This window comes from Bradyrhizobium cajani (assembly GCF_009759665.1).
Classification (GTDB): Bacteria; Pseudomonadota; Alphaproteobacteria; order Rhizobiales; family Xanthobacteraceae; genus Bradyrhizobium; species Bradyrhizobium cajani.
In genome coordinates this window covers 55,350-108,494 of record NZ_WQNE01000003.1, presented here as the reverse complement: position 1 = coordinate 108,494, position 53,145 = coordinate 55,350, and the positions used below count along the sequence as shown (strand labels likewise).

General features: G+C 65.5%; 60 protein-coding genes and 1 riboswitch (2 of these 61 running past the window's edge). Of the genes, 30 read left to right on the top strand and 30 right to left on the bottom strand.

What is annotated here, in order from left to right:
* Positions 1 to 437: the 3' portion of a DUF3617 domain-containing protein gene (locus tag GPL20_RS05455; protein WP_157328454.1), read on the top strand. Its footprint begins 94 nt before the window's first position; only the last 437 of its 531 coding nucleotides appear in the window; its start codon lies off the left edge, out of view; it ends in the stop codon at positions 435 to 437.
* A 66-nt stretch (positions 438 to 503) separates the two neighbouring features.
* Here the strand turns inward: GPL20_RS05455 and GPL20_RS05450 are convergent, their stop codons facing one another.
* Genes GPL20_RS05450 through GPL20_RS05440 form a run of 3 tightly spaced genes read right to left on the bottom strand, consistent with a single transcriptional unit; the run spans position 504 to position 3,187 of the window.
* Positions 504 to 1,892, bottom strand: coding sequence for an ATP-binding protein (locus GPL20_RS05450; protein WP_157328452.1), 1,389 nt, complete (start codon positions 1,890 to 1,892; stop codon positions 504 to 506).
* A 24-nt stretch (positions 1,893 to 1,916) separates the two neighbouring features.
* Positions 1,917 to 2,648, bottom strand: a complete 732-nt coding sequence (locus GPL20_RS05445) for a response regulator (RefSeq protein ID WP_254126474.1) — start codon at positions 2,646 to 2,648, stop codon at positions 1,917 to 1,919.
* A complete protein-coding gene (locus tag GPL20_RS05440) occupies positions 2,645 to 3,187 on the bottom strand; it encodes a MarR family winged helix-turn-helix transcriptional regulator (protein WP_157328450.1) in 543 nt (180 codons plus the stop codon). Before GPL20_RS05440 ends, GPL20_RS05445 begins: the two co-directional genes overlap by 4 nt.
* Before the next feature lie 339 nt (positions 3,188 to 3,526).
* Here GPL20_RS05440 and GPL20_RS05435 point away from each other — a divergent pair, with 339 nt between their 5' ends.
* The 5 genes from GPL20_RS05435 (at position 3,527) to GPL20_RS05410 (ending at position 8,108) form a co-directional block, all read left to right on the top strand.
* Positions 3,527 to 4,609, top strand: a complete 1,083-nt coding sequence (locus GPL20_RS05435; RefSeq protein WP_157328448.1) for a branched-chain amino acid aminotransferase — start codon at positions 3,527 to 3,529, stop codon at positions 4,607 to 4,609.
* A gap of 354 nt (positions 4,610 to 4,963) precedes the next feature.
* Entirely contained in the window at positions 4,964 to 5,488 is a 525-nt protein-coding gene (locus GPL20_RS05430) for a YegJ family protein (RefSeq protein WP_157328446.1), read from the top strand.
* A gap of 190 nt (positions 5,489 to 5,678) precedes the next feature.
* A complete protein-coding gene (gene hisS, locus GPL20_RS05420) occupies positions 5,679 to 7,286 on the top strand; it encodes a histidine--tRNA ligase (RefSeq protein WP_157328444.1) in 1,608 nt (535 codons plus the stop codon).
* 113 nt (positions 7,287 to 7,399) lie between these two features.
* On the top strand, positions 7,400 to 7,603 hold the full coding sequence (locus GPL20_RS05415; protein WP_025033847.1) for a tautomerase family protein: 204 nt from the start codon (positions 7,400 to 7,402) through the stop codon (positions 7,601 to 7,603).
* A gap of 112 nt (positions 7,604 to 7,715) precedes the next feature.
* Positions 7,716 to 8,108 (top strand): thioesterase family protein, encoded by a 393-nt coding sequence (locus GPL20_RS05410; protein WP_157328442.1) that lies wholly within the window; start codon positions 7,716 to 7,718, stop codon positions 8,106 to 8,108.
* A 121-nt stretch (positions 8,109 to 8,229) separates the two neighbouring features.
* Here GPL20_RS05410 and proC read toward each other — a convergent pair whose 3' ends face one another.
* Together proC and GPL20_RS05400 are read right to left on the bottom strand one after the other, a co-directional pair.
* A complete protein-coding gene (gene proC / locus GPL20_RS05405) occupies positions 8,230 to 9,054 on the bottom strand; it encodes a pyrroline-5-carboxylate reductase (protein ID WP_157328439.1) in 825 nt (274 codons plus the stop codon).
* Between the two features lie 197 nt (positions 9,055 to 9,251).
* The gene (locus tag GPL20_RS05400) at positions 9,252 to 9,752 is read right to left on the bottom strand and encodes a type III secretion system chaperone family protein (RefSeq protein ID WP_157328437.1); all 501 of its coding nucleotides are present in this window, start codon (positions 9,750 to 9,752) and stop codon (positions 9,252 to 9,254) included.
* Between the two features lie 441 nt (positions 9,753 to 10,193).
* Positions 10,194 to 10,366, top strand: a riboswitch (FMN riboswitch).
* A gap of 78 nt (positions 10,367 to 10,444) precedes the next feature.
* On the opposite strand from GPL20_RS05400, the gene GPL20_RS05395 reads away from it, so the two are divergent.
* Both GPL20_RS05395 and GPL20_RS05390 read left to right on the top strand, forming a co-directional pair.
* A complete protein-coding gene (locus GPL20_RS05395) occupies positions 10,445 to 11,005 on the top strand; it encodes a 6,7-dimethyl-8-ribityllumazine synthase (RefSeq protein ID WP_157328435.1) in 561 nt (186 codons plus the stop codon).
* Between the two features lie 15 nt (positions 11,006 to 11,020).
* A complete protein-coding gene (locus GPL20_RS05390; RefSeq protein ID WP_157328433.1) occupies positions 11,021 to 11,332 on the top strand; it encodes a hypothetical protein in 312 nt (103 codons plus the stop codon).
* Between the two features lie 8 nt (positions 11,333 to 11,340).
* Here GPL20_RS05390 and GPL20_RS05385 read toward each other — a convergent pair whose 3' ends face one another.
* The 7 genes from GPL20_RS05385 to lgt all read right to left on the bottom strand — a co-directional run bounded on the left by GPL20_RS05385 (position 11,341) and on the right by lgt (position 18,236).
* Positions 11,341 to 12,375 (bottom strand): D-alanine--D-alanine ligase family protein, encoded by a 1,035-nt coding sequence (locus tag GPL20_RS05385; RefSeq protein WP_167532905.1) that lies wholly within the window; start codon positions 12,373 to 12,375, stop codon positions 11,341 to 11,343.
* A complete protein-coding gene (locus tag GPL20_RS05380) occupies positions 12,372 to 13,400 on the bottom strand; it encodes a putative zinc-binding metallopeptidase (RefSeq protein ID WP_157328429.1) in 1,029 nt (342 codons plus the stop codon). Before GPL20_RS05380 ends, GPL20_RS05385 begins: the two co-directional genes overlap by 4 nt.
* Before the next feature lie 207 nt (positions 13,401 to 13,607).
* Positions 13,608 to 14,561 (bottom strand): ribose-phosphate pyrophosphokinase, encoded by a 954-nt coding sequence (locus GPL20_RS05375; protein WP_167532904.1) that lies wholly within the window; start codon positions 14,559 to 14,561, stop codon positions 13,608 to 13,610.
* A 194-nt stretch (positions 14,562 to 14,755) separates the two neighbouring features.
* A complete protein-coding gene (locus tag GPL20_RS05370) occupies positions 14,756 to 15,373 on the bottom strand; it encodes a hypothetical protein (RefSeq protein ID WP_157328425.1) in 618 nt (205 codons plus the stop codon).
* Positions 15,374 to 15,486: 113 nt separating this feature from the next.
* Complete coding sequence (pgeF, locus tag GPL20_RS05365) at positions 15,487 to 16,254, bottom strand: peptidoglycan editing factor PgeF (RefSeq protein WP_157328424.1); 768 nt, start codon at positions 16,252 to 16,254, stop codon at positions 15,487 to 15,489.
* Complete coding sequence (locus GPL20_RS05360) at positions 16,251 to 17,369, bottom strand: class I SAM-dependent methyltransferase (protein ID WP_254126231.1); 1,119 nt, start codon at positions 17,367 to 17,369, stop codon at positions 16,251 to 16,253. Before GPL20_RS05360 ends, pgeF begins: the two co-directional genes overlap by 4 nt.
* A 21-nt stretch (positions 17,370 to 17,390) precedes the next feature.
* Positions 17,391 to 18,236: a prolipoprotein diacylglyceryl transferase gene (gene lgt / locus GPL20_RS05355; RefSeq protein ID WP_157328422.1), complete on the bottom strand. Its 846-nt coding sequence runs from the start codon at positions 18,234 to 18,236 to the stop codon at positions 17,391 to 17,393.
* A gap of 255 nt (positions 18,237 to 18,491) precedes the next feature.
* Here lgt and GPL20_RS05350 point away from each other — a divergent pair, with 255 nt between their 5' ends.
* The 4 genes from GPL20_RS05350 to ychF all read left to right on the top strand — a co-directional run bounded on the left by GPL20_RS05350 (position 18,492) and on the right by ychF (position 21,501).
* Positions 18,492 to 18,743: an accessory factor UbiK family protein gene (locus GPL20_RS05350; RefSeq protein WP_157328420.1), complete on the top strand. Its 252-nt coding sequence runs from the start codon at positions 18,492 to 18,494 to the stop codon at positions 18,741 to 18,743.
* A 269-nt stretch (positions 18,744 to 19,012) separates the two neighbouring features.
* Positions 19,013 to 19,732, top strand: a complete 720-nt coding sequence (locus tag GPL20_RS05345; protein WP_157328418.1) for a 50S ribosomal protein L25/general stress protein Ctc — start codon at positions 19,013 to 19,015, stop codon at positions 19,730 to 19,732.
* A gap of 60 nt (positions 19,733 to 19,792) precedes the next feature.
* Positions 19,793 to 20,398, top strand: a complete 606-nt coding sequence (gene pth / locus GPL20_RS05340; RefSeq protein ID WP_157328416.1) for an aminoacyl-tRNA hydrolase — start codon at positions 19,793 to 19,795, stop codon at positions 20,396 to 20,398.
* A 5-nt stretch (positions 20,399 to 20,403) separates the two neighbouring features.
* Entirely contained in the window at positions 20,404 to 21,501 is a 1,098-nt protein-coding gene (ychF, locus tag GPL20_RS05335; RefSeq protein WP_254126229.1) for a redox-regulated ATPase YchF, read from the top strand.
* 116 nt (positions 21,502 to 21,617) lie between these two features.
* Here ychF and GPL20_RS05330 read toward each other — a convergent pair whose 3' ends face one another.
* Positions 21,618 to 21,914 carry a DUF4282 domain-containing protein gene (locus tag GPL20_RS05330; protein ID WP_157328414.1) on the bottom strand — a complete coding sequence of 99 codons (297 nt, stop codon included), beginning with the start codon at positions 21,912 to 21,914 and terminating at the stop codon, positions 21,618 to 21,620.
* 167 nt (positions 21,915 to 22,081) lie between these two features.
* Here GPL20_RS05330 and GPL20_RS05325 point away from each other — a divergent pair, with 167 nt between their 5' ends.
* The 3 genes from GPL20_RS05325 (at position 22,082) to GPL20_RS38715 (ending at position 23,360) form a co-directional block, all read left to right on the top strand.
* Positions 22,082 to 22,534, top strand: coding sequence for a MaoC family dehydratase (locus tag GPL20_RS05325; protein ID WP_157328412.1), 453 nt, complete (start codon positions 22,082 to 22,084; stop codon positions 22,532 to 22,534).
* Positions 22,534 to 23,016: a MaoC family dehydratase gene (locus GPL20_RS05320; protein WP_157328410.1), complete on the top strand. Its 483-nt coding sequence runs from the start codon at positions 22,534 to 22,536 to the stop codon at positions 23,014 to 23,016. Before GPL20_RS05325 ends, GPL20_RS05320 begins: the two co-directional genes overlap by 1 nt.
* A 197-nt stretch (positions 23,017 to 23,213) precedes the next feature.
* Positions 23,214 to 23,360 carry a hypothetical protein gene (locus GPL20_RS38715; RefSeq protein WP_027545961.1) on the top strand — a complete coding sequence of 49 codons (147 nt, stop codon included), beginning with the start codon at positions 23,214 to 23,216 and terminating at the stop codon, positions 23,358 to 23,360.
* A 37-nt stretch (positions 23,361 to 23,397) separates the two neighbouring features.
* Here the strand turns inward: GPL20_RS38715 and GPL20_RS38710 are convergent, their stop codons facing one another.
* The 9 genes from GPL20_RS38710 to GPL20_RS05275 form a co-directional block, all read right to left on the bottom strand.
* Entirely contained in the window at positions 23,398 to 23,535 is a 138-nt protein-coding gene (locus GPL20_RS38710; protein ID WP_167532903.1) for a hypothetical protein, read from the bottom strand.
* A gap of 206 nt (positions 23,536 to 23,741) precedes the next feature.
* Positions 23,742 to 24,164: a hypothetical protein gene (locus tag GPL20_RS05315; protein ID WP_157328856.1), complete on the bottom strand. Its 423-nt coding sequence runs from the start codon at positions 24,162 to 24,164 to the stop codon at positions 23,742 to 23,744.
* Between the two features lie 246 nt (positions 24,165 to 24,410).
* Positions 24,411 to 25,316 (bottom strand): hypothetical protein, encoded by a 906-nt coding sequence (locus GPL20_RS05310; RefSeq protein ID WP_157328408.1) that lies wholly within the window; start codon positions 25,314 to 25,316, stop codon positions 24,411 to 24,413.
* Between the two features lie 283 nt (positions 25,317 to 25,599).
* Entirely contained in the window at positions 25,600 to 26,040 is a 441-nt protein-coding gene (locus tag GPL20_RS05305; RefSeq protein ID WP_157328406.1) for a nuclear transport factor 2 family protein, read from the bottom strand.
* A gap of 405 nt (positions 26,041 to 26,445) precedes the next feature.
* Positions 26,446 to 26,898, bottom strand: coding sequence for a nuclear transport factor 2 family protein (locus GPL20_RS05295; RefSeq protein WP_157328404.1), 453 nt, complete (start codon positions 26,896 to 26,898; stop codon positions 26,446 to 26,448).
* A 352-nt stretch (positions 26,899 to 27,250) separates the two neighbouring features.
* Positions 27,251 to 30,169: an excinuclease ABC subunit UvrB gene (gene uvrB / locus GPL20_RS05290; protein ID WP_157328402.1), complete on the bottom strand. Its 2,919-nt coding sequence runs from the start codon at positions 30,167 to 30,169 to the stop codon at positions 27,251 to 27,253.
* Positions 30,170 to 30,263: 94 nt separating this feature from the next.
* Complete coding sequence (locus GPL20_RS05285) at positions 30,264 to 30,494, bottom strand: hypothetical protein (protein WP_157328400.1); 231 nt, start codon at positions 30,492 to 30,494, stop codon at positions 30,264 to 30,266.
* Between the two features lie 49 nt (positions 30,495 to 30,543).
* Positions 30,544 to 30,768, bottom strand: coding sequence for a hypothetical protein (locus GPL20_RS05280; RefSeq protein ID WP_157328398.1), 225 nt, complete (start codon positions 30,766 to 30,768; stop codon positions 30,544 to 30,546).
* A 128-nt stretch (positions 30,769 to 30,896) separates the two neighbouring features.
* Positions 30,897 to 31,814, bottom strand: coding sequence for a LysR substrate-binding domain-containing protein (locus tag GPL20_RS05275; RefSeq protein WP_157328396.1), 918 nt, complete (start codon positions 31,812 to 31,814; stop codon positions 30,897 to 30,899).
* A 176-nt stretch (positions 31,815 to 31,990) separates the two neighbouring features.
* Between GPL20_RS05275 and GPL20_RS05270 the strand changes: the two genes are divergently transcribed.
* From GPL20_RS05270 to GPL20_RS05260, 3 genes are all read left to right on the top strand, one after another.
* Positions 31,991 to 32,770, top strand: coding sequence for a TSUP family transporter (locus GPL20_RS05270; RefSeq protein ID WP_254126227.1), 780 nt, complete (start codon positions 31,991 to 31,993; stop codon positions 32,768 to 32,770).
* Entirely contained in the window at positions 32,767 to 32,997 is a 231-nt protein-coding gene (locus GPL20_RS05265; protein ID WP_157328394.1) for a hypothetical protein, read from the top strand. The genes GPL20_RS05270 and GPL20_RS05265 overlap by 4 nt, the downstream gene beginning before the upstream one ends.
* Before the next feature lie 238 nt (positions 32,998 to 33,235).
* Positions 33,236 to 33,934, top strand: a complete 699-nt coding sequence (locus tag GPL20_RS05260; protein ID WP_167532902.1) for a glutathione S-transferase family protein — start codon at positions 33,236 to 33,238, stop codon at positions 33,932 to 33,934.
* A gap of 244 nt (positions 33,935 to 34,178) precedes the next feature.
* Here the strand turns inward: GPL20_RS05260 and GPL20_RS39310 are convergent, their stop codons facing one another.
* Entirely contained in the window at positions 34,179 to 34,403 is a 225-nt protein-coding gene (locus tag GPL20_RS39310) for a cysteine-rich CWC family protein (RefSeq protein WP_157328390.1), read from the bottom strand.
* 110 nt (positions 34,404 to 34,513) lie between these two features.
* Here GPL20_RS39310 and GPL20_RS05250 point away from each other — a divergent pair, with 110 nt between their 5' ends.
* From GPL20_RS05250 to hmuQ, 3 genes are all read left to right on the top strand, one after another.
* On the top strand, positions 34,514 to 36,064 hold the full coding sequence (locus tag GPL20_RS05250; RefSeq protein WP_157328388.1) for a DUF1800 domain-containing protein: 1,551 nt from the start codon (positions 34,514 to 34,516) through the stop codon (positions 36,062 to 36,064).
* On the top strand, positions 36,061 to 37,281 hold the full coding sequence (locus GPL20_RS05245; protein WP_157328386.1) for a DUF1501 domain-containing protein: 1,221 nt from the start codon (positions 36,061 to 36,063) through the stop codon (positions 37,279 to 37,281). Before GPL20_RS05250 ends, GPL20_RS05245 begins: the two co-directional genes overlap by 4 nt.
* Positions 37,282 to 37,453: 172 nt before the next feature.
* Positions 37,454 to 37,777 carry a heme-degrading protein HmuQ gene (hmuQ, locus tag GPL20_RS05240; RefSeq protein WP_157328384.1) on the top strand — a complete coding sequence of 108 codons (324 nt, stop codon included), beginning with the start codon at positions 37,454 to 37,456 and terminating at the stop codon, positions 37,775 to 37,777.
* 18 nt (positions 37,778 to 37,795) lie between these two features.
* Here the strand turns inward: hmuQ and GPL20_RS05235 are convergent, their stop codons facing one another.
* The 6 genes from GPL20_RS05235 to GPL20_RS05215 form a co-directional block, all read right to left on the bottom strand.
* Entirely contained in the window at positions 37,796 to 38,737 is a 942-nt protein-coding gene (locus GPL20_RS05235; protein ID WP_157328382.1) for an aldo/keto reductase, read from the bottom strand.
* A 264-nt stretch (positions 38,738 to 39,001) separates the two neighbouring features.
* Positions 39,002 to 39,457 carry a GNAT family N-acetyltransferase gene (locus GPL20_RS05230; RefSeq protein ID WP_157328380.1) on the bottom strand — a complete coding sequence of 152 codons (456 nt, stop codon included), beginning with the start codon at positions 39,455 to 39,457 and terminating at the stop codon, positions 39,002 to 39,004.
* Positions 39,458 to 39,774: 317 nt separating this feature from the next.
* Entirely contained in the window at positions 39,775 to 40,587 is an 813-nt protein-coding gene (locus tag GPL20_RS05225) for a PAS-domain containing protein (RefSeq protein ID WP_157328378.1), read from the bottom strand.
* Positions 40,588 to 40,715: 128 nt separating this feature from the next.
* Positions 40,716 to 40,874, bottom strand: coding sequence for a hypothetical protein (locus tag GPL20_RS05220; RefSeq protein WP_157328376.1), 159 nt, complete (start codon positions 40,872 to 40,874; stop codon positions 40,716 to 40,718).
* A 73-nt stretch (positions 40,875 to 40,947) separates the two neighbouring features.
* Positions 40,948 to 41,124, bottom strand: a complete 177-nt coding sequence (locus GPL20_RS38705; RefSeq protein ID WP_167532901.1) for a hypothetical protein — start codon at positions 41,122 to 41,124, stop codon at positions 40,948 to 40,950.
* Positions 41,125 to 41,282: 158 nt separating this feature from the next.
* A complete protein-coding gene (locus GPL20_RS05215) occupies positions 41,283 to 41,933 on the bottom strand; it encodes a glutathione S-transferase family protein (protein WP_157328374.1) in 651 nt (216 codons plus the stop codon).
* A gap of 629 nt (positions 41,934 to 42,562) precedes the next feature.
* Here GPL20_RS05215 and GPL20_RS05205 point away from each other — a divergent pair.
* The 7 genes from GPL20_RS05205 (at position 42,563) to GPL20_RS05175 (ending at position 50,718) form a co-directional block, all read left to right on the top strand.
* The gene (locus tag GPL20_RS05205) at positions 42,563 to 43,765 is read left to right on the top strand and encodes a pyridoxal phosphate-dependent aminotransferase (RefSeq protein WP_157328370.1); all 1,203 of its coding nucleotides are present in this window, start codon (positions 42,563 to 42,565) and stop codon (positions 43,763 to 43,765) included.
* A gap of 171 nt (positions 43,766 to 43,936) precedes the next feature.
* The gene (locus GPL20_RS05200) at positions 43,937 to 44,416 is read left to right on the top strand and encodes a DUF992 domain-containing protein (protein ID WP_157328368.1); all 480 of its coding nucleotides are present in this window, start codon (positions 43,937 to 43,939) and stop codon (positions 44,414 to 44,416) included.
* Between the two features lie 153 nt (positions 44,417 to 44,569).
* Positions 44,570 to 46,618: an elongation factor G gene (locus GPL20_RS05195; protein WP_157328366.1), complete on the top strand. Its 2,049-nt coding sequence runs from the start codon at positions 44,570 to 44,572 to the stop codon at positions 46,616 to 46,618.
* Positions 46,619 to 46,951: 333 nt separating this feature from the next.
* Positions 46,952 to 47,224 carry a helix-turn-helix domain-containing protein gene (locus GPL20_RS05190; RefSeq protein WP_254126226.1) on the top strand — a complete coding sequence of 91 codons (273 nt, stop codon included), beginning with the start codon at positions 46,952 to 46,954 and terminating at the stop codon, positions 47,222 to 47,224.
* A 114-nt stretch (positions 47,225 to 47,338) separates the two neighbouring features.
* Positions 47,339 to 49,081 carry a SulP family inorganic anion transporter gene (locus GPL20_RS05185; RefSeq protein ID WP_157328364.1) on the top strand — a complete coding sequence of 581 codons (1,743 nt, stop codon included), beginning with the start codon at positions 47,339 to 47,341 and terminating at the stop codon, positions 49,079 to 49,081.
* Positions 49,082 to 49,184: 103 nt separating this feature from the next.
* A complete protein-coding gene (locus GPL20_RS05180; RefSeq protein ID WP_157328362.1) occupies positions 49,185 to 50,024 on the top strand; it encodes a shikimate dehydrogenase in 840 nt (279 codons plus the stop codon).
* Between the two features lie 67 nt (positions 50,025 to 50,091).
* Positions 50,092 to 50,718 carry a hypothetical protein gene (locus tag GPL20_RS05175; RefSeq protein ID WP_157328361.1) on the top strand — a complete coding sequence of 209 codons (627 nt, stop codon included), beginning with the start codon at positions 50,092 to 50,094 and terminating at the stop codon, positions 50,716 to 50,718.
* A gap of 228 nt (positions 50,719 to 50,946) precedes the next feature.
* On the opposite strand, the gene GPL20_RS05165 is transcribed toward GPL20_RS05175, so the two are convergent.
* Positions 50,947 to 52,083: an alpha-hydroxy acid oxidase gene (locus tag GPL20_RS05165; RefSeq protein WP_157328359.1), complete on the bottom strand. Its 1,137-nt coding sequence runs from the start codon at positions 52,081 to 52,083 to the stop codon at positions 50,947 to 50,949.
* Between the two features lie 92 nt (positions 52,084 to 52,175).
* Here GPL20_RS05165 and GPL20_RS38700 point away from each other — a divergent pair, with 92 nt between their 5' ends.
* Complete coding sequence (locus tag GPL20_RS38700; RefSeq protein ID WP_167532900.1) at positions 52,176 to 52,343, top strand: hypothetical protein; 168 nt, start codon at positions 52,176 to 52,178, stop codon at positions 52,341 to 52,343.
* A 222-nt stretch (positions 52,344 to 52,565) separates the two neighbouring features.
* Positions 52,566 to 53,145, top strand: partial view of a phosphoglucosamine mutase gene (gene glmM / locus GPL20_RS05160; RefSeq protein WP_157328357.1) — the beginning only. Its footprint extends 764 nt past the window's final position; the window shows 580 of its 1,344 coding nt (coding positions 1-580); its start codon is at positions 52,566 to 52,568; the stop codon falls past the right edge of the window.

Below are 53,145 nucleotides of genomic sequence, written 5' to 3'. Positions count from 1 at the left end.
GTCTTTGGGAAATGAAGCTGATCACGACCGGTTCGCCCATGCCCGAGATGACCATGCAGCACTGCACCGACGAGACCGTCGACAAGGAGATGAGCAACAACGTCTCCCCGATGGCCAAGCAGATCTGCACCAAGCAGGACATCAAGAAGACCGCGACCGGCTATGTCAGCGATTCCGAATGCAGCGTCGCCGGCGTCAGCACGACCTCGCATGCCGAGATCACCGGCGATTTCAACTCGGCCTACACGGTGAAGACCTCCTCGCATGCGCAAGGCGGCGTCGCCGGCACGGCCGGCCGCGATACCACCATGACGCTGCAAGCCAAGTGGCTCGGCGCTTGTAAGGCGGACCAGAAGCCCGGCGACATCGTGATGCCCGGCGGCTTCAAGATGAACGTGCGCGACATGGACAAGCTGAAGGCGCTGCTGCCGAAGTAGGTGAGATCGCAGCCCGGAAATCGGTGCACTCCCTCGCCCCATTCTTACGGGAGAGGTGAAGTACGGCTACACCGGTATCCTCACACTCGCCCTTAATCCCCCCATCGGGCTATCCCCGAGCGTGATGTCGCCGCCGTGCGAGCGGGCGATGTCGCGGGCGATCGCCAGCCCTAAGCCCGTGCCGCCTTCGTCCTGGTTGCGGGCGTTGTCCAGCCGCAGGAACGGCTTGAACACTTCCTCGCGCAGGTGAGCGGGAATGCCCGGTCCGTCATCGTCGACCGTCACGGTCAAATAACGGTGATCGCGCTGGCCGGTGATGGCGATGGTCTTGCCGTAGCGCGCCGCGTTGGTGACGAGGTTGGCGAGGCAGCGCTTAAACGAGGCCGGCTTCACCGTGACCACGGGCAGTCCATTGAATGCCACGGTCGCGGTGTGGCCGTGGCGCTCGGCGTCGCTGCGCAGCTCCTCGAGCGCCTGCGCCATGTCGGTCGGCTGCGACTGCTCGCCGGAATCGCCGCGGGCAAAGGCGAGATAATCCTCCAGCATCATCGACATCTCGTCGACGTCCTTGCGCATGCCCTCCAATTCCGGGCTGTCGCCGATCAGCGCCAGCTCGAGCTTGAAGCGGGTCAGGATGGTGCGCAGATCGTGGCTGACCCCTGCGAGCATCGCGGTGCGCTGCTCCATCGTACGCTCGATGCGCGATTTCATCTCGAGGAAGGCGACCGCGGCGCGTCGTACCTCGCGCGCGCCTCTGGGGCGGAAGTTCGGTGCCTCGCGGCCCTTGCCAAAGCTTTCCGCGGCATCGGCAAGGCGCAGGATCGGCTTGATCTGGTTGCGCAGGAACAGCACCGCGACGATCAGCAGGATCGAGGACGTGCCGACCATCCAGAACAGGAAGATTTCCGAATTCGAGGCATAGGCGGCGCTGCGCTGCGCGAACACGCGCATCACGGCGTCGTCGAGCTGGATGCGGATCTCGACGAGGTTGGAGCGGCCGACCGTGTCGATCCAGAACGAGCGTCCGATCTGGCGGCCGAGCTGCACCGACAGGGTCTGGTCGAGCAGCGAGAAGAACGGCTTTGGCCCGGGCGGTGGCATGTCGCCGGCGGGCAGGAAGTCCACGACGAGGCCAAGACGCTGCTGGGCGATGCGGCGGATCTGGTCGCGGTCCTTGTCCTGCGGATAGCCCTTGTAGACGTCAATCAGCGCGGCGATGTCCTGCACCACCGCGGCCGACAGGCGGCGCGTCACCGTGTTCCAGTGCCGCTCCATGAACACGAAGGCGACGACCGATTGCAGGATCACCATCGGCACGATCATGATCAACAGCGCGCGGGCATAGAGGCCAGTCGGCATCCAGCCCTTGAACGCGTTGCCCATCCAGCCATTGGCGGCCGAAACGCGGCCGGCGGCGCTCCTCAATAGCGTCAGGCCGGTGTCGATCGTGCTCATCGGTCTCGCCTCACTCCACTCAACTCAGGGCGAGGCCACCAGCCGGTAACCGATGCCGCGCACCGCCTGGAGGAACAGCGGATTGGCGGGGTCGGTCTCGATCTTGCGTCTGAGGCGGTTGATCTGCACGTCGACGGCGCGCTCGTTGACGCTGCCATTGCCGGTCAGCGCGCTGCGCGGCACGGTCTCGCCCGGTGCCTCCGAGAGGATGCGCAGCATCTCGCGTTCGCGGTCGGTGAGGTGGATGACCTCCTCGCCCTGGCGCAACTCGCCGCGATCGAGGTGGAAGACGTAGGGACCGAACGCGATCTTCTCGATGGTCGCAGCCTGCGGCGGCGGCGCGGCGCGTTTGAGGATGTTGTTGATGCGCAGCGCGAGCTCGCGCGGCTCGAACGGTTTTGCGACGTAATCATCGGCGCCGATCTGGAGACCCTCGATACGGGCTTCGGCCTCGTGCCGCGCCGTCAGCATCACGATCGGCACTGAGGAGGACGTGCGGATGAAACGGGCGAGATCGAAGCCGGTCTCGCCGGGCATCATGACGTCGAGGATCAGCAGGTCGAAATGCAGGCCCATGAGCTTCGAGCGCGCATCGCCGGCGCTCGCCGCGGTGGTGACGCGATAGCCTTCGCCGGAGAGAAAGCGCGAGAGCAGATCGCGGATGCGGCGGTCGTCGTCGACCAAGAGGAGATGCGGCGCGTCGTCGGCTGGTTGCACCGGCGGACGGGCGAGCGTGGCAGCGAGCGGCACGGTCACTCCTTGGCGTCTTGGTTGACGGAGGCGAAGATCGTCTCGAGCACCTTGTCCGGATCGTCGCGGTCGATCATCGCGCGCAGGAAGCGCTTCACGGTCTCGGCATCCTGCGGAGCCATCTCGGACAGCGCCTTTGTGATCCGCGTGGTCTGGAGGCCGGCGAGCTTCTGTACCAGCGCCTCGCCCTTCGGCGTCGCGTAGAGCAGCCGCTGGCGGCGGTCATTGTCGCCGGTCTTCTGCACGATATAGCCCTCGTCCAGCAGCTGCTTGAGCACGCGGCCGAGTGACTGCTTGGTGATGCGCAGGACGTCGAGCAGGTCCGCGACCTTCAGGCCGGGATAGCGGTAGACGAAATGCATCACCCGGTGATGGGCCCGGCCGAAGCCGAACGCCTCCAGTTCCTGGTCGGGATCGCCGACGAAATCGCGATAGGCGAAGAACAGCAGCTCGATGATATCCCAGCGCAAATTGCCTCCGTCACCTGCGGCCGGCCGAGGCTCGGCAGCGTCTTGAGAGGGAGTCGCGAAATTTATGTCAGGCATATTGACGTATCTTGGGTTCAATGTTACAAAACGATCGACCCGCACGAAATTTTAGATCGTTTCGCGTCGGGCGGCATCGAAGCAGGGCGGCCGGAGTGAGCCGGACAGACTGCGACGGCCGGAGCAGATCTACCGTGCGATTGTCGAGCGGCATTTCGGCAAAACATACTGGACTTCCGCCTTCCGCAAAAGCATGTCCTCGGCGACATGCTGGCCACGGAAACCGGCCGTAACAAGGCTGGCGGCGGTCCGGCCAGAAACCCAGTCAAGCCAGCCGGGCCCGAAGGAGGGCAGGCGGGCGCCAGAACAGCGCCGCGACCGGCAGCGGGAGGCAAGAACATGAGCATGAAATTCGACATCCAGCCCGCATCCAATCCGACCTCCGAGAAGGACCGTGTCGCCAGGCTGGTGGACCCCGGTTTCGGACGGGTCTTCACCGATCACATGGCGATCGTCCGCTACAACCAGGCCAAGGGCGGCTGGCATGACGCGCGCATCGAGGCGCGCGCGAACTTCCAGCTCGATCCGGCCGGTGCCGTCCTGCACTACGCCCAGGAGATCTTCGAAGGGCTCAAGGCCTACAAGCGCGACGACGGCGGCGTGAACCTGTTCCGCCCCGACGCCAATGCGCGCCGCTTCAAGGATTCGGCGGACCGCATGGCGATGGCGCAGCTGCCCGAGGACGTCTTCATCGAGGCGGTCGAGCAGGTCGTGCGCATCGACCGTGCCTGGATCCCCGGCGGCGAGGGCAGCCTTTACCTGCGGCCCTTCATGATCGCGAGCGAGACCTTTCTCGGCGTCAAGCCGTCGTCCGAATACATTTTCGCAGTCATCGCTTCGCCGGTGGGGTCGTACTTCAAGGGCGGACCCGCGCCGGTGTCGATCTGGGTGTCGGAGAACTACACGCGCGCCGCGATCGGCGGCACCGGTGCCGTCAAGTGCGGCGGCAATTATGCCGCCAGCCTGCGCGCCCAGGCCGAAGCGATCCAGCATGGCTGCGATCAGGTCGTGTTTCTCGACGCGGTCGAGCGCCGCTACATCGAGGAGCTCGGCGGCATGAACGTCTTCTTCGTGTTCGACGACGGCTCGCTCGTGACGCCGCCGCTCGGCACGATCCTGCCCGGCATCACCCGCGACTCCATCATCGCGCTCGCGAAGGATGCCGGCAAGACCGTGCGCGAGGAGCCGTACTCGCTCGACCAGTGGCGCAAGGATGCAGCCAGCGGCAAGCTGAAGGAAGCGTTCGCCTGCGGCACCGCGGCGGTGATCTCGCCGATCGGCAAGGTGCGCTCGGTGAGCGGCGATTTCGACATCAGCGGCGGCGCCGCCGGCCCCGTCGCCATGGGCCTGCGCAAGCAGCTCGTCGACATCCAGTACGGCCGCACCAACGATCCGCACAACTGGATCCGCAAGGTGCTTTGATTTTTCTCCCTCTCCCCGCTTGCGGGAGAGGGCAATCGCATATGGGGGCGATTTCGCCTGTGGCCATCCTTCGAGACGCCCGCCGTTGGCGGGCCCTCAGGATGAGGATTGAGTGCGCGGCTGTAGTTTCAACGAGCACCGATACTGCTTAGCCTCATCCTGAGGAGACCGCGAAGCGGTCGTCTCGAAGGACGAGGCGCGCGCTCAGGTCGCGCAAAATGCCATATGCGATTGCCCTGCCGCAGACGGGGAGAGGGGAAAAGCGCAATGCTTGTGGACTCTTGCGCACTGAACTCCTCGCCACAACTGCGCGACAAAGCCAGGACATCTTGAAACATCCTGGACATCGCGATCATGGCAACAAAACTCTCCCAACCCATGAAATGGGTCGTTCTCGCCGCAATCACCGGCGTCTCGGTTTTCGGCATCCTGACCATCGGCCCAGTGCCGGAGGTCGTTGCGCAGGACCGCTCGCCGATTGTCGACGTGCGCACCAGCGATCCCGAGATGAACGCCGCGATCGCGCGGGCCCGGGGCACGCTCCCCACCTTCTGGGCCTCCTATGAATCGCCAAAGCCGTCGGAGGCCGGGCATGCCCTGAAGGTGCGCTTTTCGACCCGCAAGGGCGGCGAGCACATCTGGATCGGCGAGGTGAAGAAGCTGCCGAACGGCACTTATTCCGGCCTGTTCGCCAACGAGCCGCGCGACCTGCCGGGCAAGCACGCCGGCGACAAGGTCCAGTTCAGCGAAGCCGACATTTCGGACTGGATGTTCATGCGCAACGGCAAGATCGTCGGCGGCGAAACCATCAAGCCGACGCTGAAATCGCTGCCGAAGGCGGATGCCGATGCGCTGAGGGCGCGGATGGAGCAGCCGTAGAGGTGGGGACGTCATTCCGGGATGGTCCGAAGGACCAGACCTCAGGTGCGCAATTGCGCACCGGGGAATCTCGAGATTCCGGGTTCGATGCTGCGCATCGCCCCGGAATGACGGCGACTTAGGCAGGCGTTAGGGGCTTGCGGCATCCGCAGCGGTTGCCGCACCGCCCCCCGGCTGGTAAACGCCGCGCATGGCCGAGAAACCCAAAAAACCCCAGAAACTGAAGGCGCGCCTGCCGCGCGGGCTCGAGGATCGCGATCCCGCCGCGATCCGGGCGACGCGCGAGATGGTCGAGAAGATCCGCGCCGTCTACGAGCTCTACGGGTTCGAGCCGGTGGAGACGCCGGCGATGGAATACACCGAAGCGCTCGGCAAGTTCCTGCCCGATCAGGACCGCCCGAACGAGGGCGTGTTCTCGTTCCAGGACGACGACGAGCAGTGGATCAGCTTGCGCTACGATCTGACCGCGCCGCTCGCCCGCTATGTCGGCGAGCGATACGGCACCGACGCCCTGGTCTTGCCCTATCGCAGCTATCGCGTCGGCTACGTGTTCCGCAACGAAAAGCCTGGCCCCGGCCGCTTCCGCCAGTTCATGCAGTTCGATGCCGATACGGTCGGCTCGGCGACGCCGGCGGCGGATGCCGAGATCTGCATGATGGCGGCCGATGCGATGGAAAAGCTCGGGATCGAGCGCGGCCAGTACGTGGTGAAGGTGAACAACCGGAAGGTGCTCGATGGCGTGATGGAGAGCGTCGGTCTTGGCGGCGACGAGAACGCCGGTCGCAGGTTGACCGTATTGCGTGCCATCGACAAGTTGGATCGGCTTGGGGTTGAGGGCGTAAGGCAGCTCCTTGGTAAGGGGCGCAAGGACGAAAGTGGCGACTTTACCAAAGGCGCGGACCTAAACGACGAGCAAATCGAAACCCTTGAAAAGCTGTACGGTCATCAAACCAGCCGATCCCAGGATTTCTTCTTAGCTCGTACCCAAATCGATCCTGCGTCCGATGACGATACGACCCTCGCCGGGGACGGCGGAAGTCGGTATGTGGTGGCTGACCCTCGTTTCCTTGATACTTACGAGCAGGTGTTTCAGCACTCTCCGCTCGTGTTAGAGGGAATCAATGAACTGCGCAGCATTTCCAAAATTGTTCGAAGCGCTGGGTATGGTACTCGCCGGATCAAGATAGACGTCTCCGTCGTGCGCGGCCTCGAATATTACACCGGCCCCGTCTACGAGGTCGAACTCCTGCTCGACACCAAGGACGAGAAGGGCCGCCCGGTGCGCTTCGGCTCGGTCGGCGGCGGCGGCCGTTACGACGGCCTCGTCTCGCGCTTCCGCGGCGAGCCGGTGCCGGCGACCGGTTTCTCGATCGGCGTGTCGCGGCTCCAGGCCGCGCTGACGCTGCTCGGCAAGCTCGACACGCGGCCGGAATTCGGGCCCGTCGTCGTCACCGTGTTCGATCGCGACCGCGTCGCCGACTACCAGAAGATGGTGGCAAGCCTTCGCACCGCCGGCATCCGAGCCGAGCTCTATCTCGGCAATCCCAAGAACATGGGCAACCAGCTCAAATATGCCGACCGCCGCAACGCGCCCTGCGTCATCATCCAGGGCTCGGACGAGAAGGCGCGCGGCGAGGTGCAGATCAAGGATCTGATCGAGGGTGCGAAGGCAGCCGCCGCGATCGCCTCCAACCAGGAATGGCGCGAGAGCCGTCCGGCGCAGTTCTCGTGCAGCGAAGCCGATCTCGTGGCCAAGGTCCGCGAGGTCCTCGGCCGCCATGACGTGAGCTGGGGCTAGCTATTCGCGCATTGCCTCGTGCCCGGGCTTGTCCCGGGCGTCCACGTCTTGTTTGATAGAAGAACGTGGATGGCCGGGACAAGCCCGGCCATGACGACAGCAGGGAGACGACGATGCCTGAGATCACCATCAGCATGGCCGAAGGCCGCACCGACGAGCAGAAGGCCGGCATGATGCGCGACATCACCCAGGCGCTGGTGAAGAATCTCGGCGTCGATGCCGATGCTGTCGTGATCCAGATCAACGAAGCCCCGCTCCGCCACAAGATGAAGGGCGGCAAGACCTTCGTGGAGCGCGCCGCGGCAGCGAAGAAGTGACGCGTTAGCGTCATTCCGGGGCGCGCGTAGCGCGAACCCGGAATCTCGCGCCGCAAACTTCTGGATTCCGGGTTCGGCGCTACGCGCCGCCCCGGAATGACAAGCAAGCACCATGGACGCACGCGACTTCATCACGATCGGCATCAGCGCAGAGCGCACGCTGGTGGTCCCAGTGGAGCGCACGGTCGGGCATTTCGTGTCCGGCATGCCTTTTGTCTACGCGACACCGATGATGATCCTGGAGATGGAGATGACGTCGGGCGACGCCATTCGCAGCGCGCTTCAGCCAGGCTGGGTCACGGTCGGCACCGAGGTCGACATCCGTCATCTCGCAGCCGCCCTCGTCGGCGCGACGGTGCGGACCACCGCGAAGGTGATCGCGGTCGAGCGCCGCGTCATCCGCTTCGAGGTCGAGGCCTTCGAGGGCACGCGCAAGCTCGGCGAGGGCCGTCACGCACGCGGCCTCGTCAATGTCGAGCTGTTCAACAAGCGGTTGGGGGCGTAGCGGCAGATGCCGTAGCTCGGCTTCGTAGGGTGGGTTAGCCGAAGGCGTAACCCACCACTTCTGCCTCCGCGGAAACGAAAGAGGTGGGTTACGCTTCGCTAACCCACCCTACGGCACCGTCCTACTTCGCCAATTCCTTCGACCGCGTCGTCGCAGCCGCAATCGCGCGGATCATCAGATCGCGCAGGCCGGGCTCGCCCATCAACACGCCGAGCGCGGCGGCGGTGGTGCCGCCGGGCGAGGTCACGTTCTGGCGCAGCGTACTGGCAGGAAGCTCCGACTGGTGCAGCAGCTCGCCGGAGCCGGCGACGGTTTCGCGCGCGAGCTTCATCGCCAGCGCTTCGGGCAATCCCGCCTCGACGCCGGCACGTGCGAGCTCTTCGGCAAGCAGGAATACATAGGCCGGGCCCGAGCCGGACACGGCAGTGACCGCATCCATCAGGCCTTCGTCGTCGACCCATTCCACCGAGCCGGTGGCGCGCAGCAGCGCATCCGCCACGGCGCGCTGCTGCGTGCTGACATCCGGTGCCGCAACCGCAACGGTGATGCCGCGGCCGATCGCAGCCGGCGTGTTCGGCATCGCGCGCACGACGGCGCCGCCGCAGACCTCCTGAAGCGAGGCGATCGTGGTGCCCGCCATGATCGAGACCACCGAGGTCTTGTCAGCGACGAACGGTTTCAGCTTCGCGCCGGCCTCGCGGAACATCTGCGGCTTCACCGCGACCACCAGCGTCTCGACGGCGCCGGCCGCTTTCACATCGGGATTGAGCGCAACGCCCTTGGCGGCGAGCGCGGCAATCTCGGGCGAGATATGCGGCTCGATCACCGCGACACGGCGTGGGTCGAGCCCGCCCGCCAGCCATCCGGTCAGCATCGCGCCGCCCATCTTGCCGGCGCCGGCGAGAAGGATGGTGTCGGTGATGTCTTGAAGAGTGCTGTTAGCCATCGCTGTTGCCACACCTTCGCTGTCGTCCCCGCGAAAGCGGGGACCCCCGCGCGAACGCTTGCGTTCGTCGCGTAACCACAGGCGGTTCTAGTGGATGAAGGTGGTGGCAACAAGCCGCGTAGGATGAATCACACGGTATGGGTCCCGGATCGGCGCTCCGCTTCGCTGCGCTTGTCCGGGACGACGGAGAGAGAGCCCTACGCCTCGCCGACCGTGTCGAACATCGCGGCGTCCATGGCCTGCGTGGTGGTCTTGCCGGCCCACACCACGAACTGGAACGCCGGGAAATAACGCTCGCAGGCGTGGATGGCGCCGGCGAGCATGGCTTCGCATTGCGCGGTCGAGGCGGTGAGGCCGCCGGGCAGGACCAGGGCCTGGCGGTGCATGATCATGCCGGTGTTGGTCCACAGGTCGAAATGCCCGATCCACAATTGTTCGTTCACGGCCGCAACGAGCCGCTGCACCTCGCCCCGCCGCGCGAGTGGAATCTTCATGTCGAAGGCGCAGGCCAGATGCAGCGCCTCGATCTCGCCCATCCAGGTGAAGGAGAGCTGGTAGTCGGTCCATTGTCCCTTGGAGACAATCGTGAGTTCGTCTTCGCCGGAACGTTCGAACGGCCAGTTGTTGCTGGCAGCGATGTCCTCGACCACCGCAAGCGGATGGTTCCTGGAATCGATAGTGCCTTCGAGCAGGGACATGCCGTCTCGACCTCTTGCCTTCTTGTTGTCTTTGATACGCACGCCGTTGGCCCGGCACGCTCCCTCAACGTTGCAATCGCGATCTCCTCGGAGTCGCTCTTGCGATCCCTCGGTTCGGCGCGGGCCTGTCGCGGATCAAGTGATGTGATTTGCGGAATCTGCGCAACGGGGTCACGAGTCCGTCCACAAGCCAGGACTCCTTCGTCCACAGCTCATCTCCGCCACAATTCTTAACGCGGGGAGTCCCGACCCCGACGAAGGAGAACAAACCGGAATCGAATTTGCGAGCCGCGCGCCGATCGTTAATTCCGCCGCGCGAGCCGGACCGCCAGGAGAGCGTCCATGCCGGCATGGGACCATGCGCTTTCCCCATGCGGAACACGCTTGCTGCGGCCGCCGGCCGGCGTCATATTTCGCCTCAGGCCGTTCATCCCGGACGGCCGATGTTCTCAGGGCGGGGTGAAAGTCCCCACCGGCGGTAAGGGCCGAAAGGCCCAAGCCCGCGAGCGCCTTCCCCCAGGCCTTTCCTGAAAAGGATTTGCCGAAGGGAAGGGTCAGCAGATTCGGTGCAACTCCGAAGCCGACGGTTAAAGTCCGGATGAAAGAGAACGGTCGGTGGCGGACGCATCGAGAGGATGCGGCTGCTTGTCGTTCCGTGTGCCCTGATTCTGGTCCTTAAACCGAGGAAAGCCATGAATCAGATGTTGCAAGATACCCAGACCGAAACGTCAGAAGTCACCCAACCGCCGGTTCCGCAGGATCCGGCGACCGAGCACCCGCGCTTCGCAAAGCCGCAGCGCGTGGCCTTCGTGCAGGCCTGCTGGCACCGCGACGTGGTCGAGGAGGCCCGCATCGCCTTCATGGGGGAGGCCGAGGCCCGGCACCTCACCCATGTCGACGTGTTCGAGGTGCCCGGCTCGTTCGAGATCCCGCTGCACGCGCAGGTCCTCGCCAAGACGCGGCGCTACACCGCGATCGTCGCGGCCGGCCTCGTCGTCGATGGCGGCATCTACCGCCACGAATTCGTCGCCGACACCGTGATCAAGGCGCTGATGGACGTGCAGCTCCGTACCGAGGTGCCGGTATTCTCGGCCGTGCTGACGCCGCAGCAGTTCCACGAGACCGAGGTGCACTACGATTTCTTCCGCAGGCATTTTGCCATCAAGGGGGTGGAGGTCGCCGCGGCCTGTGCGGAGACGCTGCACGGGCTGGAGCGCCTGCGCGGCCAGGTTGCTGCGGGGATCGTGGGGTAGGCAGACTGCTGCAGGGTGGGCAAAGCGAAAGCGTGCCCACCATCGCCCGAAGAACAAAAGGGTGGGCACGGCGCGTTGCGCCTTTGCCCACCCTTCGAACGCGCCCGCCGCGATTACGGCTATCACTGGTACATGGGCGATTTCGCCACGGCGCAGCCGCTGCACTGGTTCGGCGGCATCGGTTGGGGCGGCCAGCATCTGTACGTGATTCCGGCGCGTGATCTTATCTTTGTGATCCACTGCGGAAATTATGGGCGGTCAGGGCAGGAGCAGGCCGCCGTGTTGATCGCACTCTTGAAGGACGTTGTGCTGCCGAGCTTTGGTTGAATTCGCTCTTAACCCAGCGACACGCCCGCCTTGGCGCGGCTGATTCCGAGGGTCAGGATGCGATGCAGAAGATCCCTGTATTTCAGCCCGTCATGTTGGGCCGCCGTGGCGAATTCCTGGCTCTTGGCGATTTCCGGATTGGGATTGGCTTCGATGAAATACGGCGTGCCGTCGGCGGCGAGGCGAAAATCGATGCGCGCATAGCCATCGAGACCGAGCGCCCGGTAGATGCGTTTCGCGGCGCGCTGGATGCGCGCCGTGACTTCGGGCGCAAGGTCTTTCGCCGGCCCGTCGACGATGCCGAGCCGCTCCTGATAATCGGTGTCGTGCTTGGCTTTTTCGGTGGCGATGTGCCGTGACCTGCGGCCGCCCATGCTGCCGAATTTCAATTCCCAGACCGGCAGGACGCGCAGCCGGTTGTTGCCAAGTACGCCGACATAGAGTTCTCGGCCTTCGATGAACTGCTCGGCGATGGCGGCGGTCTCGACCCGCTCGTGGATGAAGGCGACCCGTTCCGCGAGCTTTTCGTCGGTATCGACGATGGAAGCCTGCGAGATGCCGAAGGAGCCATCCATGTTGAGTGCCTTGACGATCAGCGGCAGCGCAAGATTTTTGGGCCGTTTCACCTTGCGCCGCATCGGGAAGACGGCGAAGGCGGGTGCCGCGATGCGGCGGTGGTGCACCAGCGTCTTGGACAAATCCTTGCCGCGCGCCAGGATCAGGCCGCGCGGATTGCAGCCGGTATATGGAACCTTCATCAGCTCGAGGTAGCTGGCGATGTGCTGGTCGTAGGCGACGTTGTAGTGAAATTCCTCCAGCAGGGTGAAAACCACGTGCGGCTTGAACTCCTCGATCGCTTCGCGGACCGGCCTGATTTCCTCCTGCGCGCCGAGCGGACGGACCTCATGGCCGGCCGCGCGCAAGGTGCTGACGACGTCGTATTCCGTTTTCCAGTTGTTGATTTCCTGTGCCGTGTATCCGTCGGACGAATCCGGCGGCAGGAAGTCCGGATGCATCAGCACGAGAATACGGAGTCGCCTCATAGCGCGATCCATTTGCGCCGAGACGGGCCAAACAGCGCGTGCATCGTCTTGGCGGTCACGAGGACGGTGAAATCGAGAACGAGCTTCTGTTCGGGGCCCACCGCGCGCAGATCGAGCTCGCGGCAGCGGGAGATCATGTCGTCGAGCACGGCATCGAGCGTGAGCTGGTTCTCGCCCGTCCACCGCGCGACCAGTCGCCTGATCTGGGCGCGGTGCCGCCTGATCAGGCTCGAAGCGGGTTTCGAGCGATGATGCCGTGGATCGGCGGAAAAGAGCCGGGAGAGGTCGCGGTCGTAGGTCTTCGGTGGCGTGAACGCGTAGAATGCCTGCTTCTTCTTGTAGTGGTCTTCGAGCGTCTGGCTGAGCTTGCTGAGGGGATCGACACGCTCGCGCGTCGTGATCAACGGCTTCTTTCCCGCAATCTCGCCCATCAGCTCGTCGACATATTCGAGCTTCTTCAACGCGGGCCAGCCGGCATATCGCGTCCGCCAGTTCGAGCGCGGCCGCAGCCACACTGCAAAGGTTTCGGCGAAATCCTCGTCCGGGTGGCTCTGCGCGTACCAGAGCCGCAAGTGCTGGACGTAACGCCGGCTCGCCGGATTGGGCCGGTAGTAGCGCGGGTAGTGCTTTGACGACGGGCCGAACAGCTGCTGCCAGCGCCGGCGGCGTTGCAGCTGGTAGCCGTGCTGGACGGCATGGCCGGCCTCGTGACGGAGAATCGCCATGCACTCGCGCCAGGTTCCCCCTTCGACGTCGAACATCATCTTCTTCTCGAGCTTCATCAGGCGGGGATGGGCGAGATAGAAGGGGATGGCGATGCCGGACACATCTCCCGGACTGAACCACTCGCTCGAGATCCAGGTGTGTGGCCGCAGCCGGATGCCACGCTCTTCGAGCTCTTCGTGAAGCGTGCCGACGCAGTCTGCGAGCCAGGTGCCTTCGACCGTAACCCTCAGGCTTGAGAGGCGCTGCTTGAGCAACTCGTCATCCGACAGCTTCTCCCAGGCAAATTTCCGGCGTGGCATCAGGCATCCAGGGGGCAGAGATGGCTCGGTGTCTGGATGATGTCACGGGCGGCGGTAGGCAACAACCCGTGGGGCCAGGTTGCAGCGGGGACCGTGGCGCGGGGCGTGCGTAGCACGAGCCCGGAATCCATTGATTTACACGGATTGCTGGAAGATGGATTCCGGGTTCGCCTCTCCGAGGCGCCCCGGAATGACGGCTGAAAAAAATCAGTCGAACAGGCTCGACACCGACTCTTCCGCGGCGGTGCGCGCGATCGCGTCGGAGATCAGGCTGGCGATCGGCAGCGTGCGGATGTTCGCGGCCTTGGTCACCGCCTCCGTCGGCAGGATCGAGTCGGTGATCACGAGCTCCTTCAGCCTGGAGCCGGCGATGCGGGCGGCTGCGCCGCCCGAGAGCACGCCATGGGTAATGTAGGCGTAGACGTCCTTGGCGCCCTTGGCGATCAGCGCGTCGGCTGCGTTCACCAGCGTGCCGCCGGAGTCCACGATGTCGTCGACGAGGATGCAGCTGTAGCCGGAGACATCGCCGATCACGTTCATGACTTCGGACTCGCCCGGCCGCTCGCGGCGCTTGTCGACGATGGCGAGTGGGGTGTTGATGCGCTTGGCGAGGCCGCGGGCACGCGCCACGCCGCCGACGTCGGGCGATACCACCATCACCTTGCCGAGGTCGAAACGTTCGCGGATGTCGCGCACCATCAGGGGGGCAGCGAACAAATTGTCGGTCGGGATATCGAAGAAGCCCTGGATCTGACCGGCATGCAGGTCGAGCGTCATGACGCGGTCGACGCCGGCATGGGTGATCAGATTGGCGACGAGCTTGGCCGAGATCGGCGTGCGCGAGCCGGAGCGGCGGTCCTGCCTGGCATAGCCGAAATAGGGGATCACTGCGGTGATGCGGCGCGCCGAGGAGCGGCGCAGCGCGTCGGTGATGATCAGCAGCTCCATCAGATTGTCGTTCGCCGGAAACGAGGTCGACTGGATGATGAAGGCATCCGAGCCGCGGATGTTCTCCTGGACCTCGACGAAGATCTCCATGTCGGCGAAGCGCCGGACCACCGCCTTGGTCAGCGGCATGTTGAGGCCCTGCGCGATGGCCTGGGCGAGAGCCGGATTGGAGTTGCCGGCGACGAGCTTGATGGAGCCGTTTTTGGCCGACATGGACGCTTCCTCCCGCGCTTTGCTGGATACGACGTTCAACATCAGAAAATACCCACTGGCAGCACGGTTACGACGGGCGAGGAAATATCAGGCGCGAGGCCGCAATGGCAACCCGGGATGCTACGTTTTCCCTTCGAAAATCCTGAGTCGGGCCAACGGCTTGGCCGCAACTTGGGCCCGTGGTTTAGCGGGGGTTATCGCTCGGCATAGCCGAGCGCCGAGGGCGGCAGGTCCGGCACGGGCGCGGCCGGAGTGGCGCTCGCCACCGCCGGTCCCCGCAGGTTCGGCGCTGCGCCCGGGGCGTCCGGCGTTCCGTTGATCATGTTGGAAAGTCCGCTGAATCCGGCCTGGGCGATCTTCCGCAGCACGAGGTCGTCGGCAGCCCCCCACGGGTCGCGGCTGGCCTTGGCCGAGGTGGGTTCCTCGCCGGACAGGCGCAGTGCCCGCTGCTGGTTGGCGTCGTAGACGTCCCAGACCCAGGCGATCACGGTCTTGCCGCGGACGACCTGGGCGGAGAGATAGCTGCGCACGCGATAGGCGGCCGTCCCCTCGCGGGAGACCACGGACAGGCTGCGCAGCTTGGATTCACTGTCGAGCACGCCGACCATGCGGTCGAACACCTGTGGCGGCGGCCCGTCGATGGATTCGAACGCCACCGTCGCCCCGCTGCCGGTGCTCGGTGCCATCGCATAGGAGTTGGCGGCGCTGCCGCCACCGCCGGCGCAGCCGCCAAGCGCGGTTGCCGCCGCCAGCAGCATGACCGCCAGCACGCGCGAACCCGCACGGCGCAGAAAAGATGACGCGTCCCTCATTATGGAGGGCAGCGATATCGTTAAAACGCATTAACGTCTAGGGCGGGCGCGACACAACACACTGTCATCGCGTCAGAGCATCGCCCCGGAATGACACGAGGTTGCCAGTGTGTTCACGCTTCGAGCGCGATGGCGTGAATGTGGCGGCCGTAGTCCGGCTCCTTGCGATGCACCGAGCGGCGATAGCTGAAGAAGCGCTCGTCGGCGTAGGTGTCCAGACCCAAATCGTCGATCATCAGGATGCCGGCGGCTTCCAGCCGTTTCCGGATGAAGCCGGCAAGATCGAACATCGCGTGGCCCTCGCGCACCGACGGGATGAAGAACATGGCGTTGTCCGCATCCGCCTCGATGAAGCGCGCGACGAACTCGTTGCCGACCTCATAGCTGTCCTGGCGGATCAAGGGGCCGATCGCGGCGATGATGCCGCTGCGGGTGGCGCCGAGCTTCTCCATCGCTGAAATGGTCGACTCCAGCACGCCGGTCAGTGCGCCCTTCCAGCCGGCATGCGCGCTGCCGATCACGCGCGCGTTGGGATCGACGAACAGCACCGGCCCGCAATCGGCGGTGGAGACGCCGAGCGCGAAGCCGGGCATCCTGGTTACCAGCGCATCGCCCTTCGGCCGCGGCCCGCTCGGCCACGCGCGATCTGCGACGACCACGTCGGGCGAATGGATCTGGTGCAGGCTGAGGAAACGCTCCGGTGCGACGCCGACATGCTCGGCCATGCGGCGGCGGTTCTCCGCGACGAGGGCCTGATCGTCATTGGAGCCGAGCCCGCCGTTCAGCGCGGAGTAGATGCCGCTGGAGACGCCGCCCTCGCGGGTGAAGAAGGCGTGGCGCAGGCCGGGCACGGCCGACAGCAGCGACGAAGCAAGTGTCATGATGCGTCTCCGGCCTGTTCGAGATCGCTGAGGCCGGCAAGGCCGGTCAGCCGCGGCTCCGAGATGCCGAGCACCTTGAACATCGAGCCCATGCCGCTGCGTCCGGTGTCGGTCAGGCGCTTGAGTGCGATCGAAATGTCGGTGGCGACGTCCGGCGTCGCCTTCTGCATCAGCGCGGCCGCGCGGGTGTCGATGCCGACGCGCTTGAGGAAGTCGCCTTGCGTCACCGGGCCGTGCACGCGCGCGCCGACGTCCTCGGCCGCACGCGCCAGCGCCTGGAAGTCGACATGGGCGGTGACGTCGGCCTGGCCCGGCGCTTTCAGGGGATCGGTGAAGGTGTGGCGCGCGATGGCCTGGAAGGTGTCGCCGGCGTCGCTGCGCAAATGGCCGTAATCGATGATCAGCGCCGCACCGTCCTGATCGCGCACGCGCGTCGCGAGTTTCATGATCTCGGTATCGGGCCGCCATTCGAACACCGCGCCGATGGGCGCAGCGCGCACCAGGGGCGGCAGCAGCACGTCGAAGCGCGGCGTCGGCTCGGCCGCCGCGCCGAACTGAAGCTTGCCGTTGGGATCGATCTCGATCGTGCGCTCGTGCCAGCCGTTCTCGTGCCTGACCATCTGGTGGATCGGCAGCACGTCGAAATATTCGTTGGCGAGGATGACGCCCGGGCCTTCCGGCACGTCGTCGATGCTGTCGTGCCAGGCGATGTTGCGCACGTTCGCCAGCGTCGCACTCTGCCGCTCGCGCAGGACAGGATTGACCTCGACCATGTGGATGTGGAGCGCCTGGTAGAGCGGCGGGAGCACGCGCAAGGCGCGCAGCGCGTCCGCCATCATGGTGCCGCGGCCGGGGCCGAGCTCGATCAGGCGCAGGAATTGCGGCGAGCCCATCTGCCTCCACACCGAGGCGGTCCACAGGCCCAGCAGCTCGCCGAACATCTGGCTGACCTCGGGCGCGGTGGTGAAGTCGCCCTCACGCCCGAGCGGATCGCGCGAGACGTAGTAGCCATGGTGCGGGTGCATCAGGCACAGTTCCATGTACCGCCAGACCGGCATGGGGCCTGAAGATTTGATCAGCGCCTTGATCTCGTTGAGCAGCGGCGAGTCGGTCACGGCCTGTCTTCTCGAAAGGAATTAACGAATGGCGTCGAGGGGCTTCGGCGCACCGCGCCTGACAGCCCATACAATAAGTATGGCGCCGACAATAAGCATCGGGATCGACAACAGCATGCCCATGGTTAATCCGCCCCAGAGGAAACCGAGCTGGGCGTCCGGCTCGCGGAAATGCTCGCCGGCGATCCGGGTCAGCCCATAGATCAGGATGAAGGCGCCGAGGATCATGCCTGGCCGCCTCAAGGCGCCGAAACGGATCATCACCGCGAGCACGGTGAACAGCAGGATGCCTTCCATGCCCGCTTCGTAAAGCTGGCTCGGATGGCGCGGCAGTTGCGTGGGATCGTTGGGGAAGATCATAGCCCAGGGCAGGCTGGGGTCGGTGGCGCGGCCCCACAATTCGCCATTGATGAAATTGGCGATGCGTCCGAGCAGCAGCCCGACCGGGGCGACCGCGGTGGTGATGTCGCCGAGGGACAGGATCGGGATGTGGTTGCGATAGGCAAACCACATCACCGCGACGACGCAGCCGAGGAAGCCGCCATGGAAGGACATCCCGCCCTCCCACAATCTGAAGATCGCGGCGGGATGCTCGACGAAGAACGGCAGATTGTAGAACAGGACGTAGCCGGTGCGGCCGCCGAGGATGATGCCGAGCGTGACCCACAGGATGAAATCGTCGATCTGCACCAGCGAGATCGGCGCGGGCCCGCCCCACAGACGCTCGCTCTTCAGCAGCGAGCGCGCATAGAGCCAGCCGAACACGATGCCGCAGATATAGGCCAGCGCATACCAGCGGACCGCGAACGGACCGATCTCGATCGCGATCGGCTTGAAGGCGGGAAAGTCGATGAGCAGAAAGGGCATCGCGCCTGCTATGTCTGGACGAGATTGCGGCGATAGAACGCCAGCAGCCGCTGTCCCCTCCGGGGATCGCGATCGGCTGGCCGATCATCTCCTGTCGCCTGGTGATTCTTCTTATGCAGGGACGTTGAATACGATTGCAAGGAAACCGGGGCATGACAAGGATACCGCCTCTCGGGCCTTGAACCCTCCCGTCCGGATTGCCATTGTCTTTCCAGCGTTCGCGCAAAGTTTATCGGCGGCTGCCAGGAGACCGACATGACCCAGACCAACAACCGGTTTTTCGACGAGATCGGCCGCCTGATGAACGACGCTGCCGGTGCCGCCCAGGGCGTCAAGCGCGAGTTCGACACGGTGATGCGCACCCAGGCGGAAAAATTCCTGCGCGACATGGATCTGGTCAAGCGCGAGGAGTTCGAGGCGGTCAAGGACATGGCCCGCCTCGCCCGCGAGGAGAACGAGGCGTTGAAGGCGCGGGTTGCGGCGCTGGAGGCGAAGCTCGGCGGGTGACGAAAGCGCGAAGATCGGCGCGGTTGTCCCCCCGCTCGTCATGGCCGGGCCTGACCCGGCCATCCATCCTCTTCGAAAGGGCCGTTTTAAGGGATAGATGCCCGGGTCAAGCCCGGGCATGACAAGAGCCCATTCTCCTTGTCATTTCCGCGTCTTCCGGGTAAAAGCCCGCCACGTTCGCGGCCCCCGCACCCCTGGAGGCTTGCTGCGAACTATGCCATGGGCCGCGCTGCGGCCCATTAACTTTTGCAAAAACAAGGACTTAGACTATGGCGACGACCGTCAAGGAATTGAAGGCGACCGCACGTCCGAAGAGCGGCAAGGGGGCCGCCCGGGCTGAGCGTCGCGCCGGGAGAGTGCCCGGAGTGATCTACGGCAACAACCAGCCCCCGGTGACGATCTCGATCGAAGATCGCGAACTGCGCCAGCGCATCCTCGCCGGCCGGTTCCTGACCACGCTGGTCGACATCGATCTCGAGGGCAAGAAGCACCGCGTGATTCCGCGCGACTATCACCTCGATCCGGTCAAGGACTTCCCGATCCATGTCGACTTCATGCGGCTCGGCGAAGGCGCCACCATCCGCATCAGCGTGCCCCTGCACATCGTGAAGGCGGAAGCGTCCCCGGGCGTGAAGCGCGGCGGCACCGTCAACATCGTCGCCCACGCGATCGAGCTCGAATGCGGTGTCGAGAGCATCCCGCAATACATCGAGGCCGACGTCGGCTCGCTCGAAATCGGTTACTCGCTGCATCTGTCGGACATCAAGTTGCCGGCCGGCGTGACCGCGCTGACGCGCGAGGACGCGACCCTCGTCACCATCGTGCCGCCGTCCGGCTACGCTGAAGAGCAGAAGGCTGCGGCTGCGGCTGCGGCGGGTGGTGCGGCTCCGGCCGCGGGTGCTGCTGCTCCGGCTGCGGCTCCGGCTGCGGGTGCTGCGGCTCCGGCGGCGGCTGCCAAGGCTCCGGCCGGCGGCGACAAGAAGAAGTAATCTCTCAACGAGCTGGCGCGCGGTCCCTGATCGCGTGCTGGCTGAGGGGTGCGCCGCGTCATGCGACTCTTTGTTGGGCTCGGCAATCCCGGCGCGAAATACGCACGCAACCGGCACAATATCGGCTTCATGGCCGTCGACGAGATCGCGCGGCGTCATGGTTTTGCGCCATGGCGCCGCCGTTTTCAGGGCGAGACCTCGGAAGGCGCGCTCGGCACTGAGCGCGTGATCCTGCTCAAGCCCACGACCTACATGAACGAGTCCGGCCGCAGCGTTCAGGAGGCGGCAGGCTTCTTCAAGATCGCCCCGGGCGACGTCACCGTGTTTCACGACGAGCTCGAGCTGCCGCCGGGCAAGGTGCGGGTGAAGATCGGTGGCGGCATCGCCGGCCACAACGGCCTGCGCTCGATCACGGCGCATATCGGCAACGACTACCGCCGGGTGCGGCTCGGCATCGGTCATCCCGGCGTCAAGGAGCTGGTGCATGGCCACGTGCTGTCGGACTTCGCCAAGGCCGACAACGAATGGGTGGCGACGCTGTGCGACGCGGTCGCCGAGCATGCCGCGCTGCTTGCCAAGGGCACGGACGCGACCTTCGCCAACAGGGTGCATCTCGCCATGCAGGCGAAGGGATTTTTGACCAAGGACGAGAACGGCAAGGAATAACGCTCGTGGGATTCAAATGCGGGATCGTCGGTTTGCCCAATGTCGGCAAGTCGACCTTGTTCAATGCGCTGACCGAGACGGCGGCGGCGCAGGCCGCGAACTATCCGTTCTGCACCATCGAGCCGAACGTCGGCGAGGTTGCGGTGCCCGATCCGCGGCTGGAGAAGCTCGCCGCCATCGCCAAGTCGGGCCAGATCATCCCGACCCGGCTGACCTTCGTCGACATCGCCGGCCTCGTGCGCGGCGCCTCCAAGGGTGAAGGCCTCGGCAACCAGTTCCTGGCCAACATCCGCGAGGTCGACGCCATCGCGCATGTCGTGCGCTGCTTCGAGGACTCCGACATCACCCATGTCGAGGGCAAGATCGCCCCGCTCGCCGACATCGAGACCATCGAGACCGAGCTGATGCTGGCCGACCTCGACAGCCTCGAGAAGCGTGTCGACAACCTCACCAAGAAAGCCAAGGGCAACGACAAGGACGCCAAGGAGCAACTCGACCTCGTCAACCGCACGCTGGTGCTGCTGCGCGAGGGCAAGCCCGCGCGTCTCGTCGAGCGCAAGGCGGAGGAGGAGCGCGCCTTCGGGATGCTCGGCCTGTTGTCGTCGAAGCCCGTGCTCTATGTCTGCAACGTCGAGGAAGGCTCCGCGGCGACCGGCAATTCGTTCTCGCAGGCGGTGCAGGAGCAGGCGGCCAAGGAAGGCGCCGTCGCCGTCGTCATCTCCGCCAAGATCGAATCCGAGATTGCCACCATTTCGCGTGAAGAGCGCGCGGACTTCCTGGAGACGCTCGGTCTCGAAGAAGCCGGCCTCGATCGCCTGATCCGCGCCGGCTACACGCTGCTCGACCTCATCACCTATTTCACGGTGGGCCCGAAGGAAGCGCGCGCCTGGACCATCTATCGCGGCACCAAGGCGCCGGGGGCGGCCGGTGTGATCCACACCGATTTCGAGAAGGGCTTCATCCGCGCCGAGACGATCGCCTATGACGACTACGTCGCGCTCGGCGGCGAAGCCGGCGCGCGTGATGCCGGAAAGCTGCGGCTCGAAGGCAAGGAATACGTCGTCGCCGACGGCGACGTGATGCATTTCAGGTTTAATACGTAAGCTGAGATCGTCATTCCGGGGCGCGCGAAGCGCGAGCCCGGAATCCATCGGGCGTCAGAACGAATGGATGAATGGATTCCGGGCTCGCCTCTTCGAGGCGCCCCGGAATGACGGGGCTACCGCATCCCGCCGCCCTGGTCCCTGATCGCGCCGAGATGCTCGTTGATACGGAAGACGATCAGGATCAGTTCCGCGGCGATGCGCGAGAACACGATGCCGACGACGACGCTCGCGATCGACGACAGCAGCACCAGGAAGCCGCCGAACGGACTGATCGCCATTGCCGCCAGGCCCGAGAAGACGCCGGAGAGGCCGAACAGGCAGATCAGCGCGATCACCAGCCAGTAGAAGGTCTTGATGATCGTCGGCGTGATAAAGCGGTCCCACTGAAACAGGTCGCTGAATGAAAACATTGCTCTCCCCAGGGCATATCGGGCCTTATCGTAGGATCTTGGCCTCCGGTTGATCCGACTCAAACCAAAGCCGCCGCGTTGAATGTAGCACGAGCCATGCGGGCCGGCGGGTTGAGATTGCCGCAAAGTGCGGCCACAATCTGTCACTTCCGCCAACCCATCCCAAGATGACCCTGACCTTCGAAGATTTCCCGCCCGGCCGGTTCGGAACGTTCGGCCCGCGCCATGTCACCCGCGACGAGATCTTGGCCTTTGCCGCCGAGTTCGATCCGCAGCCCATGCACCTCGACGAGGAGGCCGCGGCTGGAAGTATGCTGCGCGGCCTGTCCGGCTCGGGCTGGCATCTCTGTTCGCTGATGATGCGGATGATGGCCGACGGCTTCATCACGCGCGCCGCTTCGCTCGGCTCGCCCGGCGTCGATGAGGTGCGCTGGCTGTCTCCCTTGCGGCCCGGCGACGATCTCACGCTCGACGTCGATGTGCTGGAGGCGCGCACCTCGAAGAGCCGACCCGAGCTCGGCATCGTCAAGTTCAGATGCACCGCGCGCAACGCGGCGGGGCAGGCGCTGTGCGAGATGACCTCGCCGATCCTGATCAAGCGGCGCGAGGGGGCGGCCTGATGAAATTCTTCGACGACATCGAGATCGGCCAGCGCCGCGAGATCGGCAGCTATACGTTCACAGCGGAAGCCATCAAGAATTTCGCCGCCAAGTTCGATCCGCAACGCTTTCACCTCGACGAGGAGGAGGGCAAGAACTCGTTGTTCGGCGGCCTGGCGGCCTCGGGCTGGCATGTCGGCTCCGCCTGCATGAGCCTGCTCGTCGCCGACGGCCGGCGCCTGGCGCATGAGGCCACGTCGCGCGGCGAGGAGGTTGCAGTATGGGGCCCGTCGCCGGGCTTTCGCGACCTGCGCTGGATCAGGCCGGTGCTCGCCGGCGACACCGTCTCTTATGTCAATGTCGTCGTCGACAAGCGCGTCTCCGGTTCGCGCCCCGGCTGGGGCATTCTGGCGGCCCGCACCACCGGCACCAATCAGCGTGGCGAGGAAGTCTATTCCATCACCGCCAGCGCGTTCGTGCCGATGCGGACGAAGGGCGGTTAGACCTGTTCCAAGATGAATGGCCAAATGAGTGCGCGAGTGTTGCCCGCGCGCTATGGACGCGTTTCGGGGCGGCTGCCATAAGCCTGCGCAACATGGTTACCCGAGAAGCAATTGCCGGAACCATCGAGTTGCTAACCAATTATGAACCTGTCGCTGTCTATTTGAAACGAATTGGCAGAGGACAGGGGACGAGGACCATGGCTGATCGCGGCGCGCTCAAGTTTGTCGGATTTATCTTTGCGACCGCGACGCTGGCCGTGATGCTGGTCGCCGGCATGGTGGTGAAGGGCTATGCCGATGGCGCCTACACCCTGGAAGCCTCGACCGTCGAAGCCGCCCGGTAAGGGTTCGTTAACACCTCCGGCCGCGAGCGGCTGGGTCTCAGCGGCTATAGACGAACGCCAGCACCGCGATCGCAACCGCCAGCAATCCGACAAAGCGCAGGATGATCGTGCCGAGCTGATTCGGCGCGGGCCGTAGCGATATGGGGTCCGTATTGTCGGGCCGAATGCTTTCCATGAATGTCCCCTGAGCCGGCCCGTCAGCAGCCACGGGCGCTTGGCATTGGTCGCCGGGGAAGAGCGGTGGGTTCAAAGCCCCGCCTTTGCCTTCGCGGGTGATGACACCTGCACCGGAGAGACGGGAGTGCCACTTCACACCCCCATGAATCAAAACCGCCGCGCTCCTTGCGGAACGCGGCGGCTGTTATGCCTGATGCTAACGGATCAGCTGTTGCGCAGGCCGTCGGCGGCGCGCTTCCACTGGGCGACGTTGTCGGCGATCATGCGGGTCGACTTCATCGCGGCCTGGCTGAGCTGGGCGTAGCCGGAGATCTCGCGCTGGACGCGCTGGCCTTCGGCATGGAGCAGGTCGCGCAGGCTCTCGAGCTCGGAGATCAGGTTCTCGATCTCGGCGAGCGAGGTGCCGGCGACGCGCTGGATCAGCGAGTTGACGTTGTTGACGGTGGCCTCGGCGCTCGGATCGAGCGGCGGCGTGTCGGTGGTCGCCGACGCCGGACGGCGCAGATAGGCGATGTCGTTGCGGACGAAATCGCGGATGCCGGCCTCGACCTCGGTGACGGCGGCGAGGTTGTTGTCGACGGTCTCGGCCTCGGCGGCTTCGACCTTCTCCGGACGAGTGGCGTTCATCATTGTTCCCTTGTTCGCGTTGAGCGCAGCGCGAGTGTCCCCCGCACGACGACGTCTGTAAGGCAACCCGCATCAGGGCTTCGGATTTTGACAACAACGCGGCCGAGATGCGGCAAGGGCGGACCATTCGGGGGTTTTGCCATGGCGTATGGTTAGGAGAGTGTGAATGCGGGCGGGGCGAGGTGAATATGCGGCTCGAGCGGTGGTCGACTCCCTCGCCCCGCACGCGGGGAGAGGCGAAGACACTCACCAGCTCTTCTTGAAGCCGGCGGTCAGGCTCTTGTTGATTGCGCCCTGCGAGGTCTCGCCGACGGAGCCGGAGACGGTGACGTTGTCGAACAGCTTCTGCTCGGCGCCGAGCTTGCGCAGCCATTTGTCGTCGGTGGTCGACAGCGTCTGGCCGGCGGTGATGCTGGTGCCGGTGTCGGTCAGGGTGACCTTCGCGGTCTGGTCGGTCTCGTAATTGCGGCTGATGTGACCGCCGACGCCGGGCAGCGCCGTCGTGCCCTGCTGGTTGACGCTGTAGCCGTTCTGGAGCGTCAGCGACGTGTCGCCCGACAGCGGCACCGACTTGGTCAGCGAGGCCCCGATCTTGCTCTGCTCGGCGCCGGGATCGACGCGGGCTTCCACCGCGGTCTTGTCCCAGATCGAGCCCGCGCCCGGCGCGGTCGCGGCCGCCCAGGCGCTGCCGGAGGATTGCGGCAGGCTGCCGCCATTGACGGCTTTCTGCGCCAGCAGCTCTGACATCGTCCTGGGCTCGCTCGTCACCGTCATGTCGGCGCCGATCCGCGTGTCCCAGAAGGTGAACACGGATTGCTTGACCGCCACCGCCGAGGAGCCGTTCGCGTTGGCGTTCGACGACCAGCTCAGCCCGTCATTGGCGGCGGCCTGCGCCCGCTTCTTGGCGGCGATGATGTCGTTGAGGGTGCCGGCGTCGATCGCGAGCTGGCTCCAGTCGAGCTTGTCGACGTCGATGCCCTTGAGCACGTCGGGGTCGTTGACGTCGGGGGCCTCCGTCGCCTCGGCCTCATCGTCGGGCGCGGCCGCGGTCGGCGGAATGATCTGTGCCGAGACCGTCAGCACCGAGCCGAGAATGAATGCAGCCGCCAGCACCGGCAGCCTGGTCCAGCCAAAACCTGTCGAGAATTCCATCGTCCTGCCCGCAAACCCCGGCGCATGCCCTCCGGCAATCTCGCCTTCCGGCAATATATAGAGCGGCCTTCCGCAAAGGCCATGCGCCATTCCGTGCCAAGCATGCTGATCTATCGTTGCGAAATTGTGGCGGCTCGCCTTGAGGCCGCGAACCAACGGGCCGCGCGAAAGCGCGCGCCCGACGACGCGTTTCTGACACGACCGCATCCGGCGGGGCTGGAGGCCAGGGCGTCATGTGAGTGTCGTCATCGGTCCCGCACAGCGGGACCCGTTGGCGTCCCCCTCAGCCGACGCTGGTCATCTTCGGCAGGTGAATGGCGCGGCCGAGTGCCTGCTCGACCAGATCGAAAGTGTCGATCAGCACGCGCATGCTGACGAGCTTGCCCGCCCTGAACTGGGCGAACTGCGCCACCCGCAAGCTGATCGGCTTGTTGGAATCCAGCGCCGTCAGCGAATAACGCAGCATCGAGGCGGCGGAATCGACGCCCAGCATGATGCTCTCGCGGTCGAAACGGCGGACCTGGAAATTGTCGGCGAGCTGGCGGATGACGTCGAGCACGGCATCCTTGCCCTGGCGCGCGCCGAGGAAGGGAAACATGTCGATCGGGCCGTACAGCGCCCACTCGACGTCCTCGTCGATCAGGGCCTCGATGTCCTCGAAATGCCGGTCGTTGATCGCACGGTGCAACGCGCGCGAGAAACGCCAGAGGCTGTGCTCTGTCATTCTGGGCAGTCCTGAAGCTGGCTTGCGGAGAAAACGGAAAACAACCCCAGGCACGGCAATGTGCCCCCGGGCTGCTCAACTCATTTGTATGCGAATAAAATACAGGATTTCGGCCAAAACGCAATTCACGTTTTCGCAATGCACAATTGAACGCGCTTTGTGAGATTTACAATAGAACCCCGTATTTTCCTGGTTCTCTGCCGTGGCGCGGGAGAGGGAGGTTCAACGGAGCCTCCCAGTTTGGCGCGGACGAGGCGCCCCAATTTCGGTGTCGTCCTGGCGAACGCTAGGACCCATAACCCCAGGGAAGAGTTTGGCGAAGACCAGCAGTTGGGTATTCCGACCACCCGCAATCGAGAGATTCCGCGGTATGGGTCCTGGCGTTCGCCAGGACGGCAGCGAGGGCTACACCCGGTCCACCCGCTCACCCACGATCAGCGGGCCGATCTCGCGCTCCAGCACCTGCTGCACCAGGTCGTAGGAATCGATGATCTCGCGGATCTCCGAGATCAGCCCGTCGCGGAAGGTGTAGAACACGGCCATGTCGAACTGCACGACGCGCGCGTTGCTGCGCTTCCTGAAATAGGCCTGCAAATAGGTCGCAACCTCGTCCCCCTCGGCGACGATGTGTGCCGCCTTGTAGCGGACTTCCGAATAGCGCGACCAGACGGTCTGCCAGAGATCGCGAAGCTCGGCCTTGCCGTGGCGCGGGCCCATGTGCGGCAGCACGTCGATCGGGGCGTGGGTGAGGAAGTCGACGTCCTCGGTGCAGCACGCCAGCGCGGCCTCGATGTCGCCGCGGGCGAAGGCGTCGTGCAGATGCAGCACGCGCTGGCGATTGAGCTTCTCGACCGTCATTCCGCCCGTCCTCTTATGGCCCCGCGGCGTGGCGCGACGCTAACGCGCGTCGTCGCGCAGCGGCAATCCGCAAAACCACAGGGCTGTTGCAGACGATATGACGCGCGGGCGCAATGCCAGGTTCATGGGGTGCAATTATGGGTTGTGTTCGTATCGGCGTACACGAATTCATGGCGGTCGCTACGCCCCGGCGATGACGCTTCGCGCCCAGCCAGTGGCTTCGCTCCAGCTCGTGACCATCGTGCTGCTGCTGTCGGGGACGGCGAGTGTGGGGTGAGGAGGCCCGTCATTCCGGGGCGCCGCAACGCGGCGAGCCCGGAATCCATAGTCCCCACTGGCGCAGATGCAGCCGCTACCTCTTCTTCCATCCCCCGCGTCGCCCCGGCGCCCCGCCCGTCGACTTCGGCGCCGGGCCGAATTCCGGCCCCGATTGCCTTGAGTCCGTCGGCTGGATGATCCGGCTGGTGCTGCCGAACGGCTTTGACGGCAGCGTCTGCTTCTCGCGATAGGGCAATGACTCCGGGCCGTGCATCTCGTCGAGATGCGGCTTGTGCACTTTCGAACCGCCAGAGCCTCCACCGCTCGCCTTCAGCGCGGAGCTGACGGTCTTCTTCTTCATGGCGCTGACCGGCAGGTTCGCGGCGTCGCCGTATTTCTTCGTGCCGGCATAGGCGCCGGCCTTGCCCGCGACTGCGCGCTGCTTGGCGGTGGGATCGTCCACCACGGCGAGCTCGGTGGCGCGCAGGCGCTTGACTTCGTCGCGCAGGCGGGCGGCTTCCTCGAAGTTCAGGTCGGCGGCGGCTTCCCGCATCCTTGTTTCGAGATCGGCGAGCACGGCTTCGAAGTTGTGGCCAATGGAGATCACGTCGTCGGTCATGTCATGGCCGCCGACCTCGACCAGCACGTGGTCGCGCTCGTAGACGGAGTTGAGGATGTCGCCGATCTGCTTCTTCACGCTCTCCGGCGTGATGCCGTTGGCATTGTTGTACTCGACCTGCTTCTCGCGGCGGCGGTTGGTCTCGGCGATGGCGCGCTCCATCGAGCCGGTCATGCTGTCGGCATAGAGGATCACCTTGCCGTCGACGTTGCGCGCGGCGCGGCCGATGGTCTGGATCAGCGACGTCTCGCTGCGCAGGAAGCCTTCCTTGTCGGCATCCAGAATCGCGACCAGCGCGCATTCGGGAATGTCGAGGCCTTCGCGCAACAGGTTGATGCCGACCAGCGCGTCGAAGGCGCCCAGACGAAGATCGCGGATGATCTCGATGCGCTCGATGGTGTCGATGTCGCTGTGCATGTAGCGGACGCGAATGCCCTGCTCGTGCAGATATTCGGTGAGGTCCTCCGCCATGCGCTTGGTCAGCACCGTGATCAGCGAGCGATAGCCGGCCTGCGCGGTGGCGCGGACCTCGCCGACGAGATCGTCCACCTGGGTGCGGGCGGGGCGGATGTCGACGGGCGGATCGATCAGCCCGGTGGGGCGGATCACCTGCTCGACGAACACGCCGCCGCTCTCGTTGAGCTCCCAGCCGCTCGGCGTCGCCGACACCGCAACCGTCTGCGGCCGCATCATGTCCCACTCCTCGAAGCGCAAGGGGCGGTTGTCCATGCAGGAGGGCAGGCGGAAGCCGTATTCGGCCAGCGTCGCCTTGCGGCGGAAGTCGCCGCGGAACATGGCGCCGATCTGCGGGATGGTGACGTGGCTCTCGTCGGCGAAGATCAGCGCATTGTCGGGGACGTATTCGAACAGCGTCGGCGGCGGCTCGCCCGGCCGGCGTCCGGTGAGGTAACGTGAATAGTTCTCGATGCCGGCGCAGCTCCCCGTCGCCTCCATCATCTCGAGATCGAACGTGGTGCGCTGCTCCAGCCGCTGCGCCTCGAGCAGGCGTCCCTGGTCGTGGAGCTGGTCGAGCCGCTGCTTCAATTCTGATTTGATCGACTTGATCGCCTGCACCAAGGTCGGGCGCGGCGTCACATAGTGCGAATTGGCGTAGATCTTGATGAATTCGAGCTCGTCCTGCTTGTGGCCGGTGAGCGGATCGAACTCCTCGATGTTCTCCACGGTGTCGCCGAACAGGTTCACGCGCCAGGCGCGGTCCTCATAGTGCGCCGGGAAGATGTCGATGACGTCGCCGCGGACCCGGAAGGTGCCGCGGGTGAAATCGGCCTGGGTGCGCTTGTACTGGAGCGCGACGAGGTCGGCGATGAGCTGGCGCTGGTCGATACGCTCGCCCTTCTTCAGCGCGAAGGTCATCGCGGTGTAGGTCTCGACCGAGCCGATACCGTAGATGCAGGACACCGAGGCGACGATGATGACGTCGTCGCGCTCGAGCAGCGCGCGCGTCGCCGAGTGACGCATGCGGTCGATCTGCTCGTTGATGGAGGAGTCCTTCTCGATATAGGTGTCGGTGCGGGGGACGTAGGCTTCCGGCTGGTAGTAGTCGTAGTACGAGACGAAATACTCGACCGCGTTGTCCGGGAAGAAATTCCTGAACTCGCCATAGAGCTGCGCGGCAAGCGTCTTGTTCGGCGCCAGGATCAGCGCCGGGCGCTGCGTCGCCTCGATCACCTTGGCCATGGTGTAGGTCTTGCCCGAGCCGGTGACGCCCAGCAGCACCTGCGAACGGTCGTTGCGGTTGATGCCCTCGACCAGCTCGGCGATCGCGGTCGGCTGGTCGCCCTTGGGCTCGTAGGCCGACTTGATCTCGAAGCGCACGCCGCCTTCGGACTTTTCCGGGCGCGGCGGCCGATGCGGCGTCCAGACCCGCATCGAGCCATCGTCCTTGCGGAACTCCGGGCGGCCCTCGCGGATCAGCGATTCCAGCGCGTCCGCGGTGGCCTTGACGCCGAGCGCCTCCATCTTGGAACGCGGCGGCCGCGCCAGCGCCTCGGCATCGTCCTCCTCGGTCGGCAGTCCGAGCTGCCGTGCCAGTTCCGGATCGAGCTTCGGGATCGTGGCCGAGGTTCCGTAATTGGCCTGCGGGGCTTCGTCGAGTCCGGCGGGACGATCGGCCGGAAATTCCTTCGGCGTCGAGGCGCGCGCGCGATGCGCCGCCGCCTCGCCCCCGGCGCGGCGGTCACGCGAATTGTCCGGAGGCGGCTGGAGACCGGTGCCCGATCCGAGCCCGGCATCGCCGCGATTGATCGCGGGATTGAGCAGTTCGGCCAGCGCCGGCGCGATCGGCTGCACGTCGGGGCGATGCGCCTTTGACTTTGGCGCTTTGGATTTGGGAGTTTTGACGGGCTTTTCGGGGGATGCAGGTTTCTTCGCCATGCCCCGAATATGGGACGAGTCCGCCCCGCGGGAAAGGGCGAATGCCCGTCGCAATGCAGGCTGCTGACAGCAGGTTGGCAGCAGGCCCCTTCGCTCACGCCACCGGCAGCGACCCCCCGTCATCCTCGCTCGCCTGATTTGGCGTGAGGATGTCGAGATGGATGCCGCCGCAATCGGTGCAGCGCATGGTCCAGTACTCGCAGCCGGCACGACCGCCGATCACGCGGACCACGGCGAGCTCGCCAGCGCATTCCGGACAATTCGACAGCACGGCCCGTGTGTAGATTCTCTGCGGCGGTGTGGCTTCGATTTCGATGACCGACATTCGTCCGGTTCCTCGCTTTGCGACGCGCTGTGCTTGAGATCCCGTGTTCTTATTCGTCGTCGCTGTCGGCCCGCCGGCGGAAGCGGTCGATGTGGTGCTTGGCATCGGCGATCGCGGCGTCGCGGTCCGGCCAGGCGAAGCCGACTTCCATGGCAGGGAAGAGCACGCCGTCGATGGCAAGCGGGCTGAAATCGGCGCGCCGGATACGGGCATGCCACAGTCCCTTGCCTGCTTCGAAGGATTCGATGTCAAAGCCGTCGTAGATGGTCGCCATTGTAGTCCCCAGAATGTCCTGTTCGAGTGTCTTGCTCGAGCGTGTTGTTGGAGGGGCAGGGGACCACGTTTGCGGATTTGCGTATGTGAAGCCGTTCACAAGGCGCCGGCTTTTTTGCCTCGCGGGCGTCAGTTCCGTGGTGCGGCGCGGCCGACGCGCCTGACGGGGCGGGTCGCGGGCTCGGAGGCCGCGCGCATGATCCAGCGGCGGAACGCGGCGAAATCCCGCTGGTCGGTCTGGAAGCTGCGATAGAGCAGGTACCAGCGCATGCCCTTGGGCACCGAGAGATCGAACGGCGCCACCAGGCGGCCGGCGGCGAGATCGTCGTCGATATAGGGGCGGATGCCCATGGCGATGCCGAGCCCGTCGGCGGCGGCCTGGAGGGCCTGGCCGTAGAACTGGAACTCGGGCCCGCGCGCGTTGATGCGCGTCAGATTCGCGGCCTTGAGCCAGATCGGCCAGTCCTCGGGCGAATGCGCGACGCGGATCAGGCTCGGGCCCTTGAGATCGGCCGGCCGCTTCAGGCCGCTCGCGAGGCGGGGCACGCAAACCGGCGTGAGGTCGCCGGCAAACAGCGGCTCGGCGACGAGGCCCGGCCAGTCGCCGGTGCCGAGCTTGATGCCGCAGCTCCAGTCCTCGCCGAACGGCACCGCCGCGCCGCCGGTGGTGAAGCGCACCTCGATGTCGGGCTCCTCGCTGCGGAACTCCGACAGGCGCGGGATCAGCCAGCGCATCGCAAAGGTGTGGCCGACGCCGATGGTCAGCACGCGCACGCTGGAGGGCGCCGTCACCTGTGCGGTGAGGCTCGCCAGCGCATCGAAGATCGGCGTCAGCCCGCTCTGATAGGCGCGGCCGGCCTGCGTCAGCACCAGGCGGTTGGCCTTGCGTTCGAACAGCGCGACGCCGAGCCGATGTTCGAGCAGGTGCACCATGCGGCTGACCGCGGCCGCCGACACGCTCAGTTCGAGTCCGGCCGCAGCAAAGCTGCCGGTCCGCGCCGCCGCCTCGAATGCCTTGATGCCGTTGAGAAACAGCAGCCGCCGCAAATGTCCGACCCTCAGGAAAGCTGATGCCAGGCCAAGATAACTCAGTTTGCGGAGGAGGGGCAAGCGAGGCACATGAATGAGAGTAATTCCAAGTTGTTTAACTAGAGGCGCTTTAGCCGGGGCGACGGGGTGAAACAGCCTGCGTCCCTCACGTGCCCACCACAGGAATCACCTCCGTGACGTCCCTCATGATCGCTGCCCTCGGATTGCTGATGGTTGCCACCGCGTTCCTGTCGGGGCTGTTCGGCATGGCGGGCGGGCTGATCCTGATCGGCGTGCTGCTGGCCCTGATGCCGCTGCCGACCGCGATGGTGCTGCACGCGATCACGCAGATGGCCTCGAACGGCTGGCGCGCCCTGCTGTGGCGCGCGCATATCCGCTGGCGGCCGGTGGCGAACTATCTGGTCGGCTGTGCGGTCGCGCTCGCGCTCTGGTCTCTCACCCGCTATGTGCCGGACAAGCCGATGGCGCTGCTGATGCTGGGTGCGACGCCGTTCATGGCGCGTCTGCTGCCCGCGAACATCAAGCCGGATCCCGACCGTCTCTGGCAGGGTACGGTCTACGGCACGATCTGCATGGGCCTGATGTTGATGACCGGCGTCTCCGGCCCGCTGCTCGACACCTTCTTCCTCGGCGGTGATTTCGGCCGGCGCGAGAAGGTCGCGACCAAGGCGATGTGCCAGCTCGTCAGTCATTTCACCAAGCTGATCTATTTCGGCGGCATCATCGACCAGGCGGCGAGCCTCGATCCCGTGCTCGCCGGCGTCGCGATCGCAGCCTCCATGCTCGGCACCACCCTGGCGCGGCGCATCCTCGAGGCCATGACCGACCAGCAATTCATGGCCTGGTCGAACAGGCTGATCACCACCATCGCCTGCTACTACATCGCCTATGGCGGCTGGCTCATGGTTCGCACACCGGTGCTGGCGGCCTTCGACAAGGGAGGTTTGCAATGAGCTGTAACGCCGATCCGCTGGTGCTGGATTTCGTCGAATGGGTCGCACGCGAGCCGCGCGCCTATGCCGAGGTGATCGCGACCTGGAAGACTTCGTGCCCGCGCCTCACCATCTGGGAAGACGCCGCTGAGCGCGGCTACGTCGCGCGCGAAACGTTGCCCGGCCACGGGCTGATCATCGCGGTGACGGAGAACGGCGAGAGGCTGCTGCGCGCGAACGGGCGGTGAGCCAAGCAACGGCTGTCATCATCCGCGAAGGCGGATGATCCAGTAAACACCGGCGGTGGTTTGCCACACGACCGTCGCGGAGTACTGGATGCCCCGCCTTCGCGGGGCATGACGACAGAAGTTGATTTGGCGAACTCCCTCCACATCGTCATTGCGAGCGCATGCGAAGCAATCCAGAATGTCTCCGCGGCGGCAGTCTGGATTGCTTCGCTGCGCTTGCAATGACGGAGCACCAGCCATGTCACTCAAACTCTTCGAGCTCGTCGGCACCGACGCCGCGCGTCCGTTCAGCCCGTATTGCTGGCGCACGCGGATGGCGCTGGCGCACAAGGGGCTGGCGGCGCAATCGCTGCCCTGGCGCTTCACCGAGAAGAGCGCGATCGCGCCGCACGGCTCGGAGAAGGTCCCGGTGCTGTTGCATCATGACAAGCCTGTCGTCGATTCCTGGACGATCGCGACCTATCTCGAAGACAATTTTCCGGACGGCCCGTCGCTGTTCGGCGGCGAGGGCGGCCGCGCCATGGCGCGCATGCTCAACGCCTGGGGCGACATCGCGATCGTCGGCGGCATCTTTCCGTTGATCGTCGCCGACATCCCGAAGAATCTCGCTGAAATCGATGCCGCTTATTTCCGCACGTCGCGCGAGGCGCGCTTCGGCGGCAAGAGCCTGGAAACGGTCATGGCGAACCGCGACACCGCCGTCGTCGCGTTCCGCAAGTCGCTGGAGGTGATGCGGCAGACCCTGAAGAAGCAGCCCTTCATCGGCGGCAGCGCGCCGAACTATGCCGACTACATCGTGTTCGGCGGTTTTCAGTGGGCGCGCGTGACGAGCCCGTTCAAGCTGCTCGAGGCGGACGATCCGGTCTACGCCTGGCGCGAAAAACTGCTCGACGCGTTCGACGGCATGGCGCGAAAATCGCCGGGGCATGCGGTGTAGGGCACACGCCTCCCCGATGTCGTCCCGGCGAACGCCGGGACCCATAACCACAGGAAATGTTTGGCGAAGACTCGTCGTTCGGTACTGCGACCACCCGCACTCGATACATCACGCGGTGTGGGTCCCGGCGTTCGCCGGGACGACACTGAGGGTGTAGCGTGATCTCGTGCCTCACACGCAGCTTCGTAGCCCGGATGGAGCGCAAGCGAAATCCGGGGCCGGTGCCCGCGGAACGATTCCCGGATTACGCTTGCGCTCCATCCGGGCTACGCACGGCTTCCGCCGCCGCCTTCCGCAAACAATCCCGGCACAGACAATCCTCGCCCTCGACCGGCATCGGCAGCCGCGCGGTTTCCTCCGCACACCAGCAGGTGCCCGAGAGGTCGCAGCCGAATTCGGTGCCGCAGCGGGAACAGGCGAGGCGGCGCGGGCGCGGCTCCTGCAACGGAAGTTCTTTCGAATTTGTCATGATCTGCGCCGAAGCTTCGCCGTCATTTTAATGTCGGGTTCATCTCCCGCCGCCGTATATTATGCGAGGTGCGTGATATCGGAAAGCGCGACGGCGCGAAGGACAGATCGATGGCCCGCGATTCGCAAGCAGCCCTCGTTGCGCTCAATCGCTTTGGCCTCGGTGCCCGCGGTGGCGCATCCGGCGATCTCATCAACGCGGCCTCCGATCCGCGCGGCTTCGTGAAGGCGGAACTCGCCCGTCCCAACGGCGTGCTGCTGGAGGCGCCCGGCCTGCAATCGACGCCGCAACTCGGCCAGGCCGTGTTCGCCTATCAGGACAAGGTCAAGCAGGCGCGCGAGGCGGCCGCCAAGGCCGGCGCCCCGCCCGAACCGGCGCCGGCCGATCAGAAGCCCGGGCTCCGCCGCAATCTCTCGCTGAACACCGCGGCGACGGAGATCGCCGGCCAGATGGCGGACGCCAAGCCCGCCGACACTGCGGCGAAGCCAGACGCCATGCAGCCCAGCGCCGCCGCGCCGCCGGCCGCCAAACCGGCGCCGCAGCCGCTCAACGTCATTCAAAAGACCTTTCGCGCCGAGGCGCTGGCGCGGTTGCAGCGCGCGACGCTGGTCGAATGCGGTTTCACCGAGCGGCTGGTCGCGTTCTGGTCCAACCATTTCTGCATCTCCGCCAGCAAGGGCGAACTGGCGCGGATCTGGGCCGGCGCGTTCGAGCGCGAGGCGATCAGGCCGCATGTGCTCGGGCGCTTCACCGACATGCTCAAGGCGGTCGAGCAGCATCCGGCGATGCTGTTCTTTCTCGACAACCAGCAATCGCTCGGGCCGGATTCGCGCGCGGGGCAAAACCGCAAGCGCGGGCTGAACGAGAATCTCGCGCGCGAGATCATGGAGCTGCATACGCTCGGCGTCGGCGGCGGCTACACGCAGGAAGACGTCACCTCGCTCGCGCGCATCATCACCGGCTGGACCTTTGCCGGCCGGCAAGGGCAGCTGGGGACGCCCGGCTCCTTCGTGTTCAACGTCAATGCGCACCAGCCGGGGCCGCACACGCTGCTCGGCAAGACCTACGAGGCGACCGGCCTCGCGCAGGGCGAGGCCGCGCTCGCCGAGATCGCGCGCCATCCCTCGACCGCGAACTTCATTGCCACCAAGTTCGTTCGCCACTTCGTCGCCGACGACCCGCCGCCGGCGCTCGTTGCGCGCCTGCGCGATGTCTTCGTCAGGACCGACGGCGACCTCAAGGCGATGGCGACAATGCTGGTCGATTCCGACGAGGCGTGGCGCGCGCCGCTGACCAAGATGCGATCGCCCTACGATTTCCTGATCGCGAGCGGCCGGCTGCTCGCACGCGTGCCGGAGGATCCCGGCTTCTATCTCAACAATCTGAACTTGCTCGGCCAGCCGCTGTGGTCGCCGGCGGGGCCGAACGGTTTCCCGGATACCAGCGCCGCCTGGGCAGCGCCGGAAGGCATGAAGCTGAGGCTCGACATCGCGGCGCAAATGGGCGCCCGTCTCGGCAACAACATCGATCCGCTCGACCTCTTGGAATTCGCAGCTGCCGATGCGGCCTCCGTCGAGACGCGGCGAACCATCGAGCGCGCGGAGTCGCGCCAGCAGGCGCTGGCGCTGCTGTTGATGTCGCCGGAAATGCAGAGGAGATGACGATGGACTGCGCCGAGAACCGGCTCCTCACCTCGCGCCGCGGCCTCCTGCTCGGCGGCGCCTCCTTCGCGGCCTGGGCCTATTTGCCGAAATTCGCCCGCGCGGCCGACGGGCGCGATCCCAGGCTGGTCGTGGTGATCCTGCGCGGCGCGCTCGACGGGCTCTCGACCGTCGCGCCGATCGGAGATCCCGACTATGCCGGCCTGCACGGCTCGATCGCGCTCACCGCGGACGGAGCGCATCCCGCGATCATGCTCGATTCCTTCTTCGCGCTGCATCCGGCGATGCCGGAATTTGCGCGCATGTACCGCGACAGGCATGCCGCCGTGATCCATGCCGTGGCGACGCCTTATCGCGATCGCTCGCATTTCGACGGCCAGGACGTGCTCGAAAGCGGCTATGCCGGCCCGGGCCGCGTGCAGTCCGGCTGGCTCAACCGCGCGCTGGAAGCGCTGCCGCGCGGCGAGCGTGTCTCCTCGGGCCTTGCGGTCGGGCCGACCACGCCGCTGGTGCTGCGCGGCAATGCGCCGACCGTCGGCTGGGCGCCGGTCGCGCTGCCGCAGGCCGACGACGACACCGCGATGCGGCTGGTCGAACTCTACCGTCACCGCGATCCCGCGCTGGCCCTGGCCTTGTCACAGGGCCTCCAGCTCGAAAAGGCCGCGAGCGGCGACGACATGAAGCCGAAAGGCGGCAACGCCGTCATGCAGATGCGGCAGGTGGCGCGGGGCGCGGCAAAGCTGATGGCGGCCGACGACGGTCCGCGCATCGCCGCGCTCGCCTTCGACGGCTGGGACACGCATGCCAATGAAGGCGGCCCGGTCGGGCGTCTCGCCTTCCTGCTCGGCGGCCTCGACGGCGCGCTCGCCGAATTCGAAAGCGGCTTAGGTGATCGCTGGCGCGATACCGTCGTCGTCGTCGCCACCGAGTTCGGCCGCACCGCGCGCATCAATGGCACCGACGGCACCGATCACGGCACCGCCACTATTGCGCTGCTCGCCGGCGGCGCCGTGAAGGGCGGCCGCGTCATCGCGGACTGGCCAGGCCTCAAGCTCGCCAACCTTTACGAAGGTCGTGACCTCAAGCCGACCACGGATCTCCGCTCCGTCATCAAGGGCGTGCTGCAGGACCAGTTCGGTCTCTCCGATCGCGTGCTGGCGGAGACGGTGTTTCCGGATAGCGCGGGAGCAAGGCCGATGAAGGGGCTGGTAGCTTGACCCACAAACGCCGTCATTCCGGGGCGCGCGCAGCGCGAGCTATGATGCGCAATTGCGCATCTGAGAATCCATTCATCCATTGGTTCTGCCGCAAAATGGATTCCGGGCCCGCGCCTTGCGGCGCGTCCCGGAATGACGACATGATGAGCTCAGCATCAGGAGAGCTACCCGCATGTACATCGCCATGAACCGCTTTCGCGTCGCCAAGGGCTCGGAAACCGCGTTCGAGCAGGTCTGGCTCACGCGCGACACCCATCTCGACAAGGTGCCGGGCTTCGTCGAATTCCATTTGCTCAGGGGACCTGAGCTTGAGGATCATACGCTCTACGCCTCGCACACCGTGTGGGCGAATCATGCGGCGTTCGAGGCCTGGACCAAGTCGGAGGCGTTTCGGGCGGCGCATCACAAGGCCGGCGACAACAAGCCGCTCTATCTCGGCCATCCCCAGTTCGAAGGCTTTGAGGTGATGCAGACCGTCGGGCGCGGTGCGAAGTAGCACGCCACGCGCCAAACGTCAGCCTTTGGTGATCTTGTCGATCTCGGCGAGATCATCCGTGCTGAGCTTCCAGGCGATGGCCTTCACGTTCTCCTCGATCTGCTCGACGCGGGTCGCGCCGGCGATCACGCTCGATACCTGCGGGCGCGCGGCGAGCCAGGAGAAGGCGAGCTCGAGCATGCTGTGGCCGCGCGCCTTGGCAAAGGCCTGGAGCTTCTCGACCATGTCCTCGTTGCGCGGCGTGACGTAGCGGTCGCGCAGCGCCGGGGCTTTTGCGAAGCGCGTGTCGGCGGGCGCCGCCGCGCCGCGCTGGTACTTGCCAGTGAGCAGGCCGCTTGCGAGCGGGAAGAACGGCAGCAGACCGAGCTTGTACTCCTGCGCTGCTGGCAGCAGATCCTTCTCGATGTCGCGCACGACCAGGCTGTATTCATCCTGGCAGGAGACGAAGCGGCTGACGTTCATCGCGCGCGCGGTGAACTCGGCTTCCGCAATGCGCCAGGCCGGAAAGTTGGAATTGCCGATGTAGCGCACCTTGCCCTGGCGAATGAGGTCGTTGAGCGCGCGCAGCGTCTCTTCCATCGGCGTCAGCGGATCGTAATCGTGCTGCTGGTAGAGGTCGATGTAGTCGGTCTTGAGTCGGGTGAGGCTCGCCTCGACCGCGTTCATGATGTAGCGGCGCGAGGCGCCCTGCTTGGTGCCGTCGGTTGCCATCGGCTTGGAATATTTGGTGGCGAGCACGATATCCTTGCGGCGGTCGCCGAGCACGGTGCCGAGCACCGTCTCCGAGCCGCCCATGCCGGCATAGATGTCGGCGGTGTCGAACAGCGTGATGCCGAGATCCAGCGCGCGATGGATCACCTTGCGCGAGGTCTCCAGATCGGTGCGCTGGCCGAAATTGTTGCAGCCGAGCCCGACCGCAGACACGCGAAGGCCGGAGGCGCCGAGATTGCGAATTTCCATGGGAGATCCTGTCAGAGCAAAGCAGCGGCTGCATTCTGACCGGAGCATGTCGCAGCGGCAAGGCGTCGGGCGCGTTGCTGCCATGCCGGGAATTGCGAGCCAAAAAAAATGCGGCCCCCGTCAGACGCGGCGACTGACGGGGACCGCTTTGGGGCGCTTGATCGGTGACGGGGGGCCTGATCAGACGCAGGCGCAACCTAATCCTGTAGTGTTACGCGCGGGTGACAGGCAGAGTTATCCACAGGGATCCAGGCGCGGCAGAACTCAGAAGATCTTGCGATACACGATGAAGCCGGAACGCTCCGCGACCTTGTCGTACAGGCGCTGCGCTGTGACGTTGGTCTCGTGCGTCTGCCAGTAGACACGCGGCGATCCCGCCAGCTTGGCCCGCTCATACACGCCATGGATCAGCGCCGAGGCAACGCCCTTGCCGCGCGCGGCTTCGCGCGTGAACAGGTCCTGCAAATAGCAGGACGGCTCGATCGCGGTGGTGCTGCGATGGAAGAGATAGTGCGTCAGCCCGAGCAGCTCACCGTCGCTCTCGGCGACCAGCGCATGCACCGGCTCGTAGGCATCGAAGAAGCGCTGCCACGTCATGCGCGTGATCTCGGGCGCCAGCGCGGTCGGGCCCGACCGGCCGTAGAAGGCATTGTAGCCGTCCCACAGCGGCAGCCATTGATCGTAGTCCTGCTTGGTGACGGCGCGAATGGTGAGGGACATTTGAGAATTCCGGATTCGATGAAGCATCCTTCATACGTGATGATGGGCGTGCCGATCAATTTGTCTTGCGAGTCGGATGGATATTCGGTCGTGGCAACAGCTCGCCATGCCCCTCACCCGGATCGCACCGGACGATGCTTCGCATCGCCGAGGCGATCCGACCTCTCCCCGCTAAAGGGCGGGGAGAGGTTTAAGAGTGAGGGACGCAGCGCTCTCTCGCTCCCTCGCCCCGTTCTTACGGGGTCGGGACGAGCAAAGCTCGCCCTGAGAGGGTGGGGTGCGGGGCTGCTTCCGCGAATGCAGGGTTCGCAGCTACGTCACTCCGCAACGCGCAGGTATCGGATCAGCCTGCGGTTCGCGGGATCGCGCAGCGAGCGGTAGTAGTCGGCGCGCGAGGGCGCGTCGGTGTGGCGCACGAGATCGGTCACCGGCGTATAGCTCAGCATGCGGCCGCCATCGGGCAGCGCGGCGCAGACGAAGCGCAGCACCTCGCCGTTGCGCAAGGCGATGTTGATCGGCGTGGCGTCGCCGATCCGGACCATTTCCATGCGCTGCGCGATGAAGGTGCCGAGTTCGTCCTCGGGCAGCTCGAACGCGCCGGTATCGCGGCTGTGATACATCAGCGCGATGAAGGGCGGCTTGCCGTCGGCAATGTCGTCCGGCACCGCAAAGTAATCGCGGAACGCGCGGTTGATGAATTCGGCGCGCGTCTCGGCATCGAGCAGCACGATGCCGATGTCGACCTGGTCGAGCGCGGCCGACAGCCGCGCGGCGGTGGCGTGGCTCTGGCGTTCGGCAGCAAATGTGCCGAGCAGCCGCTCGCGCATCAGGCCGGTGATGCCGGCAGTGCCGGCGGCCGCCATCGCGAGGAGGCCGAGCCGGACCAGATCGGCGGTGGCATGGTCCGAAACGCCGTGGCGGTTGAGGAAGAACAGGGCCGTGCCGATCACCGCGGCGGCTGCGCTGGTGAGGGCGGAGGCGAAGCCCGACAGCGAGCCGGCAAGCGCGACGATGCAGACGAACAGCGGGGCGGGCGAGGGAATGGGGACAAAGCGATCGAAAACCATCGCCAGCAGCGCAAGCGCTGCCGTCAGCACCGGACCGGAGATCGCACGCCATCCGAACCGCATGGGCCTGTCTCGTTCCTCCCTGAACGAGGTAAGGCGGCAACACTGGCCCATCCTTGCGCAAACGTGCTGAGATTCGGAAGTTGCGCTTAAGGCGGGCTTACCGCGGAGCGCATAGCTTTCGGATGATTTTAGACCAAATGTGCGTGCTTGATGCGCTGTTGCAGCGCCGGCGCGTTCAGCGTCGACGTCCCGGGGCCCTTGCGCGTGCCGACCAGGATCAGCAGCGATGCCGCGACCAGGATGGCCGCAGTCAGGGTGATTGCAACGACTACCACAGGTGACTTCATCGACGTCCTGTCGCGGTGCCGGTCGGTGCGGGCAACGCGGCGCCTTGAAGGCTGGGCCGGGATAAAACGGTAATCAGGCCGGCAGTCCCATCGCCATGGTCGCCTTGGTCGATAGCACCGTCAGGGTGACGATCAGACACAACGACAGCGCCGCGATTGCAAGCGAGGCCGCCACCGCATGGGTCAACCGGGAAGACGCGACGGTATCGGATCGGCCCTGAAAGCCTGCCGTGCCGGACGCCCGAATCATGGCCTAAATCCTTCAACGCGCGGGCGAATCACCCGCGACGTCGGATAACTTCCGCGTCTCAACCGGCAATATTGCGGCGGCTATCGCGCCGAAAGTGGCGGGATTGCGGCAGGGGCGAGCGTTATGCTCGCTATTCGCGAGGCACGGGCGGGGGGCTGTCAGGCGCCCGCCGCGATGCTTGCGGGATCGTCGATATCGGCCGGCCGCCAGTCCATCGACACGAAGCCCGGCGCAGCTTCCACGCGCTTCAGCCAGTCCCGGATCGCCGGGAAAGCCTGGAGATCGAAGTCGCAGCGGTCGGCCAGATGGGTATAACCGTACAGCGCGATGTCGGCGACCGTGAGCTGGCGGGCGGCGAAATAGGCGTTGGTCTTGAGGTGGTTTTCCATCACCTGGAGCGCGCCATAGCCGCGCTCCATCCAGTCCTCCAGCGCGTGGGTCTGGAGGTCGCGGCCGCCCTTGACCAGCGACAGCCAGAAATAGGCCGCGCCGATGTTGGGCTCGAGCGCGTGCTGCTCGAAGAACATCCATTGCAGCGCTTCGGCGCGATCGATGCGGTTCTCCGGCGCGAGCGGGGTGCCGACGGCGACATACCAGAGGATGGCGTTGGACTCGGCGAGAAAGCGGTCGCCGCCGACCTCGAGCAGCGGCACCTGGCCCGACGGATTCTTGGTCAGAAAATCCGGCGTGCGGCTCTCGCCGCGCAGAATGTCCACTTCGATCGCTTCGTAAGGCACGTTCAACAGCGCCAGCGCAAGGCGGACCTTGTAGCTGTTGCCGGAGCGCTGCATCGAATAGAGCTTGTACATTCTGGGAGTTCTGATCCGGGGACGGGAAAGTGCGGCGCTGGTTGCCCTGCAGCGCGGCTAGACAATGATGCCGATGCGAATCCGCCGCAAGAGCCAGCCAATAGAAAAACTCGAAAACCCTACCGCACTGCAACGCCGAGGAAGATCATTTCCGCGCGACCATGCAAATCAGTTCACGCTTGCGTCAACGCGAGGAGGCGTCGCGCCGCGCATTCGTGAAGCACGTAGCGCGATCGCACATGCGATCGGATTTAGGACGCCAAAGCTTCCACATCGTCATGCCGGGCATCCACGTCCTTCGTGCCGCTTGGCCAGGCATGAATGGCGCGCCCTTCGCCTCGCCGAAGCGGCTTCGGCCGCGCAGGCGGGACAAGCCCGGCCATGACGAGCTGCCGTGGTCGAACGGCCCAAAATTGCTCCGAGGACAAGCCTTGCCGGATATGAGGGGTTTGCGCGGCAGAGTTGCGGAAAATTGCGGGAAAACGCCGTGAAACGCGCCAGGTCCTGCAAACTTTTTCGAGATCGGGCCGAAGTTTCTTGCGGCGCAGCGGCGCACGTTTTAGGGTGGCTGCATTCCCACAATCAGAGTCGTGAGGCCAGGGCTTCACGACGCTTGTCAGGAGATGACGATGTCCTTCCTTGCCGCTGCGCTCGACCGTGTGAAGCCGTCCGCGACCATCGCGGTCACGGATAAAGCACGCGCGCTGAAAGCGGCGGGCCGCAACGTCATCGGCCTCGGCGCCGGCGAACCCGACTTCGACACGCCCGCCAACATCAAGCTCGCGGCGATCCGCGCCATCGAGGCCGGCAAGACCAAGTACACCGCGGTCGACGGCATCCCCGAGCTGAAGGAGGCGATCATCGCCAAGTTTCAGCGCGAGAACGGCATCGCCTACAAGCCGAACCAGGTCATCGTCGGCACCGGCGGCAAGCAGGTGCTCTACAATGCGTTGATGGCCACCATCAATCCGGGCGACGAGGTGATCATCCCCGCGCCCTACTGGGTCAGCTATCCTGAGATGGTGGCGCTCGCCGGCGGCGAGCCGGTGCCGGTGGTCTGCACCGCCGCGACCGGCTTCAAGCTTCAGGCCGAAGCGCTCGAGCGCGCGATCACGCCGAAGACCAAATGGGTCATCCTGTGCTCGCCGTCGAACCCGACCGGCGCGGCCTACACCAGGTCCGAGCTGAAGGCGCTCACCGACGTGCTGGTCAAGCACCCGCATGTCTGGGTGATGACCGACGACATGTACGAGCATCTCGTCTATGACGACTTCCAGTTCACAACGGTCGCGCAGGTCGAGCCGAGCCTCTACGATCGCACGCTCACCGTGAACGGCGTCTCCAAGGCCTATTGCATGACCGGCTGGCGCATCGGCTATGCCGGCGGCCCGGCGCAGCTCATCAAGGCGATGTCGACCATCCAGTCGCAGTCGACCTCGAACCCGTGCTCGATCGCGCAGTGGGCCTCGGTCGAGGCGCTGAACGGTCCGCAGGAGTTCATTCCCGCCAACAACAAGGTGTTCAAGGAGCGCCGCGACCTCGTCGTCTCCATGCTCAACCAGGCGAACGGCATCGAGTGCCCCCGGCCGGAAGGCGCGTTCTACGTCTATCCGTCCTGCGCCGGCACGATCGGCAAGAAAGCGCCGTCGGGCAACGTGATCTCCAACGACGAGCAGTTCGTCACCGAGTTGCTCGAGACCGAGGGCGTCGCCGTGGTGCAGGGCTCGGCCTTCGGCCTTGGACCTGCGTTCCGCATCTCCTACGCCACCAAGACCTCGGATCTCGAAGACGCCTGCAAGCGCATCCAGCGCTTCTGCGGCAATCTGCGCTGAGCCTGTCGCTCGCTATCTTCTCAAAGGCCCGCCCTCGGCGGGCCTTTTTGCTGTTTGCACGCTTATCGACGCGCACGATCTGGCACCATCACGGCTCTTGTGGCATAGACCATCGCGCGCCGCTTGCAGCGCACCCTCTCTGCTCGCACCACTCATCGCCGGAGACATTTCATGCGTCGTTCGTTCATCCTCGCCGGGCTCGCGGCCGCCAGCCTCGTTGTCTCCGTCGCAGGCGCCAGCGCGCAGCAACGGATGGCGCGCGTCGGCGTGCTCGAATGCCGCGGCGGCGCCAGCGTCGGCTTCATCGTGGGATCGGTGACTCACCTCGGCTGCGTGCTGCGCGCCGACGGTGCGCCCGATGACCGCTACGTCGCGACGATCCGCAAAGTCGGCCTCGACATCGGCATCACCCAGGAGACGGCTTTGGCCTGGGGCGTGTTCGCGCCGGTCGACCGGCTCGGCCCCGGCGATCTCTCCGGCAACTACGCGGGCGCGCAAGGGAGTGCATCGGTCGGCGTCGGTCTCGGCGGCAACGTGCTGGTCGGCGGCTCCAACAATTCGATCGCGCTCCAGCCGCTCAGCGTGCAGGGCCAGGTCGGCCTCAACATCGCCGCTGGCCTCGAAAGCCTGGAACTCCGTCCGGGCCGCTAACAATTTCGCGTGTGCGGGTTGCGTCGCTTGGACGCGATTGCGGCAACAACGCACCGCAGCGACGTTTGATGCTTGCCAAATCTCGGGGACGGGCAGAGCATCACCGTTTGCCGACCCAATCATGGGCCGAGCTCCAAAAAAAGGAGGCGGCGAATGGGACAAGACGTCAGAAGTCCCCGAGGTCCACGGTGCATCGCGCTGGTGGGCCCTTTCCAAAGCGGTAAAACCACACTTCTCGAAGCAATACTGGCGCGAACGGGCGCAATCCCGCGCGCCGGCAGCGTCGACGCCGGAACCTCCGTCGGCGACGCCAGCCCGGAGGCCCGCCATCACAAGATGACCGTCGGGCTCACTGCCGCCACCACGAGTTTCATGGGCGACAGCTACACCTTCCTCGATTGTCCCGGTTCCGTCGAATTTGCCCACGACATGCGCGCCGCCTTGCCTGCGGTCGATGCCGCAATCGTGGTCTGCGAGGCCGACGAGAAGAAGCTGCCGCAGCTTCAGATCATCCTGCGTGAGCTGGAGGAGCTGAAGATCCCGCGTTTCCTGTTCCTCAACAAGATCGACCGCGCCAACAAGCGCATCCGCGAGACGCTCGCAACGCTCCAGCCCGCCTCGCGCGTGCCGCTGGTGCTGCGCCAGATTCCGATCTGGAAGGACGAGCTGATCGAGGGCTTCGTCGATCTCGCGCTGGAGCGCGCCTTCATCTATCGCGAGCACAAGGCTTCCGAAGTGATCGCGCTCGCAGGCGGCGATCTCGACCGCGAGAAGGAGGCCCGCTTCTCGATGCTGGAGAAGCTCGCCGACCATGACGATGCGCTGATGGAGCAACTGCTCGAAGACATCCAGCCGCCGCGCGATGCCGTGTTCGACGATCTCGCCCGCGAGTTGCGCGAGGGGCTGATCTGTCCGGTGCTGCTGGGCGCTGCCGCGCGCGAAAACGGTGTGTTGCGATTGATGAAGGCGCTGCGCCACGAGGCGCCTGACGTCGCGGAGACCGCAAGGCGTCTCGGCGTAGCGGAGACCAGGGATGCGCTCGGCTACGTCTTCAAGACGCTGCATTCGCAGCACGGCGGCAAGCTGTCGCTGACGCGGCTGCTCGCCGGCCATCTCGACGACGGTGCGACGCTGCAATCCGCCTCGGGCGGTGCGGGGCGGATCTCCGGCATCCTCGCCGTCAACGGCGCCTACGATACCAAGCGCGCCTCGGCTGAAGCCGGCGACACCGTGGCGCTCGGCAAGCTCGATCCCGTCAGGACCGGCGACACGGTCTCGAACGGCAAGACGCCGCCGGCCGCGCTCGCCGCCATGGAGCCGACGCCGCCGGTGCTCGCGATCTCGATCGCGGCGACCGATCGCAAGGATGACGTGAAGCTCGGTCAGGCGATGGCCAGGCTGCACGAGGAGGATCCTTCGCTGGTCGTCGTGCAGAACGCCCAGACCCACGATACCGTGCTGTGGGGACAGGGCGAGATGCATCTGCGCGTCGCCGGCGAGCGGCTGCGCGACCGCTTCGGCGTCAAGCTCACCTCGCATCCGCCCGGGATCGGCTACCAGGAGACCATCCGCAAGCCGATCACCCAGCGCGGGCGCCACAAGAAACAGTCGGGCGGCCACGGCCAGTTCGGCGACGTCGTGCTCGACATCAAGCCGCTGCCGCGCGGCGACGGCTTCAAATTCGCCGAGAAGGTGGTGGGCGGCGCGGTGCCGCGCAACTACATCCCGGCGGTGGAGGAAGGCGTCGTCGACGGGCTCACGCGCGGTCCGCTCGGTTTCCCCGTCACCGACGTGCAGGTGACGCTGACCGACGGCTCCTATCACAGCGTCGATTCCTCCGATCTCGCCTTCCGCACGGCGGCGCGGATCGGGCTCAACGAAGGCCTGCCGCAGTGCCAGCCGGTTCTGCTTGAGCCGATCCACATGGTCGAGATCGTCTGTCCGACCGACGCCACCGCCAAGATCAACGCGATCCTGTCGGCGCGGCGCGGCCAGATCCTCGGCTTCGACACCCGCGACGGCTGGAGCGGCTGGGACTGCGTCCGCGCCATGATGCCGGAAGCCGAGATCGGCGAACTCATCGTCGAGCTGCGCTCGGCCACGGCCGGCGCAGGCAGCTTCACCCGCCAGTTCGACCACATGGCCGAAGTGACGGGCCGCGCCGCCGACCAGATCATCGCCGCGCATCAGCACGCGGCGTGAGTCGTCCCGGGCGGCAGGGGACGCCGTAAGGGAGGCACCGCTGTCTCACTCCCTCTCCCCGTTCTTGCGGGGAGGGGGTGGGGTGAGGGGCTGTCTCCACGATCCCGGCGTTTCTTTTGACTGAACGCGTGCCCAGATCTCCGTCATTGCGAGCGCAGCGAAGCAATCCAGACTGCTCGCACAGAGACAGGCTGGATTGCTTCGACGCAAGAGCTCCTCGCAATGACGGCGGACACAGATCAGCGGCCCCTTGCGTTCGATCTTGAATGATGTATTCTACATCATTGTATACGCACCAGATATCACTTATAACTTCTGATACGTGAGGCTAAGGTGATCACGTCGTTCCAGATGCGGGCAGCCCGCGCGCTGCTTGGCATTGACCAGAGGACCTTGGCCGAACTCGCAGGCGTGTCGCTGCCGACCATCCAGCGGATGGAGGCCTCGACCGGCAATGTTCGCGGCGTGGTCGAGACCTTGATCAAGGTGGTCGACGCGTTCGATCGGGCCGGCGTCGAGCTGATCGGCGAGCAGACGCGCAGCGAAAGCGGCGGACGCGGCGTTCGTCTGAAGGAGCCGGGACCGCCACGGCGTGTCGGAGCATGATCGATCGTTGATCGTGCTCGGGATCAGGATGGGCTAGCGCATCGTCGCGCACGCGGAAGCGCGCAGCCGTACGATGCTTCGGAGCATCGTGGGGCAGCGGAGCACTTTGCTGAGATGAGCATCACAAGCGATCACGCAGGCGGGCTGCACCAGCTTCGTCGTCCGACGTTTACCGAGCTCTATCTGCCGAAGCTCGTCACCGTCTGGCGCGAGGGCTACGGCCTTGCCGATTTCCGCGCCGACGTCTTCGCGGGCCTCACCGTCGCGATCGTGGCGCTGCCGCTGTCGATGGCGATCGCGATCGCCTCGGGCGTGACGCCGGATCGCGGCCTCTATACCGCCGTCGTCGGCGGCTTCATCGTGTCGCTGCTCGGCGGCAGCCGGTTCCAGATCGGCGGGCCCGCCGGCGCGTTCATCGTATTGGTTGCGGTGACCGCCGAGCGTCACGGCGTCGACGGCGTGATCCTCGCGACCATGATGGCAGGCCTGTTTCTGGTCGCTGCCGGCCTCTTGCGCGTCGGCACCTACATCAAGTTCATTCCCTATCCCGTCACGGTCGGCTTTACCGCCGGGATCGCCGTCATCATCTTTGCGAGCCAGCTCCGCGATCTCGGCGGGATCACGCTTGCGGGGAAAGAGCCCAGCGAATTCGTTCCCAAGCTCGTCGCGCTCGCGGGCGGTCTCAACACCATCAATCCGTCCGCCGTCGCGGTCGCGGTGGTCAGCATCGGCATCATCGCTGCCCTGCGCCGCTGGCGTCCGTCCTGGCCCGGCATCCTGATCGCGGTCGTGTTTGCTGCGATCGCGAGTGCCATGCTGTCGCTGCCGGTCGAGACCATCGGCTCGCGCTTCGGCGGCATTCCGCGCGAGCTGCCGTCGCCGGCTTTGCCCGCGTTCTCGTTGGAGAAGGCGAAAGCGGTGCTGCCGGATGCCATCGCGTTCGCGCTGCTTGCCGCCATCGAATCGCTGCTGTCGGCGGTCGTGGCCGACGGCATGACCGGACGCCGTCACCGCTCCAACTGCGAGCTGGTGGCGCAAGGCGCCGCGAATATCGGCTCGGCGCTGTTCGGCGGCATCTGCGTCACCGGTCTGATCGCGCGCACCGCGACCAACATCCGCGCCGGCGCGCGCGGTCCGCTCGCGGGCATGCTGCACTCGGTCTTCCTGCTGCTGTTCATGCTGATCGCAGCCCCGCTGGCGAGCTACATCCCGCTGGCTGCGCTCGCCTCCGTGCTCGTCGTGGTCGCCTGGACCATGGCGGAGAAGCACGAATTCGCAACGCTGCTGCGCTCCTCCTGGGGCGATGCCGTCGTGCTGCTCGCAACCTTCCTGCTGACGATCTTCCGCGATCTGACCGAGGGCATCCTGGTCGGCTTCGCGCTCGGCGCCGTGCTGTTCATCCATCGCATGGCGGAGATGACCGGGATCGAGGAGCGCTCGCCGCTGGTAGCCGCCGATCGCCCCGACGACGGCAATGGCGAGCGCGTTCGCTACGATCCCGCGCTTGCGGTCGATCGCGACGTGCTGGTCTACCGCATCACCGGCGCGTTCTTCTTCGGCGCGGCGTCCGCGATCGGCAACGTGCTCGACGGCGTCGCCGACAGGCGCAAGGCCTTCGTGGTCGATTTCGCCGCGGTGCCGTTCCTGGACTCAACCGCAGCGAACGTGCTCGGGCGCGTCGCCGCCAAGGCCCACCGCCAGGGCATAAGGCTGTTCATCACGGGGGCCTCGCCCGCGGTGCGCCGCGCGCTGCTCACCCATGGCGTGACGCCGCCGCGGGCGCGCTATCGCCAGAGCCTCGAGCGCGCGATCGCCGACATCAAGGGCTCTGCGGCCGATGAGGCTGCCGCGGGCTGACGGCGCGCTCCGGCGGTCGTTGCCGCCGTGATGCGGCGCCCGCGCGCTTGACAGAGCCTGCGGGACGCGAAATGGATCGCCTTCCACGCCGCTTGAGGGAAGGATGATCGTGACCAGGGCTCCCGCAGCTTGTCTGATCGGATGGCCGGCAGCGCATTCGCGCTCGCCGCTGATTCATCATTACTGGCTGCGCACGCTCGGGATCGAGGGCGGCTATGTCATCGAGGCGGTCCCGCCCGATAACCTGCGCGACTTCGTGCTGCGACTGTCGCTGCGCGGCTTCGTCGGCGCCAACGTCACCATCCCGCACAAGGAGGGCGTGCTGGCGCTGTCGACGCCCGATGCCCGCGCAACGGCGGTCGGCGCGGCCAACACGCTGTGGTTCGAAGGCGGCGAGCTGCGCTCGACCAACACCGACGTCGAAGGCTTCATCGGCAATCTCGACGCCAGCGCCCCCGGCTGGGACGGCGCCTATGAGGCGCTGGTGCTGGGCGCCGGCGGCTCCTCGCGCGCTATCGTGTTCGGCCTGCGCGAACGCGGCATCAAGCGCATCCATCTCGCCAACCGTACCATCGCGCGGGCCGAGACACTCGCAAGACAGTTCGGGCCGAACGTGCATCCTGTTACGTGGGACGCGATCGGCGAGGTGCTGCCGCGAGCAAAACTTCTCGTGAACACCACCTCGCTCGGCATGCACGGCCAGCCTGCACTCGATGTTGACGTGGCCCGCCTGCCGCGGGCCGCCGTGGTCGCCGATCTCGTTTACGTGCCGCTGGTGACGCCGCTGCTTGCGGCCGCAAAAGCGCGCGGGCTGAGGACCGCCGACGGGCTCGGCATGCTCCTGCACCAGGCGGTGCGCGGCTTCGAGCTGTGGTTCGGCAAGCGGCCGGAAGTCACCGCCGAGCTGCGTGCGCTGGTCGAGGCCGATCTCACAAAGACTTGAGAGGATGAACGGCGAATAGCGCACCATCTCCGGAGTTCTAACCCCGTGGGACAATCCGGAGATCGTCATGTCTGTTCAACGTGCAACTTTCACACGTCCACTTCTCGCCGTCGCGATGGTGGCCCTCTCAACTTACGGCGCCTTCGCACAAAGGGCGCCGGTGCCGACGCGCGTGCGCGGCACGATCGAAAGCGTCAACGGCGACACCATGCAGGTCAAGTCGCGCAGCGGCGAAGACGTCAAGCTCCGCATCGCCCCCGACGTGAACGTCTCAGGCATCACCAAGACGTCACTCGCCGACATCAAGCCGGGTTCGTTCATCGGTGCGACCACCGTGCCGGGGCCGGACGGCGGCCAGAACGCCGTCGAGGTGCACGTATTTCCGGAGAGCATGCGCGGCACCGGCGAAGGCTCGCGGCCCTGGGACCTCAAGCCCAATTCCAGCATGACCAATGCGACGGTCGCCGAGAGCGTGGTCGGCAATGACGGCCACACGCTGCTGGTGAAGTACAAGGACGGCGAGAAGAAGGTCTTCGTCGCCGACAACACGCCGGTGGTGACCTTCGTGCCCGGCGACAAATCCGAGTTGAAGCCGGGCGCCAAGGTCATCGCTTTCATGAAGCAATTGCCGGACGGCTCGTTCGAGACCAACCGCATCAGCGTCGGCCGCGACGGCCTGACGCCGCCGATGTGAGACGGGGAGAGCAGCTCGCAACTCTCGCCACACATTCCGCTGTCGTCCCGGACAAGCGAAGCGCAGATCCGGGACCCATAGCCACAGGGAGAAGTTGTTGCGCGAAGCGGGTTACTCCGAGTCCCCGTAACCACGCCCGCTTGTGGTTATGGGTCCCGGATCGGCGCGCGCTTAGGGCGCGCTTGTCCGGGACGACGGCCGTGATTGAGGCAACGGTTCGTAAACGCCTCACACCGCAATCACGTGATCGTCGATCTCCTCGATCCTGTTGACGCCGCACAGGCCCATGGTGGTGAGCAGCTCCTTCTGGATGATGTCGATCGCCTTGGCGACGCCGGCCTGGCCGCCGGCACCCAGGCCATAGGCGTAGGCGCGGCCGATCATGCAGGATTTTGCGCCGAGCGCGAGCGCGCGCATCACGTCCTGGCCGGAGCGGATGCCGCCATCGAACATGATCTCCATCTTGTCGCCGACCGCGTCGGCGATCTCGGGCAGCACCTCGATCGAGGACGGCGCGCCGTCGAGCTGTCGGCCGCCATGATTGGAGACGACGAGGGCCTGCGCGCCGGTCTTGGCCGCTTCCTCGGCGTCCTCCACGTCGAGGATGCCCTTGATGATGAGCTTGCCCGGCCAGATGCTGCGGACCCACTCGACGTCCTTCCAGTTCAGCGAGGTGTCGAACTGCGACGCGGTCCATTCGGCGAGGCGGTTGAGATCCTCGGTGTTCTTCACGTGGCCGGCGATGTTGCCGAAGGTGCGGCGCTTGCCTTGCAGCACGCCGGCAACCCAGGCGGGCTTGCTGGCGAAATCCAGGAGCTTGGACAGCGACCATTCCGGCGGTACCGTCATGCCGTTCTTGATGTCGGCGTGGCGCTGGCCGATCACCTGGAGATCGACGGTCAGCACGAGCGCGCTGCACTTGGCCGCCATTGCGCGCTGGATCAATTCCTTGATGAAGCCGCGGTCCTTCATCACGTAGAGCTGGAACCAGAACGGCTTCTCGACATTGGCGGCGATGTCCTCGATCGAGCAGATCGACATCGTCGACTGCGTGAACGGGATACCGGCGGCCTGCGCGGCGCGGCAGGCGTAGATCTCGCCGTCGCCATGCTGCATGCCGAGCAGGCCGACCGGCGCGAGCATCAGCGGCATGGTCGAGGGCTCGCCGAGGATCGTGGTCGAGGTGTCGCGCTTGGAGACGTCGACCAGGATGCGTTGGCGGAACTTGATCGCCTGCATGTCCTCGCGGTTGGCGCGCAGCGTTTCCTCGGCATAGGAGCCGCGGTCGCAATAGTCGAAGAACGCCTTCGGCACACGGCGCTTATGCAGCGCGCGAAGATCGTCGATACAGGTGATGTGCTTCATGAACGTTTTCCCCGGCCCGTCTTGCATCGGTAGATCGAGGGGTCATCTAGCATGGTTGGATGCACAGCCAAATCGTTTGAGAGGAGGGCGCCATGACAAGGCCGCACGCCAGACCGACGCCGGAGGAGATCAAGGAGAAGAAGGATCTCGAGCAAGCGCTGGAGGAAGGCCTGGAGGAGACCTTTCCGGGCTCCGATCCCGTCAACGTCACCCAGCCGCCGCCGAGCCGGGGCGACGGCCATGTAAAGCGCTCCGATTAGAGCCGGGTTCCAGCCGGTTCCGCCGCCTCGGCGGGAAAAATAAGGTTAACCAAGGCAGAATAGGGCCCGCGCCACGCCCGGTTCCGTAACGATTTATCACATTTTTTGAAGCCAATCTGGCCGCGTTGGCTTTATATAGACCCCAGCACATCAGGGATGCGGGGCCCATTCGGGCAGCCCGTGATTGTAGAGGGGATCCCTGGTTGTTGCCTGGGGAACCATATGAGTCGCAAATATTTCGGGACTGACGGGATTCGGGGCCGCGCTAACGGACTGATCACGCCGGAGCTCGCGCTCAAGGTCGGCCAGGCCGCCGGCCTCGCGTTTCAGCGCGGTGACCACCGTCATAGGGTCGTGATCGGCAAGGACACTCGCCTGTCCGGCTACATGATCGAATATGCAATGGTCGCGGGCTTCACCTCGGTCGGCATGGACGTGCTGCTGGTCGGCCCGATGCCGACGCCTGCGGTCGCGATGCTGACCAAATCGATGCGTGCCGATCTCGGCGTGATGATCTCGGCCTCGCACAACCTGTTCGAGGACAACGGCATCAAGCTGTTCGGACCGCAGGGCTTCAAGCTCTCCGACGACGTCGAGAAGCAGATCGAGCAGCTGCTCGACGAATCCCTCGACAAGCGGCTGGCGCAGAGCGCGAGCCTCGGCCGCGCCCGCCGTATCGACGGCGTGCATGACCGCTACATCGAATTCGCCAAGCGCACGCTGCCGCGCGACCTGTCGCTCGACGGCCTGCGCGTCGTGATCGATTGCGCCAACGGCGCCGCCTACAAGGTGGTGCCGGAGG

What these genes read in the sequence shown, in the direction of transcription:
- GPL20_RS05450 (WP_157328452.1), bottom strand. Translation starts at nt 1,892, where the DNA reads ATGAGCACGATCGACACCGGCCTGACGCTATTGAGGAGCGCCGCCGGC.
- GPL20_RS05440 (WP_157328450.1), bottom strand. Translation starts at nt 3,187, where the DNA reads ATGCCTGACATAAATTTCGCGACTCCCTCTCAAGACGCTGCCGAGCCT.
- GPL20_RS05435 (WP_157328448.1), top strand. Translation starts at nt 3,527, where the DNA reads ATGAGCATGAAATTCGACATCCAGCCCGCATCCAATCCGACCTCCGAG.
- GPL20_RS05430 (WP_157328446.1), top strand. Translation starts at nt 4,964, where the DNA reads ATGGCAACAAAACTCTCCCAACCCATGAAATGGGTCGTTCTCGCCGCA.
- hisS (WP_157328444.1), top strand. Translation starts at nt 5,679, where the DNA reads ATGGCCGAGAAACCCAAAAAACCCCAGAAACTGAAGGCGCGCCTGCCG.
- GPL20_RS05415 (WP_025033847.1), top strand. Translation starts at nt 7,400, where the DNA reads ATGCCTGAGATCACCATCAGCATGGCCGAAGGCCGCACCGACGAGCAG.
- GPL20_RS05410 (WP_157328442.1), top strand. Translation starts at nt 7,716, where the DNA reads ATGGACGCACGCGACTTCATCACGATCGGCATCAGCGCAGAGCGCACG.
- proC (WP_157328439.1), bottom strand. Translation starts at nt 9,054, where the DNA reads ATGGCTAACAGCACTCTTCAAGACATCACCGACACCATCCTTCTCGCC.
- GPL20_RS05400 (WP_157328437.1), bottom strand. Translation starts at nt 9,752, where the DNA reads ATGTCCCTGCTCGAAGGCACTATCGATTCCAGGAACCATCCGCTTGCG.
- GPL20_RS05395 (WP_157328435.1), top strand. Translation starts at nt 10,445, where the DNA reads ATGAATCAGATGTTGCAAGATACCCAGACCGAAACGTCAGAAGTCACC.
- GPL20_RS05385 (WP_167532905.1), bottom strand. Translation starts at nt 12,375, where the DNA reads ATGAGGCGACTCCGTATTCTCGTGCTGATGCATCCGGACTTCCTGCCG.
- GPL20_RS05380 (WP_157328429.1), bottom strand. Translation starts at nt 13,400, where the DNA reads ATGCCACGCCGGAAATTTGCCTGGGAGAAGCTGTCGGATGACGAGTTG.
- GPL20_RS05375 (WP_167532904.1), bottom strand. Translation starts at nt 14,561, where the DNA reads ATGTCGGCCAAAAACGGCTCCATCAAGCTCGTCGCCGGCAACTCCAAT.
- GPL20_RS05370 (WP_157328425.1), bottom strand. Translation starts at nt 15,373, where the DNA reads ATGAGGGACGCGTCATCTTTTCTGCGCCGTGCGGGTTCGCGCGTGCTG.
- pgeF (WP_157328424.1), bottom strand. Translation starts at nt 16,254, where the DNA reads ATGACACTTGCTTCGTCGCTGCTGTCGGCCGTGCCCGGCCTGCGCCAC.
- lgt (WP_157328422.1), bottom strand. Translation starts at nt 18,236, where the DNA reads ATGCCCTTTCTGCTCATCGACTTTCCCGCCTTCAAGCCGATCGCGATC.
- GPL20_RS05350 (WP_157328420.1), top strand. Translation starts at nt 18,492, where the DNA reads ATGACCCAGACCAACAACCGGTTTTTCGACGAGATCGGCCGCCTGATG.
- GPL20_RS05345 (WP_157328418.1), top strand. Translation starts at nt 19,013, where the DNA reads ATGGCGACGACCGTCAAGGAATTGAAGGCGACCGCACGTCCGAAGAGC.
- pth (WP_157328416.1), top strand. Translation starts at nt 19,793, where the DNA reads ATGCGACTCTTTGTTGGGCTCGGCAATCCCGGCGCGAAATACGCACGC.
- GPL20_RS05330 (WP_157328414.1), bottom strand. Translation starts at nt 21,914, where the DNA reads ATGTTTTCATTCAGCGACCTGTTTCAGTGGGACCGCTTTATCACGCCG.
- GPL20_RS05325 (WP_157328412.1), top strand. Translation starts at nt 22,082, where the DNA reads ATGACCCTGACCTTCGAAGATTTCCCGCCCGGCCGGTTCGGAACGTTC.
- GPL20_RS05320 (WP_157328410.1), top strand. Translation starts at nt 22,534, where the DNA reads ATGAAATTCTTCGACGACATCGAGATCGGCCAGCGCCGCGAGATCGGC.
- GPL20_RS38715 (WP_027545961.1), top strand. Translation starts at nt 23,214, where the DNA reads ATGGCTGATCGCGGCGCGCTCAAGTTTGTCGGATTTATCTTTGCGACC.
- GPL20_RS38710 (WP_167532903.1), bottom strand. Translation starts at nt 23,535, where the DNA reads ATGGAAAGCATTCGGCCCGACAATACGGACCCCATATCGCTACGGCCC.
- GPL20_RS05315 (WP_157328856.1), bottom strand. Translation starts at nt 24,164, where the DNA reads ATGAACGCCACTCGTCCGGAGAAGGTCGAAGCCGCCGAGGCCGAGACC.
- GPL20_RS05310 (WP_157328408.1), bottom strand. Translation starts at nt 25,316, where the DNA reads ATGGAATTCTCGACAGGTTTTGGCTGGACCAGGCTGCCGGTGCTGGCG.
- GPL20_RS05305 (WP_157328406.1), bottom strand. Translation starts at nt 26,040, where the DNA reads ATGACAGAGCACAGCCTCTGGCGTTTCTCGCGCGCGTTGCACCGTGCG.
- GPL20_RS05295 (WP_157328404.1), bottom strand. Translation starts at nt 26,898, where the DNA reads ATGACGGTCGAGAAGCTCAATCGCCAGCGCGTGCTGCATCTGCACGAC.
- uvrB (WP_157328402.1), bottom strand. Translation starts at nt 30,169, where the DNA reads ATGGCGAAGAAACCTGCATCCCCCGAAAAGCCCGTCAAAACTCCCAAA.
- GPL20_RS05285 (WP_157328400.1), bottom strand. Translation starts at nt 30,494, where the DNA reads ATGTCGGTCATCGAAATCGAAGCCACACCGCCGCAGAGAATCTACACA.
- GPL20_RS05280 (WP_157328398.1), bottom strand. Translation starts at nt 30,768, where the DNA reads ATGGCGACCATCTACGACGGCTTTGACATCGAATCCTTCGAAGCAGGC.
- GPL20_RS05265 (WP_157328394.1), top strand. Translation starts at nt 32,767, where the DNA reads ATGAGCTGTAACGCCGATCCGCTGGTGCTGGATTTCGTCGAATGGGTC.
- GPL20_RS05260 (WP_167532902.1), top strand. Translation starts at nt 33,236, where the DNA reads ATGTCACTCAAACTCTTCGAGCTCGTCGGCACCGACGCCGCGCGTCCG.
- GPL20_RS39310 (WP_157328390.1), bottom strand. Translation starts at nt 34,403, where the DNA reads ATGACAAATTCGAAAGAACTTCCGTTGCAGGAGCCGCGCCCGCGCCGC.
- GPL20_RS05250 (WP_157328388.1), top strand. Translation starts at nt 34,514, where the DNA reads ATGGCCCGCGATTCGCAAGCAGCCCTCGTTGCGCTCAATCGCTTTGGC.
- GPL20_RS05245 (WP_157328386.1), top strand. Translation starts at nt 36,061, where the DNA reads ATGACGATGGACTGCGCCGAGAACCGGCTCCTCACCTCGCGCCGCGGC.
- hmuQ (WP_157328384.1), top strand. Translation starts at nt 37,454, where the DNA reads ATGTACATCGCCATGAACCGCTTTCGCGTCGCCAAGGGCTCGGAAACC.
- GPL20_RS05235 (WP_157328382.1), bottom strand. Translation starts at nt 38,737, where the DNA reads ATGGAAATTCGCAATCTCGGCGCCTCCGGCCTTCGCGTGTCTGCGGTC.
- GPL20_RS05230 (WP_157328380.1), bottom strand. Translation starts at nt 39,457, where the DNA reads ATGTCCCTCACCATTCGCGCCGTCACCAAGCAGGACTACGATCAATGG.
- GPL20_RS05225 (WP_157328378.1), bottom strand. Translation starts at nt 40,587, where the DNA reads ATGCGGTTCGGATGGCGTGCGATCTCCGGTCCGGTGCTGACGGCAGCG.
- GPL20_RS05220 (WP_157328376.1), bottom strand. Translation starts at nt 40,874, where the DNA reads ATGAAGTCACCTGTGGTAGTCGTTGCAATCACCCTGACTGCGGCCATC.
- GPL20_RS38705 (WP_167532901.1), bottom strand. Translation starts at nt 41,124, where the DNA reads ATGATTCGGGCGTCCGGCACGGCAGGCTTTCAGGGCCGATCCGATACC.
- GPL20_RS05215 (WP_157328374.1), bottom strand. Translation starts at nt 41,933, where the DNA reads ATGTACAAGCTCTATTCGATGCAGCGCTCCGGCAACAGCTACAAGGTC.
- GPL20_RS05205 (WP_157328370.1), top strand. Translation starts at nt 42,563, where the DNA reads ATGTCCTTCCTTGCCGCTGCGCTCGACCGTGTGAAGCCGTCCGCGACC.
- GPL20_RS05200 (WP_157328368.1), top strand. Translation starts at nt 43,937, where the DNA reads ATGCGTCGTTCGTTCATCCTCGCCGGGCTCGCGGCCGCCAGCCTCGTT.
- GPL20_RS05195 (WP_157328366.1), top strand. Translation starts at nt 44,570, where the DNA reads ATGGGACAAGACGTCAGAAGTCCCCGAGGTCCACGGTGCATCGCGCTG.
- GPL20_RS05185 (WP_157328364.1), top strand. Translation starts at nt 47,339, where the DNA reads ATGAGCATCACAAGCGATCACGCAGGCGGGCTGCACCAGCTTCGTCGT.
- GPL20_RS05180 (WP_157328362.1), top strand. Translation starts at nt 49,185, where the DNA reads ATGATCGTGACCAGGGCTCCCGCAGCTTGTCTGATCGGATGGCCGGCA.
- GPL20_RS05175 (WP_157328361.1), top strand. Translation starts at nt 50,092, where the DNA reads ATGTCTGTTCAACGTGCAACTTTCACACGTCCACTTCTCGCCGTCGCG.
- GPL20_RS05165 (WP_157328359.1), bottom strand. Translation starts at nt 52,083, where the DNA reads ATGAAGCACATCACCTGTATCGACGATCTTCGCGCGCTGCATAAGCGC.
- GPL20_RS38700 (WP_167532900.1), top strand. Translation starts at nt 52,176, where the DNA reads ATGACAAGGCCGCACGCCAGACCGACGCCGGAGGAGATCAAGGAGAAG.